Here is a 57,671-nt window from a genome sequence, read left to right on the forward strand (position 1 = left end):
CCCCGATCTTCGCTACGAGAAGATCATCATCATGACCGACGCCGACGTCGACGGCGCGCATATTGCCTCGCTGCTGATCACCTTTTTCTATCAGGAAATGCCGGAACTGATCCGCAACGGACATCTGTACCTGGCCGTGCCACCGCTCTACCGGCTGACCCAGGGCGGCAAGACGATCTACGCCCGCACGGATGCGCATAAGGACGAGTTGCTCGCGACCGTGTTCAAGGGCAAGGGAAAGGTCGAAGTCGGCCGCTTCAAGGGTCTTGGTGAAATGCTGCCCTCGCAGCTGAAAGAGACTACCATGGATCCGTCCAAGCGCACGCTCCTCAAGGTCGCCGTGGTCGAGGGCGACGAGGAAGGCACGCGCGAGGCGGTCGAACAACTGATGGGCAACAAGCCCGAGGCGCGGTTCCGGTTCATCCAGGACCGGGCCGAATTTGCCCAGGATCTGGATATCTGACGTTCCAGCCGGCCGACCGGCTGGGGAACGACGCATCTCGAGTTATCCGGATTGACCGGAGGGAAGCGATCCGCTACCGCCTTGCGTACCGGCCATCGTCTGTGGCGCCGGGGGGTGGGAGTGTGCGTTCATGCTGCAAAGCGTCTATTCCGTCTATGACCGGGTACGACGTCCCCTGCGCAACCACCATTATCTCGTGCTGCCAGGCGCCCGGCTCGCCTATGCCCGGGTTCCAGGCTTGCCGCAGCAGATCGCACGCCCGGTGCTTGCGGCCCTGGGCGGCGGCAGCGAGGACAGCGGCTGGTTTGACGAAGTCGAGCTGCTGACCGGCCGCGAACTGCACCGCCGGTATCCCGAGATCGTTGTCTTCGCTTTCGTGCAGCGGCCGGCCGAACGGATCGCGGCCGCCTACGACCTGCTGATCGCGTCGCAGAAGCCCTTACCGACCTTCTATGTCCGGCATGGCTTCGCTCCAGGCATGGGCCTGTCCGAGTTCGTGCAGCGGATCTGCCGGATCGGTGACCTGCGCGCCGACAATCTGTTCCGCTCGCAGGCCGATATCCTGGCGCAAACCAAGGCTGGGACAGCTCTCATCCTGAGAACGGATCACTTGGCCCGGGACTGGCCACGGCTGGAACGCCTGGTCGCGGAGACGTCTGGTCCGGCCACCGTGCTGCCGCCCCTGCCCGAGCTTCCCGAGCCCTCACCGGCGGCAACGGACCTTGGCCAGGGGCTTCTTGCCGACCGGCTGGCGCGTCGCTATGCACAGGATCTGCGCCTCTACTTCGATGCCAGTGAAGTGCTCAGCCCCGCCTGAGGCCCGGTTGTTGTGTCCTGTTAGCTTTAAGCGCGGCAAATCGCTCCGGAACACAAGGAAAACATTGACACTCCGGACCATGGCTGTACGTTGGCGCCAATTGCGGAGACTTGTGCAAGCCACGTCTCCCCTCCTCCTTAGCGATCCAGAAGTGGACATACTCACTTATGTCTTTCGACACGCTCGGCCTCAGCGAGAAAGTTCTCCAGGCAGTCGCCGTATCCGGTTATACTGAGCCCACTGCTATCCAGAAGGGTGCCATCCCTTACGTTCTCGAAGGACGGGATGTCCTCGGCATCGCCCAGACGGGGACGGGAAAGACAGCCTCTTTCACTCTGCCGATGCTGACCAAGCTGGAAAAGGGCCGGGCCCGCTCTCGCATGCCGCGCACGCTGATCCTTGAGCCGACGCGCGAACTGGCAGCGCAGGTGCAGGAAAACTTTGAGAAATACGGCGTCAATCACAAGCTGAATGTGGCCCTGCTGATCGGTGGCGTGTCGTTTGGCGACCAGGACAAGAAGATTGACCGTGGCGCCGATGTGCTGATCGCCACTCCCGGCCGTCTGCTGGATCACGTCGAGCGCGGCAAGCTGCTGCTGCAGGGCGTCGAGATCCTGGTCATCGACGAAGCCGACCGCATGCTCGACATGGGGTTCATTCCGGACATCGAGCGGATCTGCAAGCTGATCCCCTTCACCCGCCAGACCCTGTTCTTCTCGGCAACCATGCCGCCGGAGATCCAGCGCCTGACGGAAACCTTCCTGCAGAACCCGGCCAAAGTCGAAGTCTCGACCCGCTCGTCGACCTCAGCGACCATCACCCAGTATCTGGTGGGCACGGGCGGTGAAGATTACGAGAAGCGCCAAACGCTGCGCGACCTCCTGGCCCAGGCGGAAGACCTGCAGAACGCCATCGTGTTCTGCAACCGCAAGGTGGATGTCGCCACCCTGTTCCGCTCGCTGGAGCGGCACGGCTTCAATGTCGGCGCCCTGCATGGCGACATGGACCAGCGCACGCGCATGACCATGCTTGATAATTTCCGCAAGGGAAATCTCAAGCTGCTGGTCGCCAGTGATGTTGCCGCGCGCGGTCTCGATATTCCGGACGTCAGCCATGTCTTCAACTTTGACGTGCCGATTCATGCCGAGGACTATGTCCACCGGATTGGCCGCACAGGCCGCGCCGGACGCCTCGGCGTGTCCTACACGCTGGTCAGCGGCGATGATGCCAAGTATCTGGCTGCCATCGAGAAACTGATCGACAAGAGCATCGACTGGCTCGGCGAGCCGCTCGACTTCGAAGCTGCGATCGCCGAGCGCAAGGAGCGCCGCAAGGCTGCACGTGCCGGTGGCGGCGAAAAGCCGAAGCGCGGTCCCTTGCGTGAACGCACACCGCGGGTTCGCAAGGCAGTCGAGGGCGAAGAGGTTGCCGAGGCCAAGCCGCGCCGCGAGCGGGTGCGCAAGCCGCGCAGCGAACCTCGGGCAGACGCTGTAGCAGAGGATGCAAACATCGACGACCAGCCCGTCGTTGAGGCACGGCCGCCGCGTGAAGCGCGGGCAACCGAAGCGCGCCAGCCGCGTGAGGAACGCCAGCCGCGCGAAGAGCGGCAACCCCGCGAAGAACGGCAGCCGCGCGAAGAACGGCAACCCCGCGAAGAACGGCAGCCGCGTGATGATTACCAGGCCCGTCAGTCGCGGCCGTCGCGCGACCGCAATCCCCGCAGGGAGCGGTCCCAGGACCATGACGAACCCGTGATTGGTCTTGGTGATCACGTTCCTGCATTTTTGCTGCGTGACCCCCGCGCCAAGAAGGCGTCTTGACGCTCAAGGTTTACTTGCCAGGTGCCGCGACGTTTTGTATCAAACATTGATAAAAACGCCTAGGTTTACGGCTCTTTAAACCTTGCAACGATAAGCTGTGCGCGTGGGCAGGTTGCGCCGTTGCGGGACCTGATAAGGCAGATGCGGGATTTCGGCATGTCGGATCATGAGGATTTCAAGCGCACCATTGCGTATGGTGACTCTGCGCTCTCCTATATCCGACGCAATTCCTTGCCGGCCTACCCGCGCAACTATGAGCTCTGGTATACTTATTCGGCCGGGTTCAACCACGGGCTTAACCGCGCGATCAATGACATCATCACGCTGAAAGGCGGCGTCAGCAGCGATGACCTGCAGAAGGTCTATGCCAAGTTCCTGTCGCCAAATCGTCTCGGCGACCGGATCGATGAGGTCGGTGCCAAGGTTGCCGAGGAAGTCCAGGACCTGGTTGATGCTATTCGCATCAGCACGGACGCGACGGCCGACTATAGCGAAGCACTGGAAACCGCCAGCGAGAAGTTGAAAGACCTCTCCGACCCGGAAAAGCTGCGGGTTGTGGTCTCGCACATGATCAAGGCCACCCACGCTGCCGTTGCGGCGAACCAGAACCTCGAAAGCCAGCTGACCGATTCCCGGCGGCAGATCGAATCTCTCAAGGAAAACCTGGAAGCGATCCGCTACGAGTCGCTGACTGACGATCTGACAACGCTGAACAACCGGCGTCATTTCGACATGATGATCGAGAAGGCGGTGTCATCGGCTGCCGACAGCGGCGAACCGTTTGCGCTGCTCGTCACCGACATCGATCATTTCAAGAAGTTCAACGACACCTATGGCCACCAGACCGGCGACCAGGTGCTCCGCCTCGTTGCGCTCGCCGTGAAGCAGAACGTCAAGGGTCAGGATTGTGCGTGTCGCTACGGCGGCGAGGAATTTGCGATCATCCTGCCAAATACGTCGATGGCGTCCGCCCTTGACGTGGCCGAGAACATCCGCAAGGCCGTCTATTCGAAAGAACTCGTGAAGCGGTCAACAGGCGAGAACCTTGGCCGCATCACCATGTCCATCGGCGTGTCCGAGTTCCGGGCCGGCGACAGCTCGCAGACCGTGATCGCGCGGGCTGACCTCGCCCTCTATGCCGCCAAGCGCGAGGGGCGCAACCGGGTCAAGTCCGAGGCCGATGAAGGCGTCGTGGACGATACGCGGGTCGCCTGATCAGGCCGCATCCAGACCCATCTGCCAGAAATCAGCTTCCAGAATGCTCGCCTGGGCGAACAGGTGCGACAGCCTTGCAGTGCGGGCCGGTGTCTCGTAATCAGCCGCAATCCGGTCGAGCCAGTCCGCAAAGCCTGCGGCAACATCCTGGTAGGCGTCGGAGGCGTATTCGTTGATCCAGCGGCCATAGGGATTGGCCGGATCAACACCGTCAGGGCGAGATGCCAGCGTCCGCCCGATTTCGGCATAGCCCAGCACGCAAGGCGCCAGCGCGACCATCAGGTCGAGAAGATCGCCCTGCCCGCCAGCATCAAGGACAAACCGTGTGTAGGCCATGGTCTGGCGTTCTTCGCGCGCTTGTTCCAGATCTTCGCGGGATAGTCCCCAACCAGCGCAAAGCTCGACATGCAGATCCATTTCCATGTCGAGGATCGCCTTGACCCCGCCAAGCGCCTGGCGCATGTCAGCGAGTGTCGGGCTCTTGTAGACCGCCAGCGCATAGGCACGGGCAAACTGGATCAGGAACAGGTAGTCCTGCACCAGGTAATGGCGGAAAGCCGCCTGTGGCAGTGTGCCCTCGCCCATCTGGCGCACGAAAGCGTGGTCGACATAGGCGGTCCAGTCGGCAGGCGATGCCGCCTTCAGCCGGTCAAAAAAGCGCATGGGATTGTCCTACAGGCTCGGCGTGAAAAAGATCAGGGCAGCGCAAGCGCCGCCGGATCCGCTGCTTTCAACGAAACAGATTCGCCGCAGCCGCAAGCAGACACTTCGTTCGGATTGCGGAAGACAAAACCCGCCCGGAACTTGGTCACTTCGAAATCCATCTCGGTGCCGATCAGGAACAGGACGGCTGACGGATCAATGAAAATCCGGGCACCCTCGACCTCGATCACATCATCGCGCGGGTTGGCCTCCTCGACCATCGACATGGTGTATTCCATGCCGGCGCAGCCGCCCTTCTTGATGCCGACGCGCAAGCCGAGTTTCGGCGTGTCGGCGTCCTGCATCAGTTCCTGCACGCGGGCAACTGCTGCCGGGGTGACTTTCATGATCTGAAACTTGCTGGCCGATGCCATCGTCCGTTTTCCTTCAGCGCCTTGCGCCTCTGTCATGCGTCCAGGACCAGTATATGGGCATGCCGGCCGGGATGCAAAAGACCTGTCTTAATACCAGTTCAGCGCAACCCGCGCCTCTTCCGACATGCGATCGGGCGTCCAGGGTGGATCGAATACCATCGAGACGGAAACATCACCCACACCAGGTACTGCACCGATGGCATTCTCGACCCAGCCCGGCATCTCGCCGGCGACCGGGCAACCCGGTGCGGTCAAGGTCATGTCGACCTTCACAGAGCGGTCATCCTCGATGTCGACCTTGTAGATGAGGCCAAGTTCATAGATGTCGCAGGGGATTTCCGGGTCGTAGACCGTCTTGAGCGCGGCCACGATGTCATCGGTCAGGCGCGCCAGTTCCTCCTGCGGAATGCCCGCCGCAACTGGCTCGTGCGCCGTCTCCAGTGTTTCAGCGGCCTTCAGGCCGTCCAGCCGCACAGCGGACGTGTCATCCATGGGGGTCCCCTCAGGCAAAGAACTTCTGCGCCTTCAACAAGGCCTCAACCAGCACATCGACTTCCTCGAATGTGTTGTAAAGGCCGAAGCTGGCGCGACAGGTGGAAGTGACGCCATAGCGTGCGAGCAGCGGCTGGGCGCAATGGGTGCCCGCCCGGACAGCGACACCCGAGCGATCAATGATGGTGGCGACATCATGGGCATGGGCGCCCTGCATTTCGAAAGCGATAATTGCGCCCTTGCCGGGTGCGCTGCCAAAGACGCGCAACGAATTGATGCCCGACAGCCGCACCATGGCATAGTCCAGAAGCGCGGCCTCGTGACGGGCGATGTTGTCTCGGCCAAGGCTCTCCATGTAGGTCAGTGCGGCACCGAGCCCGATCGCCTGGACGATCGGAGGCGTGCCGGCCTCGAAGCGATGCGGCGGATTTGCGTAACTGACGATGTCTTCGGTCACCTCGGCAATCATCTCGCCGCCACCGCAGAACGGGCGCATGGCCTTCAGCGCCTCCATCTTGCCGTAGAGCACGCCGATGCCGGTCGGGCCGTAGACCTTGTGGCCGGTGAAGACATAGAAGTCGCAGTCGATGTCGCGCACGTCGACCGGCATGTGCACGGCGGCCTGGCTGCCGTCGACCAGCACCTTGATGCCGCGCGCATGGGCAATCCGGCAGATCTCCTTCACCGGCACCACGGTGCCCAGCACGTTGGACATGTGGGTGATGGCAACCAGCTTGGTCCGGTCCGTCAGCGCAGCCTCGAAGGCGTCGAGGTCAAAGGAGCCGTCCTCGCGCACATAGACCCATTTCAGCACCGCGCCATTGCGCTCTCTGTGGAAGTGCCAGGGCACGATGTTGGAGTGGTGCTCCATGATCGACAGGACAATCTCGTCGCCCGGCCCGAAGGTCTCCGGCCCGAGGCCGTAGGAAACCAGATTGATGGCCTCGGTGGTCGAGCGGGTGAAGATGATCTCGTCGCCGCTGCCGGCGTTCAGGAAGCGGCGAACGGTCTCGCGGGCAGCCTCATACGCTTCAGTCGCGGCATTTGAAAGAAAGTGCAAGCCACGGTGAACATTGGCATATTCACTGGAATACGCCTTCACCATCGCGTCGATCACGGCCTGTGGCTTCTGGGCCGAGGCGCCGTTGTCGAGATACACCAGCGGCTTGCCATAGACCTGCCGCGACAGGATCGGGAAATCCTTGCGGATGGTCTCGACATCATAGGCCTTGTCGAGTGTTGCCGTCGCGACCGTCATGCCGCCTGCTCCAGGGTTCTTGTGGGGCCAGCTCATAGTGCCAGCCCCCGCCCCGGCCGTCTGCCGGGAGCGGATATCGTTTCAGCCAACCTGTCCCGACCGGATGCCGGGACGGGCGATTGCGGCGCTTCAGGCGACTGCGAGCCAGTCGCGCACGCGCTGTTCCAGAACGTCTGTCACGTCGTCCTCGCCGAACTCCTCGATGGCTTCCGACAGGAAGGCCATGACCAGGAGGGTGCGGGCTTCGGCTTCCGGAATGCCACGGGCGCGCAGATAGAACAGAAGGTCCTCGTCGATCTGGCCGCAGGTGGCACCATGGGCACAGATAACGTCGTCGGCGAAGATTTCCAGTTCCGGCTTGTTGGCCATTTCCGCGCCTTCAGACAGGAGCAGAGCCTGGGTCATCATCTCGCCATCGGTCTTCTGGGCGTGCTGGGCCACGTTGATGCGGCCCTGATAGACGCCGCGCGCCTCATCGTCGAGCACGGCTTTGAAGAACTCGCGGCTGTTGCAGTGCGGCACGGCATGGTCGACGATCAGGGTCTGGTCGGCGAGCGCCTTGCCGCGCGCCATCGAGACGCCGTAGATCTTGGCTTCCGAGTGCTCACCGGCAAAAGCGACGAACTGCTGGTTGCGGGCGAACTCAGGCCCTGCGATGAAGCCAAGGGTCTTCAGCTCGGCTTCCGCGCCAAGACGCGACAGGGTGGTGGCAAGCACGACGCCGGCCGCTTCGCGGGTCAGAAGACGGGTCGAGGCAAGCTTGGCCTTGTCGGCAACAACGTAGTCGAAAACGGCGTTGATCTCCCCTGCCCCTGCGTTACCAGCGAAGGTCTCGATCAGACGCAGCTGCGCGCCCTCAGCCAGCTCGACGCGGCAGCGGGTGACCTGTGCCCCTTCGCTGACGGCGATCTGGATCAGCTCGACCGGCTTTGCGATCTCGGCACCCGCCTTCACGGACAGCACGACGCCGCCCTGGACGAAGGCGGTGTTGAGCGCCAGCACGCCATCTGACCCGGCCGACTTCGGCTGGGCCAGCAGCGCAGCGCCGCCTTCACCGGCCAGGGCCGTGCTGAAATCCGTGACGCTGGCGCCTTCAGCGGCCAGCGCCGCCACATCGCTGAGCCCCGGCAGGAAACTGCCGTTGGCGATGACAATGCGGAAGCGGTCGAGGTCGCCCAGGAGACCGGCCGACGCGAGCGCCGCCTTGGCCTCGGCCTCGGAGACAGCGGCGGCAAGCGGGGCAGCCGCCTTCAGGAAGGCGCGCAGGTCCGAGTACTTGTACTCCTCGACCCGGCGGTGCGGCAGGCCCTTGGCCCGGAGCTGCGCGGCGGCCTGCGCTCGCAGCGCTGCCACCGGCGCGGACCCGGCAAGACCCGCCTGCGCGGCGTCGAACCGGTCCAGAAGACCGGTTTCTGCCTGCGTCAGAGTGATCGGTGTGGTCACGTTCATCTCTCCGGCCCCGCTCAGGCTGCTTCGCCGACGTAGTCAGCGTAGCCGTTCTTTTCCAGCTCCAGCGCCAGCTCCTTGCCGCCGGTCTTGACGATCCGGCCCTTCGACAGGACATGGACGACGTCAGGCACGATGTGGTCGAGCAGACGCTGGTAGTGGGTGATGACGATCATCGAGCGCTCCGGCGAGCGCAGCTTGTTGACGCCTTCCGAAACAATGCGCAGGGCGTCGATGTCGAGGCCGGAGTCCGTCTCGTCGAGGACGCAGAGCTTGGGCTGCAGCAGCGCCATCTGCAGGATTTCCGAGCGCTTCTTCTCGCCGCCGGAGAAGCCGACGTTGAGCGGACGCTTCAGCATGTCCATGGTGACGTTAAGGTCAGCGGCCTTGGACTTGACCAGCTTCAGGAAGTCCGGGATCGACAGCTCGGCCTCGCCGCGCGCCTTGCGCTGAGCGTTGAGGGCCGTCTTCAGGAATTCCATCGTGGCAACGCCCGGGATCTCGATCGGATACTGGAAGGCCAGGAACACGCCGGCAGCGGCGCGGGCATCGGCTTCCATGTCCAAAAGGTTCTCGCCGTTGAACAGGATCTCGCCTTCGGTGACTTCATAGTCTTCCTTGCCGGCGAGGATGTAGGACAGGGTGGACTTGCCCGACCCGTTCGGCCCCATGATGGCATGGATCTCGCCCGGGTTCACAGTCAGGTTGATGCCGCGCAGGATCTCGGTGCCGTCTTCGGCGATGCGGGCGTGCAGGTTCTTGATCTCAAGCATATCTATCTCGCTCGTCTGGTCTCTTCGCAGTTCGACAACTGCTGCAAATCGTTTGATGTCATTCAACTATTCGGACGGAACAAACCGCTGCGTGACTTCAATTGATCCGACAATGTTTGCGTTGAACTCTCCAAGCTCTTCAGCGGGTACCCAGAGTTCTTCATGTTGACGCCCTCCTACGATCTTCCGTTCAAAACGGGAAATGTAGTTGGCATCGACATCGAACCTGGTGACGTACCCATGCTTTGAACCTGTCACCGTGTTCCATTCGCGCGCAATTTGCGCGGCGTAGTCTTCGTTCGTGACCGGATAGAAGATCGGCTGATCGGGAAGCCTGGGAGGGAATGCCCTCCAACCGCTCTGTTCGATCAGCTTCAGTTCTTCCAGTCCCACCGGTCGGTAAAGCGTTACCGTCTTCGGCATGGAATTGTCCCTCGCGGTTTGTCGGACATCATGTAGACGCAGCCTGACATGTGGCCTTCCCGTTGCCGCCGCAGATCCCCGGGACAAGCCCGAGGATGACGAGCGGAGAGCTTTTAGCCGACCGAGCCTTCAAGGCTGATCGAGATCAGCTTCTGGGCTTCGACGGCGAATTCCATCGGCAGCTGCTGGATCACGTCCTTGACGAAGCCATTGACGATCAGGGCGACGGCCTCTTCCTGCGACAGGCCGCGGGCCATGCAGTAGAACATCTGGTCGTCCGAGATCTTCGAGGTGGTGGCCTCGTGCTCGAACTGGGCCGAGGCGTTCTTTGCCTCGATATAGGGCACCGTGTGTGCGCCGCAGTCCTGGCCGATCAGCAAGCTGTCGCACTGGGTGAAGTTGCGCGCATTCGAGGCCTTGCGGTGCGCCGAGACGAGACCACGATAGGTGTTCTGCGACTTGCCGGCGGAAATGCCCTTGGAGATGATGCGGCTCGACGTGTTCTTGCCGAGATGGATCATCTTGGTGCCGCTGTCGACCTGCTGGTGACCGTTGGAAACGGCGATCGAGTAGAACTCGCCGCGCGAATTGTCGCCGCGCAGGATGCAGGACGGGTACTTCCAGGTGATGGCCGAGCCGGTTTCCACCTGGGTCCAGGAGATCTTGGAGTTCTTGCCACGGCAGTCGCCACGCTTGGTGACGAAGTTGTAGATGCCGCCCTTGCCGTCCTTGTCGCCGGGGAACCAGTTCTGGACGGTGGAATACTTGATCTCGGCGTCATCGAGGGCGATCAACTCGACCACGGCGGCATGCAGCTGGTTTTCGTCCCGCTGCGGTGCGGTGCAGCCTTCGAGATAAGACACATAGGCGCCCTTCTCGGCGATGATCAGCGTGCGCTCGAACTGGCCGGTGTTCTTCTCGTTGATGCGGAAATAGGTCGACAGTTCCATCGGGCAGCGCACACCCTCCGGGATGTAGACGAAGGAGCCATCCGAGAACACGGCGGAATTCAGCGTGGCGTAGTAGTTATCCGTGACCGGAACCACCGAGCCGAGATACTTGCGGACCAGGTCCGGGTACTCGCGCAGGGCCTCGGAGATGGAACAGAAGATGACGCCGGCCTTCTTCAGCTCGTCCTTGAAGGTGGTGACGACGGAGACGCTGTCGAACACGGCATCGACGGCGACGCGGTTCTTCGGCTCGACGCCGGCCAGGATTTCCTGCTCGCGCAGCGGGATGCCGAGCTTTTCATAGGTCCGCAGCAGTTCCGGATCGACCTCGTCGAGGCTCATCGGGCCGGCAACGCTCTTCGGCGCGGCCCAGTAGTAGAGATCCTGCAGGTCGATCGGCGGATAGTCGACGCGGGCCCAGGTCGGCTCGGTCATGGTCTGGAACCGGCGCAGCGCATCGAGGCGCCATTCGGTCATCCACTCCGGCTCGTCCTTCTTCGCCGACAGGAAGCGGACGGTATCCTCGCTGAGGCCGCGCGCACCCGTTTCCGACTCGATATCGGTGACGAAGCCATACTTGTACTGGTCGACGTCAATCGCCTTTACCCGGTCGATTGTTTCCTGCACAGCGGGCATTGTCTTCAACTCCATGCTACCGGCTTCAAGGGCCGGTTCGTCTGGTTTTGCCGCAGTCTGCGGCGCTTTTTTTGCCGGTTTGCGCCAGGCAAACCGAAGGTCAGGGATCTGCCGCCGGACTTGCATCCAGGGCGGCAGTGGCATGGGAACGGAGCCGGCCTCAGGCCGCCCGGTCCACCGCAGCCGGATTGACCCGGCGTGCGACCTCTCCCCAGATGTCAAGAAACCGGGCCACATCGGCCTCGGTCGTGGTCCAGCCGAGGCTGACCCGAATGGCGCAGCGCGCCAAATCTTCATTCACGCCCATGGCGGCAAGCACATGCGACACGCCAACCTTGCCCGACGAACAGGCTGAGCCCGACGACACGGCGGCGCCCTTGAGATCGCAGGCGATCAGCGCCAGTTCAGCCGGCACATCCGGAACCGCAAAGCAGGTCGTATTGACGAGGCGTTCCGCAGCCGCCGAAAAGATCACGGCTGACTTACATATATCGCGCAGGCCAAGTTCGAGAAGGTTGCGCAGGCGCAAAAGCTCCGCCGTTTCTGCATGGCAGTCAGCGATGTCACGCGCAGCTGCTCCGAAGCCGGCAATGGCAGCGACATTTTCTGTCCCAGCCCGTCGGTGATGTTCCTGGCCACCACCGACCAGAAGCGCTGCCGGCGCGACGGCGGATGAGGAAAGCACCAAGGCACCGATGCCCTGCGGTCCACCCAACTTGTGTGCAGACAGGCTGATGGCATGGGCCTGCCAAGCCTTCGGGGCCAGCGGCATCCGGCCAGCCGCCTGGACAGCGTCGACATGGAACAGACCGCTGCAGGCAGCAACGCGGTCGCCGATCTCGGCCAGCGGCTGGATGATCCCGGTTTCGTTGTTCGCGGCCATGACGCTGACCAAAGCCGGGCCACCCTCGGCCAGAAGCTGGTCAAGATGGTCAAGCCGGATGCGACCGTCGGCATCGACCTCGATCACGCGGATCTGGCGCGGCGAAAAGCGACCACCGGACCGGACGCTCGGATGTTCCACAGCGGAGATCAACAAACGTTCGGGATAGATCGGCCCCTCCGCTCCGGCCCAGGCGGGCGACAGCGCAAGGGCGTTGGCTTCCGTCGCACCACTGGTGAAGATCACCGAACGCGCCTTTACACCACAGAAGCCGGCGATATCCTCCCGCGCGCCCTCGACAAGGCCGCGCGCACGACGCCCGTCCGCATGAACGGACGACGGGTTGCCGGTCAGGTCCAGGGCCGCAAGCATGGCCGAACGCGCCTGCGGCCTGAGCGGCGCAGAGGCATTGTGGTCCAGATACAGGCGGTGTGCAGCGGTGGTCATTGCCGTTTGCCAAAGATCCGAGCAGGAGTGTTCAGGGCTAGGCGACCGGATCGCGACCAAATTACGTCAACGGCAACGGAAAACTTGATCTTCCCTGCCGTGATGATGATAAGTGCGCCGAGCGCTCGAACGCGGACCGCGAGGCAAGTCTGCCTACCGGTCCGAGTTTGAACCATTCTAAAGAAGGTTCTAGAAACTCGGAACCCGAAAGTCAAGTTTAGACCTCCGGGATTTCACGTATCTTGGACCCGCATCGAACCGGATCTGGCTCCGGGAAAACTCAAAAGGACATCGCGCTTCATGCCCGAGGTGATCTTCAACGGCCCGGCCGGACGACTGGAAGGCCGTTTCCATCCCGCCAAGCGGCGGAATGCGCCGATCGCTCTGGTGCTGCACCTGCATCCGCAGTTCGGCGGCACCATGAACAACCAGATCGTCTACCAGCTCTATTACATGTTCGCGCAGCGGGGATTCGCTGTGCTGCGCTTCAACTTCCGCGGTGTCGGCCGGTCGCAGGGGTCATTTGATCACGGACAGGGTGAACTGTCGGATGCTGCTGCCGCGCTGGACTGGGTGCAGACCGTGCATCCCGACGCCCGCGCGTGCTGGATCGCCGGGTTTTCGTTTGGCGCCTGGATCGGCATGCAGCTGCTGATGCGGCGCCCGGAAGTGGAAGGCTTCATTTCGGTTGCCCCTCCGGCGAACCTGCATGACTTCTCGTTCCTCGCCCCCTGCCCGTCTTCGGGTCTCATTGTCCATGGCGACAATGACAAGGTGGTGCCGCAGAAGGATGTGCAGAACCTCGTCGACAAGCTGAAGACGCAGAAGGGCATCATCATCGACCACGAGACGATCCCAGGCGCGAACCACTTCTTCGAAAACAGCATCGACGACCTGATGCTGCGCTGCGGCACCTATCTCGACAAGCGCCTCGGCCTCGATACGCCACCTCTGATTCCGGCCCTGCCGGCAAGCGAAGATTGATCGGTCCATCGACCTGAAAATGCCAAAGGCCCGCTCACGCGGGCCCCAAACTGCTGACAAACCTCGACCTCAGCCTCGTCAACCCGGCCAAGCGCAGCGCCGAGCCGGGACCGGAGAGTCGGGGCCTCTATGGTTCAATCAGCTAACCGGGAGAGACCTAGGCTCTCCGGTCCCGGATCTCCGCTTCGCTGCGTCCGGGATGACAAAAGAGGGTTTGTCATCAGTCTAAGCCCGCCAAACGGCGGGCTTTTCACATTTCGGGTGGCTGGCGCTTACTGGCCCGGCGTCCACGCGTCATAGTCGCCGGTCACTTCCGGGCGCTTGTTTTCTGTGAGGATCGAGCCCTGCGGGCGATAGGCCAGCGGCGTTCCGGTGCGGTTCTGCTGATGCGGGGCCTGCCAGGACTTGGCATGGTAGGTTTCATCGACAGGGGCAACGTCAACGCGGTGATGCATCCAGCCATGCCAGCCAGGAGGAATGGTCGAGGCTTCCGCGAGGCCGTTATAGATGACCCAGCGCTTCTTGCCGCCACGCTCACGGTAGTACTTGTTGCCGAATTCGTCCGCGCCGACATACTCACCCTTGCGCCAGGTGAAGAAGCGGGTGCCCATGGTCTGGCCGTTCCACCAGGTGAAAAGCTCGAGCAGAAGCTGCTTCATGATCTGCGCTCTCCTGCCGGATGTCCGGCATTTGTCAAAGGCCGGAGACCCGGCGTTGCGGATGACGGCCAGACTACCCCAGCCTGCGCCAAATTTGCGCGGAATATGACGGGAGTTTCTGCCCCTGTCCAGCGGCTTGGGGACGACCGGGCCAAGTGCCACATCCGGATGACACGACGAGCGTGGGTGCCGGGCCGCGATGGTCTCGGGCCGGCTCAGGCGTCTGCCTTTGCCTGCTTCAGTGCGGCAAATGCTTCCAGTTTTGCTGCCTTGATGCGGCGGGCAGCGGGTGTCTCGACCTTGACAGGGCGCTTGACCGGGCTGATCGGTCCAGTGGCCGGGATTGTGGCAACCGGTCGCGCCACCGGCTGGCGAACGGGTTGCCGCGCCTTGGGCGAATCAGTCTGCTGTTGCAGATCAGCGTTGAACACCAGTTCCACCGCTTCCAACGCTTCCTGATACTTGCGCGTGGCACGCTCGTGATAGGCCCGGGCGCTGTCGAGCGTCTGCAGTTTCCCTGCCTGGGCATCGAGCAAGTCGCCGACCCCGTCCAGAGTATAGAAGCCATGGCGATCCGGAACGAACTCACGGCTGTCGTTCAAAAGCCAGCGCAGCCGCGAATAGAGCATAGAAGGCGATACGGGCTTCACCAGGAGATGATGCGCGCCTGCACGCAAGGCCTTGTCGACGAGGGCCCGCGTGCCATGAGCCGTGATGAACAGCAACGGCACGAAGCACAAGGGCGCCATGTTCTTGTGCCGGATCAGCCGCAGCAGCTGGTAGCCGCTGGCCGGTTCCATCTTCCAGTCAGCAAGAATGAGATTGGGCGGCTCGGTCAGCATCGCCTCAAGCGCCGAATCAACCGTATCGAAGACGCGGACGCGCTCCACCTTGAAGCTGAGCAGGATGGACCTGAGGATCGCCTGCATCTGGCGCGAGTCCTCGACGATGACCACGTCGAGCGCTTCCAGCGGCAAGCCATAGGCAGCATGATGATATTTCATTTGCGCTTGCGGGCCCCCAACACAGACCGAGGCCCTACCCATCGCATGGCGGCACTTAAACCGCGTTCAATTGCGCCGCACGGGTTTTCGTCAAATTGTCACCAAAACGGATGAAGCTGGCACCGCCGGTCAACAGCGGCGCCGAAGCCCCTGATCCGGCTGCAAAACCGGTTCGTCGGGCAGCTTGCCGAGAGTTGTCCACCAAACTCCCCGATTTCCACAGCCACCACAATATTTAGATTGGATGGCTGGCTAACACACAACCGATAGCCCTTGGCAGCTTGACGGTAACGAACGATTCACACTAATGTCGCAAACATAGGGTGTGCGTAACCGGGGCCGGATTTTCTCCTGCCCCCCTCCAGTAACAAGTTGATATGGCGTCATCGCCCGGTCGAGACCTGACCAGGCGGATCAGCCATGTTTGCCGTGTTATCCGGCCTGCCCGGACTGGAAAATGCCGCAGGGGCAAGATCCCCTACGGACGGCTGCTGACTTTGGCTGCAGCCGGGATGAACAACTGGCAGGCCCCGCAACAAGACCGGGGCCCGATGAAACAGGGCGGCGACAGGTCACCGCCTGGAAGCGTATGCTGTCCAGGCTCGGTTTCTGTTTGCCTCGATGGACGTCTGCGGGCGTCCCATATGGCGTAGCGAAGGGGGCATGGGAATGCGGATTGAGCGGCGTTACACCAGGGACGGGCAGTCACCCTACGCTGACATCGAGTTCACGACGACCACGAGCGAGATCCGCAATCCGGATGGCTCCATCGTCTTCCGCCTGGAAAACATTGAGGTTCCGGCGCAGTTTTCGCAGGTTGCTGCCGACATCCTGGCGCAGAAGTATTTCCGCAAGGCCGGGGTCCCCGCGCGCCTGAAAGCTGTCGAAGAAAACACCGTTCCGTCCTGGCTGTGGCGCCAGGAAGCCGACATGGCGGCGCTCGCCGGCCTGCCCGAGAAGGAGCGCTTCGGCTCGGAGACCGACGCCCGCCAGGTTTTCGACCGTCTCGCCGGCACCTGGACCTACTGGGGCTGGAAGGGCGGCTATTTCGACAGCGAAGCCGACGCCCGCGCCTTCTTTGACGAACTGCGCTTCATGCTGGCGACCCAGAAGGTGGCGCCGAACAGCCCGCAGTGGTTCAACACCGGCCTGCACTGGGCCTATGGCATCGATGGTCCCGGCCAGGGCCACTATTACGTCGATTTCCAGACCGGCGAGCTGACCCGGTCGACCTCGGCCTATGAACACCCGCAGCCGCATGCCTGCTTCATCCAGTCGGTCGAGGACGATCTCGTCAACGAGGGCGGCATCATGGACCTGTGGGTGCGCGAGGCGCGCCTGTTCAAGTATGGCTCCGGCACAGGTTCCAACTTCTCGCGCCTGCGCGGTGAAGGCGAGAAGCTGTCCGGCGGCGGCCGCTCGTCCGGCCTGATGAGCTTCCTCAAGATCGGTGACCGGGCAGCCGGTGCCATCAAGTCCGGCGGCACCACGCGCCGCGCGGCCAAGATGGTCGTGGTCGATGTCGACCATCCGGACATCGAGGACTACATCTCCTGGAAGGTGAAGGAAGAGCAGAAGGTGGCCGCGCTCGTCACCGGCTCCAAGATCTGCCAGAAGCACCTGACCGCGATCATGAAGGCCTGCGTCAACTGCGAGGCCGACAATGGCGAGTGCTTTGACCCGGCCAAGAACCCGGCGCTGAAGCGCGAAATCCGCGCCGCCAAGAAGATGATGGTGCCGGAAAACTACATCCGCCGCGTCATCCAGTTCGCGCGCCAGGGCTACACCTCGATCGAATTCCCAGTCTATAACACCGACTGGGACTCGGAAGCCTATCTGACCGTTGCCGGCCAGAACTCCAACAACTCCGTGCGCGTCACCGACGGCTTCCTGAAGGCCGTGGTGGAAGATGGCACCTGGGACCTGACCGCCCGCAAGGACGGCAAGGTGCTGAAGAGCCTGAAGGCACAGGACCTGTGGGAACAGATCGGATATGCCGCCTGGGCCTCGGCCGATCCCGGCATCCAGTACCACACCACCATCAACGACTGGCACACCTGCCCGGCCTCGGGCGAGATCCGCGCATCCAACCCCTGCTCGGAATACATGTTCCTGGACGACACGGCCTGTAACCTTGCGTCGCTGAACCTGTTGCAGTTCCGCCGGCCGGACCGCTCCTTTGATGTGACGAACTACGAGCATGCCGTCCGCCTGTGGACCATCGTGCTGGAAGTCTCGGTGCTGATGGCGCAGTTCCCGTCAAAGGAAATCGCCGAGCGGTCCTACCGCTACCGCACGCTCGGCCTTGGCTATGCCAACATCGGCGGCCTGTTGATGACCGCCGGCATTCCGTATGACAGCGACGAGGGCCGCGCCTTGTGCGGCGCGCTCAGCGCCATCATGACCGGCGTGTGCTATGCCACCTCGGCCGAGATGGCTGGCGAACTCGGCGCCTTCCCGGGCTATGGCGACAACGCCGCCCACATGTTGCGCGTCATGCGCAACCACCGCCGCGCGGCTTACGGCGAGGCAGCCGGCTATGAGCTTCTCTCCACCAACCCGGTGCCGCTGGACCACGCGAACTGCCCGGACCAGACGCTGATCGAGCGGGCAAAGCTGGCCTGGGACCGCGCCCTTGAACTTGGCGAGAAGCACGGCTACCGCAACGCCCAGACGACCGTGATTGCCCCCACCGGCACCATCGGCCTTGTCATGGACTGCGACACCACCGGCATCGAACCGGACTTCGCCCTGGTGAAGTTCAAGAAGCTGGCCGGCGGCGGCTACTTCAAGATCATCAACGGCGCCGTGCCGGAAGCGCTCGAAGTGCTCGGCTACCGCGCCAGCGAGATCGCCGAGATCGAGGCCTATGCGGTCGGTCACGGCTCGCTGGACCAGGCGCCCGGCATCCACCCGGCAGCGCTGAAGGCCAAGGGCTTCTCCGACGAGAGCATCGCCAAGCTGAAGGGCTCGCTGAAGTCGGCCTTCGACATCAAGTTCGTCTTCAACCGCTGGACGCTCGGCGACGAGCAGATGGCCGCGCTCGGCGTCTCGGGCGAGCAGATGAACGACCCGGCCTTCGAACTCCTCGCCTTCCTCGGCTTCTCCAAGGCCGAGATCGAGGCTGCCAACACCCATGTCTGCGGGGCCATGACGCTGGAAGGCGCGCCGTTCCTGAAGAAGGAACACTATGCCGTCTTCGACTGCGCCAACCCCTGCGGCAAGATCGGCAAGCGCTACTTGTCGGTGGAAAGCCACATCCGCATGATGGCGGCGGCCCAGCCGTTCATTTCCGGCGCGATCTCCAAGACGATCAACATGCCGAATGACGCCACTGTCGAGGACGCCAAGGAAGCCTACATGCTGTCCTGGCGCCTCGCCCTCAAGGCCAATGCGCTGTACCGCGACGGATCGAAGCTGAGCCAGCCGCTGAATTCGCAGCTGATCGCCGACGAGGACGAGGACGCGGAAGAGGCTGCCGAGGCCATCGCCGCCAAGCCGATGGCCGCCAAGGCGGAAGTCATCGCCGAGCGCATCGTCGAGCGGATCATCGAGCGCACCATCCGCTCGCGCGAAAAGATGCCGGACCGGCGCAAGGGCTACACCCAGAAGGCCCGCGTCGGCGGCCACAAGGTGTATCTGACCACCGGCGAATACCAGGATGGCCGCCTCGGCGAGATCTTCATCGACATGCACAAGGAAGGCGCCGCCTTCCGCTCCCTGATGAACAACTTCGCCATCGCCATCTCGCTCGGCCTGCAATATGGCGTGCCGCTGGAGGAATATGTCGACGCCTTCACCTTCACCCGGTTCGAGCCGGCGGGCATGGTGCAGGGCAACGAGGCGATCAAGAACGCGACCTCGATCCTCGACTACATCTTCCGCGAGCTGGCCGTGTCCTATCTCGGCCGTCATGACCTGGCCCATGTTGCCCCCGAGGCCATCGGCAACACGGCCATGAGCGCGGGCCCGAACGAGGGCCGGGGCAGCGAACCGGGCGTCGTCTCACATGGTCTCGTGCGCGGCCAGACCGAACGCTTCCGCCTGGTCTCGGCCAGCGGCGAGCCGGCCGGCTCCCTCACCGTTGCCCCGGTGAAGGCGGCCACCCAGCCGGTTGCCCAGACCTCGGCCGTCGCCACCGCCTTTGCCCGCTCGGGCAACACGGAAGTGGCCCTGAAACTGGAAACCGCCCCTGCCCCGCAGGCCGCCCCCTCCTCCGCAGCCGAGCGCATCGCCCAGGCCCGGATGAAGGGCTATGAAGGCGAAAGCTGCTCGGAATGCGGCAACTTCACCATGGTCCGCAACGGCACCTGCCTGAAATGCGACACCTGTGGCTCGACGAGTGGGTGTAGTTGAGGGGATGACGTGATCCTGAGCCGCCCCGGCTGAAACGGTCAGCGGGCGGTTTGGGGGAGTTTTGGAAACGTAAACGAACCTGCCCAATCGCTAGACAGCAGGGAGATGCAACACGAAAACAAAAAACATGCCGCTTGGCACTGATGGTTTTCAATAGAACGAAAGGTGAGTAAATGCTAAAGAAGCCGACTGTTTTTCCTCTACGCCCTCAGACGACGACAATAACCCAACCAAGTCGTGTTGAGGCGAACAGGGACCTCTCCTCGTCGAACCTGCTGTCTGCTCTGCAGGCAAAGCCACAGCGTCCCGCCGGATCAGGCACGAACGCTCAGGCGTCTACAAATAACCCGAGTGCGGGAGAGCGTATCCGCTGATGGAGTGGCTTGCCGACCTCGCAACCGTAGCGGCCACTATTTTGGCAGCGTTTGGCCTGATCTGTAGTGCTCGTTCCGGCATGCTTCAAGCACGGTCGAACGACCTCAACTCTCTACTTCAGGTCACAAACCAACTACGTGAAGCGGAAGCACGTTTACTAGAGTGCGAGTCGAACTCGATTAAATACAGTGCGGAATTTGTAAACTATCTCAACCTTCTAGAAACATTCGCTACAGCGGTGAATGGAAAATTGTTTGGGAAGGCAACTCTCAAGATCGCAAGAAGTCGCCTTGTAAATGATATCGCAATACTAATGGCGGACGCCGGATCGCGCGCTGAAATCGAGAAGGCAGTAACATCAAGTTCTACTTTCCGCGAGTTGGTTCAGTTCGAGAAAAAGCACCGCCGACAAGTTGAACTTGTTAAAAAATGTATTCAGGACTTAACTGACTCCAATGCCGAACTAGTATGAAAAGCCGAGAGAGGCTGGGAATATTTCGCAAACTCCCATTTTGTTAATGATTCGCGACAATCGACTGACTAGACTTTTAGCTAATACTAGCCGACATAGATTCACGAACAAGACTCGAGAGCCATACTCGGCACATGTAAGACGATCGACTGGCAAGATTGTCTTCCAAGGCTGACAAACAAGATAGCGGTAGAGCGTGAGATCGTTTACTTGACAGAACCCCTAAGAATAGCGACCGAAATATCCGCGACAATTTTGACCACATAAAAACTGGACCGAAAAAGCTCAATCACTATAAGTCATTTCGGTATCTCATCAATCGTGCTCTCCCTGTGATCCAGGGAGAAGGAGAACGAGAGCCCGGGGTTGATGAGCCGGAGACTTGCAGTGCAATCCTTTGCTACTTTCGCTTTCGGATCCCAGCTCGAAGGCTGGATATCGGGCGGAGGGGCTTGAGGACGCGGAACAGGCCGGCTCTTGCTTGTGGCCTGAGCCGGGGCGGCGCGAGTGAGTGGGAGCACGCCTAATAGAACTCCGCGCTGTCCCGGCCCTGTGCCGGGACCCGTCAGGAACGCACACCCGCCAATCTCGTCGCTCCTGCGCAGGCAGGAGCCTAGTAATCGAGGCGGGTGGTGTGTGGCGGGGATCGGAATTTCTGCAACAAGCGATAGTGGTTCCTAGGCTCCTGCCTTCGCAGGAGCGACGATGGGGTTTGGGCTTGAGGACAAGGAACAGGCCCCGGCTCAAGGCCGGGGCGGCGCGGTGGGTGGGTGCACGCCCCCCCAATCAAACCCTTCGCGCTGTCCCGGCCCTGTGCCGGGACCTGTCAAGGACGCACAAACGCCGGTCTCGTCGCTCCTGCGAAGGCAGGAGCCCAGTAAACGGGGCGGGTGGTGTGTGGCGGGGATCTGAATTTCTGCAACTCAGGCCAGTGGTTACTGGGCTCCTGCCTGCGCAGGAGCGACGAGGGGGGTTGGGCTTGAGGACACGGAACCGGCCCCGGCGCTTGTTTGCGATCCGGGGCGGGGCGGTGGGTGGGCATCCACCTTCCAACCCTGAAAGTTTCAAGGTCCAATCCCCGCAAGGGCGGGATCGTCGGGCAGTGTGGGGTCATGAAGCAGCAAGACCCAAACGGTCTGGCTGACGACAGGAGACCCGAGATGCGTGACGCGACAGACATTCACCCGATGCCCCAAACCCGCCCGGCACAGGAGAAGCCAGCCGGCCAGAGCCTTGAGCGGGTGATCCAGGACAGGGCGGCGGTGGATCCGGGGTTCCGGGCAGCGCTGGTGGCCGATCCGCTGGCGGCGATTGCCGAGGCGTTCCGGCTGGCGCCAGCGCCGGGGCTGAAGCTTCGGGTGGTCGAGGAGCAGCCGGGCGAAGTGGTGCTGGTGCTGCCGCGAGAAACGGCCGAGGCGGATGAACTCAGCGAGGCGGAACTGGCGCAGGCTTCCGGCGGCACTGCCGTCAACGGCCAGATCACCGATGCGGTTGCCTGGGCCAACACCAAGATCCCGGGCGGATATCCCATTGCCATCGGCAACGTGTTCCTGCGGCCGGGCCGTCCGTTCTTTCCATTCTGATATCCGGACGCTGGAGCCATTCCCGGTCCTGTCACTATTCCCGGAGGAAGAGCCAAACATGAGTGATGAAGTGAGCTGGAACCGCGCTGATGTCGAGGATGTCATCCGCACGCAGGCGGAGAAGGACGCCACCTTTCGCGCCAGGCTGATCGCGGATCCGCGCGGGGCCATCGCCGAGCTGTTCCGCGCTGAGCCCAAGGCTGACCTCACCTTTACCGTGGTCGAGGAACAGCCGGGCGAAGTGGTGCTGGTGCTGCCGGCTGCAAAGGACGAACTGTCGCTGGACGAGCTGGACCAGGCCTCGGGCGGGGCAACCTATACGATCCGGTTCGAGAACCGGACGACGCCGGGCGGCTGGGTGTTCCAGAAGCCGGGACATTCCGGGTTCGGCTCCAGCATCGCCTGGCAAACCCTGCCAGGTGGGACGTCGTCACCGGTCCCGCCCTTCAGTTGGTGGATCTAGGCCGAGATGGCCGAAACAAAGCCCGGCTGTGCGTAAGGGCGGCGGAACAGCGAAGCGTCGCCGGGCTTAACGGTCTGGAAAGGGAATCCCGGCAGGGTTAAACCCAAATGTCTCGGCCGAGGAGCCAGCCGATGATGATCCTGAACAGCCTCAAGACCGCAGTGAGCTTTGCCGGAGGGGGCCTGACCCGCGCCACTGGCAGCAGCGGCGGGCTGTCGGGCGCGGGCGCACGGTCGACCGGTCCCCTGCCCGGCCTGACCCTCAGCGACGAGCTGGTCGAGGACATCAAGAAAAGCGTCGAGACCAGCCAGGGCCTGCAACGTTCCATGGAATCGGCCCGCGATGGAGCCCGGCGCGACAAGGTTGCCCGTGTGCAGGAAAAAGTCGCACAGCTTAAGGAACGCATCCGCTTTGCCTCGCCGCAACAGGCGAAAGCGCTGATGAAAGAGCTGAAGCAGCTCGCCAAGGAGTTCAAGGGCGCAGCGAAGGAGCTTGGCAGCGAAGCCCAGTCCCTCACCTCCCCCGCCGCCGCCGGATCCGGACTGATCCAGCCCGACGGCAGCGCCGCGACCGCCGAGATGCTGGCCGGGGAGCCACGGGTGAACCAGACCGCTTCGGCAAGCCAGACCGATGCTGGCCGCACGACCGACCCCGCCCGAACCACCGATACAGAAGATCCCGAGGGTGCGGATGCACCGGATCCGCAGGCCGACGTGCAACAGGACCTGCGCAAGGCGGTGCTGTCCTATGTCAGCGAGCAGATGCGCGAGGAAATCATGGTTGCCGGCAGCCGGGCCGAGGCGATGAAGCTGGAACGGGACGAGTTTGAAGAGATCGGCAAGGAAATCAAGTTCCTCGCCGGACAGATCGACCTCCTGCACAAGCTCGGCAAGGGCGACGGGGATGACAAGATCCGCCGCGACCGAAAAGGCGTGCTGGATGCCCTGGAAGATGGCATCGACACGCTGAATGATCCGAAGGTCATCCGGGCGATTGATGGCGCCATCGCGGCCAGATCGGCCCTGGGGACACAGCCGGATGCCCTCTCGGAGCCGGTGACGGCCAACGTCTCGCCCCAGCTGGGAAGCCTTGCCTACAGCCTGCAGACGACCGCGTCGCTGACCGCTCCTGCGGCGGGCCGAGTGGCCTGACCAGCAGCCTCAGGCCTTCCGGCCCTCGTCCCTGCCCGGCAATCCACCTCTCCGAGATTCGTGAAATATCGTTAACGCCAGCACGCCCAAGCGCGCACAAGGGCTTATCGGATCACAACCGCCATACACGCAGATTTCGCAACCGGATCTCCCGCTTGGCGCGCATTCGTTACACTTGCAATGATTGTCATCAGTTAACAAAAGATTAACACTCCCCTGCGGCGGCACCGAATCCTGACCCGGGCCAGGTTATGCGTGAGGGGTAAACCATGCGGATCCAGCGTCATTTCACCCGCGCGGGAAACTGCGCCTACAGCGACATCAGCTTCAGGACCCATACCAGTGACATGCGCAGCCCGGACGGGCGGGTGCTGTCACGCATGGACGGCATCGAGGTTCCGGCCCAGTTCTCACAAGTGGCGGCCGATGTCTTGTGCCAGAAATACCTGCGCCGGCGCGGCGTCCCGGCCCGGCTGGTGAAGGTGGCCGAGGACGGGGTGCCCGAATGGCTGCAACGCAGCGTCGCCGATGAGGCCGCGCTGGCCGACCTGCCGGAGAGCCTGCGCTATGGCAGCGAAACATCGGCCCGCCAGGCCTTCGACCGGCTCACTGGGGCCTGGACCTACTGGGGCTGGAAGACCGGAACCTTCGCCAGCGAAGACGATGCACGCGCGTTCCACGACGAGATGCGGGCCATGATGGCGCGGCAGGTGGCCGCGCCCAGTTCGCCGCAATGGTTCAACGCCGGGCTCTACTGGGCCTATGGCATTGCCGGCGAGGCGCAAGGCCACTGGACGATCGACCTTGCCACGGGTGCGCCGGTCCCCTCGGCCAACGCTTATGAACGGCCGCAGGTGCATGCCAGCATCATCCTGTCGGTCGAGGACGATCTGGTGAAGGAAAACGGCATCATGGACCTTTGGGTCCGCGAGGCGCGTCTGTTCAAATACGGGTCCGGCGTCGGCTCGAATTTCTCGCGCCTGCGCGGGGCTGGCGAGCCGCTCGATCATGGCGGCCGTTCCGCAGGGCTCCTGTCGTTTCTGAAAGTGGGCGATGTGGCAGCGGGCAGCCTCCGGACCGGGGCAACCACCCGGGCGGCAGCCAAGATGGTGGTGGTCGACATCGACCATCCGGACATCGAAGCCTTCATCGACTGGAAGGTGCAGGAGGAAGAAAAGGTCGCGGCGCTGGTCGCCGGCTCAAAGCTCGCCAAGCAATGCCTGACACGGCTCGGCGACCTGATCAGCCAGTTGCATGACCGGCATTTTGCCGATGCCGCCTTCAAGCGGGACCTGGACCAGGCATTGGCCGATGCCAGGGCCGCCCTCATTCCCGACAGCTACATCCAGCGCATCCTGCAATATGCAAGGCAGGGCGAGGATGGGCTCGAGATGAAGACCTATGACATCAACTGGGATTCGGAGGCCTATCGCACGGTCGCCGGGCAGAACGCCAACAATTCGGTTCGTCTGCCCGACGCCTTCCTTGAAGCTGTTGATGCGGATGCGCCCTGGCATCTGGCTGGACGGACCGGACCTGGCCATGGCCGCGCGGTCTCGGCCAGGGCGCTGTGGCAGCGGATCACCCGGGCAGCCTGGGCTTCGGCTGATCCGGGGCTCCAGTTCGATACCGCGATCAACGACTGGCACACCTGTCCGAACGGCGGACGGATCAACGGATCCAATTCCTGTTCGGAGTTCATGTTCCTGGACGACAGCGCCTGTGTGCTGGCCTCGCTCAACCTGATGGCCTTCCGCAAGGCCGATGGCTATATCGACATTACGGCCTACCGACACGCGGTGCGGCTGTGGACCATCAGTCTCGACATCTCGACCAGCATGGCGCAGCACCCCTCCCGGGCGGTGGCGTTGAACACCCATGCCTTCCGGCCACTGGGCCTTGGCTATGCCAATCTCGGCGGTCTCCTGATGTCGCTGGGGCTCGGCTATGACAGCGACCGGGCGCGGGCCACGGCGGCTGCGCTCACGGCCATCCTGACCGGAACCGCCTACGCGACCTCGGCGGAGCTTGCCGAACGCCTCGGCGCCTTCCCGGGGCTGGCGAGCAACACGGCGGCCATGGCGCGGGTCCTGCGCAATCACCAGAAGGCGGCCCGCGGGGAAACCTGCCTTGACGCCTATGAGGACCTGTACAAGCTGCCACTGGCGCTGGATCTTGCCTCTCTGGAGGATACCGGCCTCGCAGAGGCGGCCGCCACTGCCTTTGATGCCGCGCTGGTGCAAGGCGCAAAGCACGGGTGGCGCAATGCACAGGTCAGCCTGATCGCGCCGACGGGAACCATCGGCCTTGTCATGGACTGCGCCACGACCGGGATCGAGCCGGACTTTGCCCTGGTGAAGTACAAGACCTTGGCCGGTGGAGGGTTCTTCAAGATCATCAACGCAATGGTCCCGGACGCACTGCGCCAGCTCGGATATCCCGAACATGAGGTTCGCGACATTGTCGCCCATGTGGTGGGGCATGGCACACTGGCCCAGGCGCCAGCAATCAACCTGGCGGCGCTGGCAGCCAAGGGCGTGCCGCAGGACAGCCTCGATGCGCTCGAAGCTGCATTGCCGAGCGCCTCGCATCTGCGCGACGTGCTGACCCCGCTCGTGCTCGGCGCCGAGGCAATGGCTGAGGCGCTCGGATTGACGCCAGAGACGGTGCGCAGGCCGGACTTCGACCTGCCGCAAGCCCTTGGCTTCAGCCGGATGGAACTGGAAGTTGCCAGCGCGCATGCCTGCGGCCTGCAAACCGTCGAGGGCGCGCCGCACCTGCGGCCGGAGCATCTGCCGGTGTTCGATTGCGCGACGGCCTGCGGCCGCAACGGCACGCGCTGGCTGACGATGGAGGCGCATGTGCGGATGATGGCCGCAGCGCAGCCCTTCTTGTCCGGCGCGATCTCCAAAACCGTCAACCTGCCGCGCCAGGCCAGCGTTGCAGACTGCGAGGCGGCCTATCGCCTGGCCTTTGACCTGGGGCTCAAGGCGATTGCGCTCTACCGCGATGGATCCAAGTTGTCACAGCCGCTGTCGGTGAGCGGGTCCCATGCCGATCCGATCGCGGAACTGTTTGTCGCCGCTCCCGAGCGGAGCATCGCAGAGCGGCGGGCCGACCGGGTGGCCTCCGGCTGATCGGAGCAGCGCCAGACCATCCGGCAACCGCCTGCCGACGAATTATGGAACGCTTAACAATTTCCTAACAGCAGGCCGATGCATATGCCCCATGGACGTTGCATCCGGAACTTAAATTTTTCATATTCATATCAATGGCCTGATCGCGAAGGATGAAGTTTCCGCTTGGTCAGATGATGCACCAGCAGACTTTGCTGGGGCTCAGCGCCCTGCTCCGCTCTGGCCAACCCGGGCTTGCCCTTAAGGCGCTTTCGGCCCGGCCGCTGATCAGGCGGCAGCCTCGTCATCCTCACTGGCCGAGCGGATGGTTCCGCCGGCGGTGAGGGCATTGGCGAGATCGATGTAGAGCTTGCCCGGAAGCGGCGGGGCAAAGAGATACCCCTGGGCTGCGGTGACGCCGAGCTCACGCAGGCGCTCGACCTGCTCCATGCGCTCCACGCCTTCGGCGATGATGCCCATGCCGAGATTGTCGGCGAGTTCCACCATGGAATCGACAATGGTGGTCGAGCTGTCATCCGTGCCGAGGGCATCGATGAACATCTTGTCGATCTTGATGATGTCGATGCCGAGCTTCTGCAGATAGGCCATGCCGCCATGGCCGGTGCCCACATCATCAAGGGCAACACGCACGCCGAGGGCCTGCATTTCCGCGATCAGCTTGCGGGCAAGTTCAAGGTCCTGAAGCGGCAGACGCTCGGTAACCTCAACCACGATCTGCTGATACGCAATCGGAGATTTTCCGTATATCTCCTTGATATCCTCTATGATTCTCCGATCATCAAAGTGCCCTGCAAAGAGGTTGATGGAGAGTTTCAGATCCGGGTTCTCGGCATAGAGTTCCCCGACTTCGGTCACAGTCTGCCGCATCAACAGACGGGTCATCTCGAAAATATGGCCTGTTGTCTCGGCATAGGGCATGAACTGGCCGGGCGACACCATGGTGCCATCCAGCCGGCGCCAGCGCATCAGCACCTCGCAGCCGCGCAACCGGCCGGTCTCGATGTCCATGACCGGCTGGTAGTAGGGAATGAATTCCTTGCGCTTGATGGCAGCGATGAACTCGTCATCCGCCTCGCTGTCCGGACGCCAGGAGAACCAGACACCAATACCGATGAAAACCAGGGCGAAGCCGGCGCTGGCCGTCGCCACGATCATCTTCAGATCCTTGACCAGGCTGATCGCAGCCGTGCGCGGGGCCACGACAACGGCTTTGAGCGGGTACCGCGCGGAGGACAGCTCCACCGTGATCGCCTGGTCGGGATCCGCCAGTTCGGAACTGTAGCCGCCCACGGCCATCCAGGGCACGTCATTGCCCAGCCGCAGCTCCGCCCTGCGGAAGGCACGCAGGTATTCCGGACCGGCGTCAATGGCGATCGCGGCGGGGGAAACTTCGGCAAACAGGCGGTTGGAATTGCCAAGGTTCCAGCTGACCACCGCAACATGGGTGCCAAGGAACTGCTGCTCCAGCATGCCGATGCCGACCAGCGGCGCATCAGGACGCAGGGCTGGCAGGATCGCCTCGCCGCCAATCGGACCGTCGGGAACGATGCACATCCGCACACCGTTGTGATCGACAAGGCCAATGCGCTGCAGATAGCCCAGTTCGCTGATGGCGGCGATGAAGATCTGCCGGTCCTCGCGCGAACAGGTGACGGCTGTGTTGCGATGCAATTTCTGCAGAATCGCGACGGCACTGGAAATGGCATTCTCGCCACGGGCAACGTAGCGTTCGGCCATCGCCGTCATTTCCGTGCGGGCATTGGTCAGCGCATAATTGTCGAGGACAAAATTTGCCGCAAGCAAAGGCGCGAGCGCCAGCAAAAGGGACACCCCGACAGCCCGAAGAAAGATCATGTAGCGACGGGACACGGCGCGGCTTACACCTCTGATTGGTCCTTGCGACCTTGCGCCACAGACGTAAACATCGTTTGAACGGCGCGGGTTGAGACTCGCAGAACTATACATGATTTGACGTTTGTCGCTGGGAGATTGGCATGCGTGCCCTGTTCATCGGTCAGTCCTACATAGACATCACCTTCCTCGCGGACGTTCTGCCAACCGGCGACGAGAAGGCCATTGCGCATGATTATTCGGTCAGTTTTGGCGGAAACGCTGTCACGGCCGCCTTCGCCTGCGCCAAGCTCGGTGCCCGGCCGGACCTGTTGTGCTCGCTGGCCGACGACTGGCTGGCGCGGATGTTCCTCGACATGGCGGCGCGCTACGGGATTTCTGTGCATGGGCGCAAAGTGCGCGAATCATCCCTGTCCTTCATCATGCCGAAGGACGGCAAGCGCGCCATCGTGCGCTGCCGCGACAACGACTTCCTGCACCCCTTCCCGCCCCTCACCCTGACAGGCTGTGAGGCGCTGCATCTGGACGGACACATGCCTGATGCCGCCCTCTACTACGCCAAGGCCTGCCGGGACGCCGGCATCCTGACCTCGCTCGATGGCGGGGCCGTGCGAGAGAACACCAGCGAGCTTCTGGGCTTCATTGATGTGGCGATTGTGTCCGAACGGTTCTGCGAGCAGCTGAACCTTTCCGTGCCGGCGACGCTGGATTATCTGAAGGCCAAGGGCTGCCCGGTCGGCGGCGTGACGGTCGGCGAGCGTGGCATGTACTGGTATGAGGGCAAAGGCGGCGTGCAGCACATGCCCTCCCTCGCCGTACCGAAAGACAAGGTGGTGGATACCAACGGCGCCGGCGACACGTTCCATGGGGCCTATGTGGCATCCTATCTGTCCAACCGGACAGGCTCGTGGACCGAGCATTTCCACTTTGCCCGCGCCGCTTCGGCGCATGCGGTGCAACACCTCGGCAACGAGGCCAGCCTGCCGGACCGCGCCGACATTGCTGCAGCCATCGCCACCTTCCCGGAACGGCTATCCTAGCAAGAGTTTGGCCTAGCAAGAGTTTGGCCTAGCAAGAGTTTGGCCTAGCAAGAGTGTGGCCTGACAAGAGTGTGGCCTGACAAGAATGTGGATGGTCAGGCAAGTCCCCCGAGGGCACCAGCCCCGCGCCAGCTGACGGCCTTATTTTCGCCGCCGATGTCCCCTCGATTGCCTCCGCCACATTACTCTTCACGGGTGTGGCGGAGCCTCCGCTGGCCGGCTGTCTGCCCTGCCCGGCCACGAAGCACGAGCCTGGTCCGACCGGGCTCAATTTGCTTGCCTCGGGAATTGGCTTGGCGCATCGTGCCAGCCGGCAGGTTCCCTATCGTCATGTTTTGGAGTTTTTTGAATGCGATCCTTTCTCCTTCGCGGTGTCAGCGCGGCTGTCGTCAGCCTGGTCCTGACCCATGGCGCCCTCGCCTTTGATCCGACCGGCAACGCAGTCGCCGACGCGTTCCTGAAGCGCATTGAAGCGGGCGAGAGCAAGGTCGTTTCCGTCGGCGATATTTCCGAAGACGGCGACCAGATCATGATCGAAGTCATCGTCATGGAGGGCAAGACGCCGGAAGCCGGCAAGCTCGAGATTGGCGTGACGACGCTGACCGGCGCCGAGGAACTAGCCGATGGCACCCTGGCGCTGGATGGTCTGGCGCTGGAAGAACTGACGCTGACTGCCGACAAGAGCGTCATCACGATCGCACAGCTGGTGGCCACCGACGTCGTCATCCCCTCTGCCGCCGACCTTGCCAAGGCCGACAGTTCCTCCGCTCCGGGCTACAGCACCGTCGAGATCGAGGGGATCAACATCCTCGACGAGAGCAAGAAGGAAGTCGCGATCGATTCCCTCTATCTTGCGACCAGCGCGATGGAAGGCAAATGGCCGACCGCAGGCGAGTTGCAACTGACCGGGCTGCTCATCGATCCGGCGCAGTATGAAGAAGACGGCGCAAAGACTTTCACGGAGCTTGGCTACGAAAAGCTGTCCCTGGATCTGGCCAGCAACTTCACCTGGTCACCGCAGAGCGGCGATCTCGACATTCCGCAGCTCGACATCACCGGTGCCGACATGGGCAAATGGGCAATGGCGCTGAAGGTCGGAGGCCTGACCGGCGACGTTGTCACCCAGCTGGAAGCGGCCAAGGACAACAGCGAGCAGAGCCTGGCGCTGCTGCAGGGATTGACCGTCAACACGGTCAGCGTCCGGTTTGACAACAACAGCCTGGTCGAGCGGGTGCTCGACCAGCAGGCCAAGGGCGCAGGCACGGACCGCGCCGGTTTTGTCACACAGCTGAAGGCTGGCTTGCCGATGATGCTGTCCTTGCTGCAGAACCCGGAGTTCCAGACTTCGGTCAGCTCAGCCCTGTCGGCTTTCCTCGACAAGCCTGGCTCCCTGAAACTGGAAGCCAAGCCGGCGCAGCCGGTTCCGGTGGCACAGATCATGGGCACGGCAATGCTGGCGCCGCAGACACTGCCGCAGGTCCTGGGCGTAGCGATCACTGCCAACAGCAACTGATCGCCGCACCTACCTGACCCCAAGACTGCACAGGCGCGGCCGGTTCCCTTCGGCCGCGCCCCGATTTTTAAGCCGGGCACCCGGCACGTTTTTTGACCCGCGCATTCTTCGCGCAAACCAACCTGGAGGCGCTTCATGTTCGCCCGCACGCCTGCCCGCCCCGCACCTGGCCGGGGCACCCTGCGCATCGCACTCATTGCCTGTGTAATGAGCATGCCCTTCGCCGCCCATGCCGAGACCGCGTCCGACATCGTCAAGGAATGGAACGAGCAGTACAAGGCCTGGGGCGCGACTGTCGCCCGCTATGGCCGCATCGAACCGGGCCTCAACGAACGTGACGTGACGCTGCATGACGGCGAGGTCGTGTTCTCGATCCCGATGCCGGGCCAGGATGGCGATGCGATTGATGTGCGCGTCACCTATGACGCCATGAACCTCACCGGACTGACCCGCTCGGCCGCCGGCTACACTGCCGACAGCATTGCCATTCCGGGCGACCTGACGATGGAAATCGAACTCCCGGGTGAGTTGTTCAACAGCACCTCGTCGCCGGCGGATGCCTCGTCCGACGCGGAAACGGAAACCGAAGACGGCGAGGCAGCGGATGACGAGGCCGCCGACGGGGCCGCCGACGGGGAAGCTGGCGAAGAAGCGACGGAGGAGGCGACCACTGAACCGGCTGCCGACCAGCCGAATGTAAAGATGGTCATCGTCCAGAAGGGCTATGAGGCCACCGGCCTTGCCTGGCCTGCCCTGCCTGAGCTGCCGAACGATCCGCAAAAGCCGGTGACGCAGTATTTTCCGCTCGCCAAGCTGCTGCTCGATGTCAAGGCCGACCGGATGGCCGCCGCCAGCATCGAAACGCGCCAGACCGGCATTCCCGGCATGGAAAGCTCGGTTCGGTACGAGAATTACGTCATCCGCAACCAGGCTGACGGCCGCATCGAAGAGAATTCGATCGACCGGATGGTCCAGACCGAGATGCTGCCGAACTTTACCGGGGACGGCTTCCAGACCATCGAAATGAGCCTCGGTCGCACCGTGACGCGCGGCACCGACCTGATGCCGTTGCTGTCGCTTCTGGGCCAGGGTACCGACCCGAGCCGCAAGACGCTGATGGCAGAACAGGACGCCGTGGACCTGCGCGTCAAGGGCGATGGCTTCGAAGTCTCGATCGCCAACCTGACAGCCGAAGACATTGGCGTCAACGACACCAGCCCGCTGAAGATCCTGCCGATGCTGGATGCGGCCGCGCTGGACCAGAGCCCTGACGAAATGGAAATCGGCATGGCTGCAATGGAAGCCGTCGGCGTGTTCCGCTTCGGCAAGATGGAGGTGTCCGGCGTCAAGGTGACGGCGCCCGAGGTCAACGGCGAGATGACGCGCACGACCTTGCGTGAACTCTCCTCCAAGGGCTTTGGCGAGTTCTCCATCGACGGTCTGTCCGGCGAGGCCGCAGGTCAAGGCAAGCTGAAGCTCGACCGGATTGCCATCGCCGACCTGGATTTCCCGAGCCTGATGGCTCTGATCGAAATCGGCATGGCTGATGGGGAGCCCAGCTTTGCCCAGTCGTTGGCCGCACGGCCGCTGATCGGCCTGTTCGAGATTGTTGGCTTCAACCTGAATGCAGCTGCGCTTGGCGGCGAGATCAATGTCGACGAGTATCGCCAGACCGAACGTGGCCACATCAACCGCATCCCGACCGACATCGGCCTGTTGATGCGCGGCATCCGCTTCCCGGTGTCGTTGATCGAGGAGCCGGAAGCCCGTTCGGTCTTCGAGGCCCTGAACGTCACTGAAGTGGTGATCGACCAGAACCTCAAGGTGACCTGGAACGAGGCAACCGGCGACCTTGCTCTCGAGGATCTCAGCGTCACCCTGAAGGATGGCGGATCCTTCAAGATGAATTTCGTGCTGGGCAGCGTCTCCCGCGCCCTGTTCGAGACGCCGGAGATGGCGCAGCTGGCGATTGCTGGCGCAACGGTGAAGTCGGCCATGGTCCGCTCCAGCGATGCCAGGATCGTCCGGGCGATGCTCGAGAAGCAGGCGAAGGACGCCAACCTGTCTGCCGACACGCTGGCCATGGGCCTTGCCGACACGGCCGCCAATGACATGGGTCCTCTGGCCGCCACCCGCTTCGGCAAGGAGCTGGTCGAGGCCCTGCGCGTCTTCCTGATGGACCCGAAGGAGATCGTCATCGAGATCGCCCCGGAAAAGCCCGTCCCGGTGACCCAGCTCATCGGCATGATGGCGAGCCCGAATGCGATCCCGGACCTGCTCAATGCCAAGGTCCGCAGCAAGTAATTTCAAAAGACAAGGCCCCGGAGCGATCCGGGGCCTGAGACTGATGACAGGCCTCGACCTCACCCTCGTCATCCCGGCCAAGCGAAGCGCCGAGCCGGGACCGGAGGGTCGAGGTATCTAAATTTCAATGAGTGACAACCGGTGATGCCTAGGCTCTCCGGTCCCGGATCTTCGCTTCGCTGCGTCCAGGATGACCATGGGAAGCCTATCAGCAGTCCGTGGCCCCGGAGCGATCCGGGGCCTTTTGCATAGCTATAATTGCGGTTCGCCGTCGTTGTTCCGGCAGCGAAATCAGCCAGCGCGGTCGGGCATGTCGCGGAACTGCAGATCGGCAAGTCGGCGGTAGAGACCGTCGCGGGCGACCAGTTCATCATGGGTGCCAGCCTCGACAACCTGGCCCCGGTCAAAGACCAGGATCCGGTCGGCGTCGCGCACGGTGGCGAGCCTGTGGGCAATGACGAGGGTGGTACGGCCCTGCATCAGGCGCTTGAGGGCCACCTGGACCTTGGCCTCGGATTCCGCATCCAGCGCCGAGGTCGCCTCGTCCAGCAGCAGGATCGGCGCGTTGCGCAGCATGGCGCGGGCGATGGCGATGCGCTGGCGCTGGCCGCCGGACAGCCGGCCTCCCCCCTCGCCCACCAGCGTGTCATACCCCTGCGCCTGCGCTTCGATGAACTCATGCGCATTGGCGTCCATGGCGGCGCGGATGATGTCGCCGTCGCTGGCACCGGGCCGGCCGAGCGCGATGTTGTCGCGGATCGACAGGTCAAACAGGAAGGTGTCCTGGGTGACGAGGGCAATATGGTCACGCAGCGATGCCAGCGTCACCTCGCGGATATCCTGTCCGTCAATCAGCACGCGGCCGCCGGTGACATCGTAGAAGCGCTCGATCAGGCTGAACGTGGTGGACTTGCCCGCCCCGGAGCCGCCGACCAGAGCCGTGACCTTGCCGGCCTCGGCAGTGAAATTCAGGCCGTCCAGCGCCGATGCTTCGCCGTAGCTGAAGGCGACGTCCTCGAAGCACACCTCGCCTTTGGGCACGACCAGTTCCGCAGAGCCCTGACGGTCGGCATAGGACGGCGGGCGGTCGAGCATTTCATACATCAGCCGGACACCGACGAGACTGGTGTTGAGGTTGACCTGCAACCGCGCCAATCGCTTGACCGGTTCATAGGCCAGGAGCAGCGCCGTGATGAAGGCAAAGAAGGCGCCCGGATCCTGGCCGCGCTCGACAACGCTGTAGCCGCCGTAAAAGATCACCATGGCCACAGCGAAGCCGCCGAGCGTTTCCATCAGCGGCGAGGTGCGGGCGGTCAGCGAGGCAATGCGGTTGGAGCGGTGCTCGACGTCGCGGATCGCCTTGCCCATCTCCTGGCGCATGCGCTCCTCGACCCGGAACGCCTTGACCACGCGAATGCCGATGGTCGTCTCCTGCATGGCCGAAACGATCCGCGTGGTGGAGACGAATTGCGACCTCGCGTGCTTGCGCACCCGGCGGACGAGCAGCGAAACCCCGAACACTGCCGGCGGCATGATCAGCAGGGCGACGACGCTGAGCGCGGGATCCTGCAGCACCATGACCGAGACAAGGCCGATGACGCTGAGCACATCGCGGCCAAGCGACAGGATGACCATGTCGATGACGCCGCGGGCGGCCTGGGAGTTATGGGCCAGCCGCGTCGTCAAATCGCCGAGCGGGGTGTGATCGAAGAAGGCCATGTCCTGCCGGATAATGACCTCGAACAGGCGGTTCTGGATGCGGGCGACGATGGCATTGCCGATCCGGCTCATCAGCACCTGCTGGCCGAAGGTGGCAAAGCCCTTGACGGCAAAAATGCCCATCACCGCGACGGAGATCAGGGTGATCATTGCCTTGTCGCGGTTGATGAAAACCTCGTTGATCACATCGCGCATGATCCAGGCGCTGGCCGCAGTCGAGGCGGCAATCAGGGCCATGAAGACGATGGTCAGTGCGTAGCCCGGCAGATGCTCGCGGGCGTTTTCCGCAATCAGGCGACGAATGAGGACGTAGGAGCCGTCGGGATCGGAGAACCAGCGCGTGAGGCTCAACTTACAGCCTTTCTGTCGGGGGCCGGCGCAGCCTATGGCCAGGCCGAGTTCACGGCCCTGCACCGGGCCAGGGTCAGCGGCGGTGAAGCACTGGCCCACCGCCGCCGAGCCAGATCATTTTGCCGGCAGGTTCAGCCGCAGGTGCAGTTCGCGCAGCTGCTGCGTGCTCGGCGGGGTCGGCGCACCCATCAGAAGATCCTGCGCCTGCTGGTTCATCGGGAACAGCGAGATCTCGCGCAGGTTCTTGGCGCCGACCAGCAGCATGATGATGCGGTCGACACCGGCCGCCATGCCGCCATGCGGAGGCGCGCCATACTGGAAGGCGCGGTAGAGGCCGCCGAAGCGCTCTTCCACGTCCTGAGCCGACAGGCCGACCTTCTCGAAGGCCTTGACCATCAGGTCCGGCGACTGGTTGCGGATCGAACCCGAGGCGATCTCGAAGCCGTTGCAGACCATGTCGTACTGGAAGGCCTTGATCGTCAGCGGATCCTGGTTTTCCAGTGCGTCCATGCCGCCCTGCGGCATCGAGAAGGGATTGTGGGCGAAGTCGAGCTTCTTCTCGTCCTCGTTCCACTCGTAGAAGGGGAAGTCGACGATCCAGCAGAGTTCGAAGCGGTCACGGTCGATGAGGTTCAGCTCGTCGGCGGCGCGGTTGCGGGCCTCACCGGCGAACTTGTAGAACTTCGACGGATCGCCGGCGGCAAAGAAGCAGGCATCGCCATCGCCAAGGCCGAGCTGCTGGCGGATGGCTTCGGTCCGCTCCTCGCCGATGTTCTTGGCAATTGGACCGGCAGCTTCCAACCAACCACCCGAGTCCAACTCGATCCTCGCCGACTTCCATGCCGTTTGTTGTTCAACCGCCTTGATGTAGTGGGCGTTGGTGTCTTTCGGCAAAGAGCTGTCAAACTCATCTTCGACGTAGCCGAATTGATCAAGTCCGGGCAACTGTACCGAGCGCCAGAAGATGTAGCCGAGACCCGGCTGGCCCTGGCCCTGCGCCCAGGCGTTCATGCGGTCGCAGAAGGCGCGGCTGCCGCCGGTCTTGGCCGGGATCGCCCAGACTTCCGCCTTGGGGTTGCCCGCAATCATGTTGGCGAAGACCTTGAAGCCGGAGCCGGCGAAATGCTCGGTGACGGCTTCCATGACGATCGGGTTGCGCAGGTCCGGCTTGTCAGAGCCATACATGCGGATGGCGTCGTCATAGGCGATGCGGCGGAACGTCTGGGTGACCGGCTTGCCTTCGGCAAATTCCTCGAAGATGCCGCGGATCACCGGTTCCATGGTGGTCCAGACGTCTTCCTGCGTGACGAAGCTCATTTCCAGGTCGAGCTGGTAGAACTCGCCCGGCAGGCGGTCGGCGCGCGGGTCCTCGTCGCGGAAGCACGGGGCGATCTGGAAGTAGCGGTCAAAGCCCGCCATCATCAGCAGCTGCTTATACTGCTGCGGCGCCTGCGGCAGGGCGTAGAAGGTGCCCGGATGGATGCGGCTCGGCACGAGGAAGTCGCGCGCGCCTTCCGGCGACGACGCAGTCAGGATCGGCGTCGAATATTCGGTGAAGCCGCCCTTGGTCATCTCGCGGCGCATGGCGGCGATGACTTCGGTGCGCTTGACGATGTTGCGGTGAAGCGTCTCGCGGCGCAGGTCGAGGAAGCGGTAGGTCAGACGCACGTCTTCCGGATAGTCCGGCTCTCCAAACACCGGCAGCGGCAGTTCCTTGGCCGCGCCCAGCACTTCCAGGTCGCGGATGAAGAGTTCGATCTCGCCGGTCGGCAGGTTGGTGTTGATCGTGTCTGCGGTGCGGGCCTTGACCTCGCCATCGATGCGGATGCACCACTCCGAACGCACAGTTTCGGCCAGCTTGAAGGCCGGGCTGTCCGGATCAACGACGCACTGGGTGATGCCGTAATGGTCGCGCAGGTCGATGAACAAGAGGCCGCCGTGATCTCGCACGCGGTGCACCCAACCCGACAGGCGAACGGTTTCCCCGACATGGCTTGCGCGCAATTGCCCGCAGGTGTGGCTCCGGTAACGGTGCATGCAGTCCTCGATGTCTTGCGAAAATGACAAGGGTTCCGGCCACGATAGCGGACGGAGGTTTGACGGGGACAAGCCACGTCACGCCGCCAAAGTCAAGACGCTGGCGGGGTTGCTCCCCCACCGCGGCCGATCCGGCGTCAGTCCCCAACCCGCTGCGCGTGAGGATCATGGACCGACCAATCACATTTGGTGAAGTGTCCATTCACCGCTTGAATTTTTTTCGCCGGCTCACGCAAGCTACAACGGCACACAAGGGTCCTGCAGGCTCCCGAGGAACCTGAGTCGGTTCCCGAACGACCGGCGGGACAACGGGCCAGCCGCGAAAACGCGAAGATCCGACAGGCCTGACCGCAATCCACAAGCCTTCCAGAGAGCCGAATGTCGACAATCCGTCCGCTCATTCCCCTTCTTGCCACTGCCGGCATTCTCATCGGCGGCAACGGGTTGCAGGGAACCTTCATTTCGCTGCGGGCGCTGGAGGAGGGGTTTTCGCCGCAGGTGATCGGCTTCATCGGCACGGGCTACAACATCGGCTTTGCCCTCGGCTGCATCTACATCACGCGCGTCATCAGGGCCATCGGGCACATCCGGGCCTTCTGCGCGCTTGCGGCAATCGCTGCAGCCGCGTCAATGCTGATGTTGCTCTATATCGCGCCCCTGCCCTGGTTCCTGATGCGCCTTGTCCAGGGGCTCTGCATCGCCGGCCTGTTTGCGGTGGTGGAAAGCTGGCTCAATGCGCGTGTCACCAATGCCAACCGCGCCCGTACCCTCTCCATCTACCGTTTCGTGGATCTGGGTGCCGTTACGTTGGGGCAATATATCATCCCGGCCGTCGGGGTCAGCGGCTTTGAGCTTTTCGTGATCATCGCCATGGCGTTGACGCTCTCGCTGGTACCGATTTCCCTGACTGACCGCACCAGCCCGGCAGCTCCGGAACATGTGCGCTTCGATGTGCGGGTGTTGTGGAAGGTGTCGCCGCTGGCGACCATCGGCTGCATTGTCGTCGGCTTCACCAATGCCAGCTTCCGATCGCTCGGGCCGGTCTATGCGGACGGGATCGGCATGACGGTCACCTCCATCGCCACCTTCATGAGCGCGGGCATTTTCGCCGGTGTGGTGCTGCAGTATCCGCTGGGGCATTATTCCGACAAGCTGGACCGGCGCCTCATCATCCTGATCGCCACTTTCGGCTCCTTTGTCGCCGGCATTTTCCTGGCGCAGGTGGCCGGCGACAGTGTCTGGCTCAACTATCTGGGCATCTTCGCCTTCGGCGCCTTTGCCATGCCGCTCTATTCCCTATGTTCAGCCCATGCCAACGACCACGCTGCTCCCGGGCAGCATGCGCTGGTCTCGGCGGGAACGCTGTTCTTCTGGTCGGTCGGGGCCATTGCCGGGCCGCTGTTTGCCTCAATCCTGATGGGCCACTACGGGCCGCATTCCCTGTTCTGGTACACCGCTGCCGTGCAGGGGCTCTTCATGATCTACACGGTCATGCGGATGATGCAGAGAGAAGGCATTCCGGCCGACGGCCGCCGCAGCCGCTTCCACTCGCTCCTGCGCACCTCCGCCTTCTTCGCGAAGCTGGCGGGATCAGGAAACACAAAGGAGAAGCCGTGAGGGGGACATGAGCTCGAGCGATCAGTCAATGGCCTGAATGAGCGGATGCCACTGGGCCAGAACGTCAGCCGAAGCCGCTGGTGGATCGAAAACGCTTGAACCGCTGGCGGCATGGCGGGCATAGGTCACCCGGTCGGCAATTTCTGTTACCAGCGGAAATCCAGCGCCCTGTGCCTGTTGCTGCAGCAGGGTCAGATCCGCCCGGCCGCGCCGAACCCGATTGGCCACAACCAGAATGTCCGCCTTGCCCTTGCGGATCCGCTTCAGCTGCGAGAGGCGACGCAGGAAAGACGCCGTTGCTTCCCAGTCAAAAGCGGAAGGCATAAGCGGGACGACGATGTCATCGGCCTCGGCCACCAGATCCTTTGCCCGTTCGCCGCGCAGGCCGCCGGGACCATCGATGAAGATGAAGCCCTGGCGGCCATCAGGCATGTCATGGCTGCCCTTGCTCCAATCGAGCGCATGGATCACCGGCAAGCTTTGCGGCCTCCGCTTCAGCCAGCCAAGGGACGAGCGCTGCCGGTCGGCGTCCGCGAGAAACACGCGCTTGCCCTGCGCCGAAAAAGCGGCGGCAAGCGTTGTGGCGAAGGTCGTCTTGCCGCAGCCACCCTTGCCGTTGACGATGAGAATCCTGCGCATGAAACTGTCCTCCGAAACCTGAGCCTTGCGCAGGTCGTTTACTCATGCAACTTCGCCGGCAACTTCACAGGTCCTCGCAAGGCGAGGCTGACGGTTTGATGGCGACAAGATGGCAAGACTGCGGTATAGACCGGGCTTACCATGAATGTGATTACCACGACCCAAGCGCTGGCCGCAGCCTGCACCCGCCTTTCCGCCCACGAGTATGTCACCGTGGACACGGAATTCCTGCGTGAAACGACCTTCTGGCCGAAGCTCTGCGTCATCCAGTTGGCCGGACCCGACGATGCCTATATCGTCGATGCCCTGGCCGACGGGCTTGATCTGGCGCCCTTTTTCGACCTCATGCGCGACGCCCGCGTGACAAAAGTGTTCCATGCCGCAAGGCAGGATATCGAAATCGTCTATCATCTGGGTGGCCTGATCCCGCATCCCCTGTTCGACACCCAGGTGGCGGCCATGGTCTGCGGCTTTGGCGACTCAGTCTCTTATGACCAGCTGGTGCAACGCATCACCGGGGCGCATATCGACAAGTCCTCGCGCTTCACCGACTGGGCGCGGCGGCCATTGACACAGAAGCAGCTGGAGTATGCGCTGGCGGATGTCACCTACCTGCGCGATGTCTACCAGTTCCTGAAAGCCAATCTCGCCGAGCAGAACCGGTCGCATTGGGTCGAGGACGAGATGCAGGTCCTCACCTCGGAGGGCACCTATTACACCGAGCCGGAGCATTCCTGGCAGCGGCTGAAGATGCGGGTGCGCAAGCCAATCGAACTGGCCGTCCTGATGGAAGTCGCTGCCTGGCGCGAACGCGAGGCTCAGTCCCGCGACGTGCCGCGCTCACGCGTGCTCAAAGACGACGCCATCTACGAGATCGCGGCGCAGCAGCCGGCCAATGTCGAAGCTCTCGGACGCCTGCGGACAATCCCGCGCGGCTTCGAGCGGTCAAAGCCGGCTGAAGATATCCTGAAGGCCGTCAATGCAGCCCTGGCCCTGCCGAAAGACAAGCTGCCGAGATTGCCAAAGGGAAAACAGGCGCCGGATGGTTCCGCCGCCGCTGTTGACCTCCTCAAGGTGCTCCTGAAGCTGGTCAGCGAGCAGCAGGGCGTTGCAGCCAAAGTGATTGCGACGGTTGAAGACCTGGAGCGCATCGCCGCCGACGACCACGCCGATGTGCAGGCCCTGTCCGGCTGGCGACGCGAAATGTTTGGCGAGTTGGCGCTGAAGCTGAAGCGGGGCGAGATTGCACTGGCCTTCGATGGCCGGCAAGTCGTGGCGCTGGACCAGGGCAAGCGAACCTCAGCTGCTGCTGAGTAACCGTTCAGTGGCGCTGCGGTCGGCTGATTTCTTGGGATCCGAGACCTTGCGGTTGCCCGCAGGCGCTAGGTACTGACGCATTCTCTGTTGCTATTCCGGACGGCCGCGAACCGCCGGAATGATGCCTGTTCGCGCCGAGAGTCATGTTTTCCTGCGCTGTCCCGGCCTTGTGCCGGGACCGGGTGGGATGGGGAGGTGCGTGCCTGACAGGTCCCGGCACAAGGCCGGGACAGCGCAGAGAGGGATAACCTCTGCAGACCCTGAGCCTGACAGCAAGGGCTTTTTTGGTGTAGCCTACGGAAGCGGCAGGACGTTGCCCTTGGAGCCGATCAGCTTGGCGAACTGGGACACCCGCTTGCGCAGGCGTTCGCCATCCATATAGGCGAGCTTGGCCGGCAGTTTCAGCATCAGCTCATCCTCGGTGCGCAGGAACTCGGTGTCGAGCAGGACACCCGGCATCGAGGCCGAGACAAGCGAAGCCACCCGCAAGGCCGCGCCGAGGATACGGGCGCGTTCCTTCAGCCGGGTCGGCGTCAGTTCGCGCAGGCGCGGCGACAGGGCATCGTCATTAAGCCCGGCGTGGCGGTAGAACACCGCCATCGACAGAAACGCCCTGCCTGGATGATCAATGCCGACAAAAGCCGCGTTGGAGATGATATTGAGGCTCTGCTCGCCGCGATAATCGGGGTGCGCGCGCCAGCCGATATCGGACAACAGGCACGAGGCATGGCGCAGCCGCGTTTCCTCTTCCGTTTCGTCTATGCCGATCAGCGGATAGAGCTGGTCGGTCCAGGCGATTAGTTCCTCGGCATGTTCGGGCGAGCGGGCGCGCAGCAATGCCAGTTCGCGCGCGGCCTCCAGCAACGGATCCTGCTTGCGCACCGGCGGCGGCAACAATTCGTAGAGAAGGCCCTCGCGGACACCGGTGGCGGACATCACCACCCGGTCGGCTTTCATCAGGCGCAGGACCCGCTCCATTACAATCGCCCCGAAGGGCAGCAGGGCACGGCGCTGGCGCGAAACGGATTCGATGAAATCCAGGCTCTCGACATCGCGCTGCGCCACCATGCGGCAAAACTCGATCGCCTCGGAGGCCGGGATCTCGTAGTTGTGCATGACATGCAGCGGGTAACCCGCCTCAAACAGATGCAGGCGGGCCAACGACCGCCAGGTGCCACCGACCGCATAGAAGGTATGGCGTGCCATCCGGGTCGGCCATTTGGCCGTGGCGAGCGCGTCTTCGACGATCTTCTGCGCTCGGGCAATCTTGCCACCGGAGGCTTCCTGCAGCCGCAAGCCGCCAAGCGGGTAGGTCTCGCCCTGCCCGACACCGCGCGGGCCGATGCTCACAAGCTCGAGACTGCCGCCGCCGAGGTCGCCAACGATGCCCTGGGGCTTCCAGAAGCCGGAGACAATGCCGAGTGCCGAGTAATAGGCCTCCTCGGCGCCATTAAGGATGCGCACTGGCACGCCGGTGACGCGCTCGACTTCAGCAACAAAGGCCGCGCCGTTGCTGGCATCGCGCGCAGCCGCCGTCGCCAGCACATGCACAGCCTTAACGCCGATGTGCTCACACAGGCAACGGAAACGATACAGCGCGGCGAGCGCGGCCTGGACTGGCTCCTGCATCAATTCGCCGGTCGTCGCCAGGCCACGGCCAAGACCTGCCAGGATCTTCTCGTTGAACAGGATCGTCGGCGCGCGGGCCTCGCGCTCATAGACGACGAGACGAACCGAATTCGACCCGATATCGATGACGGCAATCGGGCCGGATCCGCTGAGACGGCCCCTTGCCGGGGGATGCTTGGCGCTGCTGTCAGCCACGCTGCGGTCGCTCCATGTAGGGACGAGGTTTGGTGTTGGCGGTCTCGGACTTTCCGCGTCCCGACAGGGATGGGTTTGTCATGAAATACCGATGCGCATTGAAGGGTTCCTCACCGGGCGCTGGAACAATGCGCTCGTGCGAACCGTCGGCAAGAAGCCGCCAGCTCTGCTGGTTGTCCTTGAAGTTGGCGACCATGATCTCGTCCAGCACCTGTTCGTGCACCGTTGGGGTCAGCATCGGAGCCAGGATCTCGACGCGGCGATCGATGTTGCGCGGCATCATGTCGGCCGAGCCGATGTAGACATGGGCATGTGGCGAGGGCAGCCCGTGACCATTGCCGAAACAGAAAATGCGGCTGTGTTCGAGAAAGCGGCCGACAATCGACTTGGCACGAATGTTGTCCGACAGGCCGGCTATGCCCGGGCGCAGGCAGCAGATGCCGCGCACGACCAGATCAATCTGGACCCCGGCCTGGCTCGCCCGGTAGAGCGCATCAATGACGCCGGGATCGACCAGCGAGTTCATCTTCATCCAGATCTGAGCCGGGCGCCCTGCCTTGGCATGTTCGATCTCGGCTTCCGTGAGTTCGAGAATACGGCTGCGCATGGTGATCGGCGAAACGGCAAGGCGCTTCAGCTCTGCCGGCTCGGCGTAACCGGTGATGAAGTTGAAGACCCGGGCCGCATCGGCAGCAATGTCCGGATCGTCGGTGAAATAGGACAGGTCGGTGTAAATGCGGGCCGTGATCGGATGGTAGTTGCCCGTGCCGATGTGGACGTAGGTCTTCAGTTCACCGTTCTCGCGGCGGACCACCATGGAGAGCTTGGCGTGGGTCTTCAGCTCGATGAAGCCGAAGACGACCTGAACACCGGCCCGTTCCAGATCGCGCGCCCAGCGGATGTTGGCTTCCTCGTCGAACCGCGCCTTCAGCTCGACCAGGGCCGTGACTGACTTGCCAGCTTCCGCCGCCTCGGCAAGCGCCTTGACGATCGGGCTGTCCTTCGAGGTGCGGTAGAGCGTCTGCTTGATGGCGACGACATCGGGATCCTGCGCAGCCTGGCGCAGATACTGCACCACCACGTCAAAGGATTCATACGGGTGGTGGACGATCAGATCCTTCTGCTGGATCGCAGCCAGACAGTCGCCGCCATGCTGGCGGATGCGTTCTGGGAAACGGGCCGTGTAGGGCTCGAATTTCAGGTCGTCCCGGTCGATCCCGACCAGCTGCGACAGGTTGTCGAGAGCGAGCAGGCCATCCACCAGGAAGGTCTCAGCATCCGTCACACCCAGCGCATGGGTGACGAAGGCTCGCAGTGAGGCCGGCGCGGCGCCGTCGATCTCCAGCCGGATGACCGATCCGCGCCGGCGGCGCTTGAGCGCGCTTTCGAACAGGCGGACGAGATCCTCGGCCTCTTCCTCGATTTCGATATCGCTGTCGCGGATAACCCGGAAGGCACCTTTGCCCTTGATTTCATATCCAGGGAAAAGACGGCCAACAAACAGTCCAATGACCTTTTCAATGGTAATGAATCGGGTCTCGCCCTGCCCCATGTCCGGCAACCGGATGAAGCGGTCCATGTGGCTCGGCACGCGCAGGAGCGCCGTCATGCCCCGGCCGCCGCGGATCGGCGCCAGTTCGAAGACGACAGAGAAGCCCAGATTCGGGATGAAGGGGAACGGATGAGCCGGATCTATGGCCAGCGGCGTCAGCACCGGGAAGATGTGGCCGAGGAAGTGGTTTTCGAGCCAGGCGCGCTCGTCTGCCGTCAGATCCTGGGCAAGGAGAATGCGGATGCCGGTCTGCACCAGTTCGGAGCGGATCTGCCGCCAAAGACGCTGCTGTTCGCTTTGCAGACGCTGGCAGGCTGTGGCAATGCGCTCAAGCTGCTCGCTCGGCGTCAGCCCGTCATCGGAGCGCAGAGTAACATCAGCGCGCTGCTGGCCTCGCAAGCCGGCGACACGGACCATGAAGAATTCGTCGAGATTGTTGGCGGAAATCGACAGGAAGCGCAGCCGCTCGAGCAGCGGATGATCCTTGTTGACGGACTCTTCCAGAACCCGGTGATTGAACTGCAGCCACGACAGTTCCCGGTTCATGAAGCGGGCCGGCGACTGCATCAGTTCATGGTTCACAGCGACGGCAGGGGCCGGATCGGGCGCAGTTGCAGGGTCCCCGAGCTTGACCTCAGGGGCAATGCCGGCGGATACCGCGACTCCGGCGCCAATCTGCGACACCTCCAACTTGTCCTGCACGGCAGTCTCCTTATCGATGGCCATCAGTTGGCCGCCACATCATTGGCCCGGCAGGTCCGGTGCCTCATCTGGTCCATGACCTGAGCGCTCATTCGGCTCCGCTTTCAAGCCGCTCCAGCACACGGCCCGCCAGGGACCGGGTGATTCGGCAGCTCCCCGCAAGAGCTTCTGCATCGAGAGCCTCGACAACCTGACCGGCAACCCCCAGCGAACGTTCCATGCGTACCACAAGATAATCAACAACCGATGGATCGATCATCACCTGGCGGTCGGCGAAGAGCTTGACCAGAACGCGGCGCAACAGGTCGTCATCCGGTTCCAGGATCTCGACCGGCGTTGCCGCGCGCAGGCGCGAGATGAGATCGGGCAGCGTCAGGTTCCAGGCAGCCGGCCATGTGCGGCTGGTAATCAGCAGGGTGCTTTCCGCCTGGCGCAGGGCGTTGATCAGGTGAAACAGCGCTGTTTCGTTGACACCGCGATGGGCGTTCTCCAGGGCGACAGGGCCGGCGGCAACGAGGCGGTCCACGGCTTCCTCGCCGAGTTCCCGCGCCTCCAGGACGCTCGCGCCTGACAAGCGGCGCCAGATCTCGGTCAGATGGGTCTTGCCACTGCCGACAGGGCCGGCGAGGATCGTGACCGGTGCCGGCCAGGCGGGCCAACTCTCGATCATGTCCAGCGCCGCACGGTTGGCCTCGCCCACAAGATAATCATCGCGGCCAAGCGCCTGCTCATGCGGCAGGATCAGGGGAAGCTGGCGCGGGAACTCGGCCATGGCAGGTGCCGTTACTCGTCGGTTTGGGTGCTGGACCTCTGACTGGTGCCGTCGCCGGTCCCCCGGTACAATGAGCTTGCTAGGTACTGCGTCAGCGCGAAGCGCGCAAGCACGCCCACAATGGCAGCAGCAGGAACAGCCACCAGCATACCCACAAATCCAAACAGATATCCAAAGGCAAACAACGCAAACATCAGCCAGACCGGGTGCAGGCCGACGCTGGCCCCGACCAGTTTCGGTTGAAGGATGTTGCCCTCGATGAACTGGCCGACACCGAAGACGACGGCGACGGCCACGATCCAGGGCCAGTCCGGCCAGAACTGGACAATGGCCACCGACATGGAGGCGATCAGACCTAGGGCCGCGCCAACAAAGGGAATGAAGCTCACGAGCCCCGCGCCGATGCCGATCAGCAGGCCGAAATTGAGACCCAGCAGCACCAGGGACACAGAATAGAACAGGCCGAGCAGAAGACAGACCGAAACCTGCCCGCGGACAAAACCGGCGACAGCGTGGTCCATTTCACCGGCAAGTTTCCGGACCGTGTCGACATGTTCGCGCGGCAGCCAGCTGTCGATGCGCTCGATCATGTGATCCCAATCCAGCAGCAGGTAAAAGGCGACGACGGGGGTAATGACAAAGAGCGAAAGAATGGACAGCAGCGCCTGACCACCGCTCCAGACGGAATTGAGCAGACCGCCCAGCCAGGACGCGCCCTTTGACATCAGGTCGCCAAAGGACGACTGCAAATCGGCTACGGAGAGGCCGGAGATGGCGGTCAGCCGGTCGCCCAGGTTTTCGGCGAGAAGGGTCTGCAGCGAGCGGACCAGCCCGGGCAACCGGTCGATGAAGCCCAGCATCTGGTTGCCGAGCACCGGCACCAGCAGGATCAGCACAATGGCCAGTACAAGCACGAAGGCAAACAGGATCGACAGGGTGGCCGTCAGGCGGCTCATCCCCAGGCGCTCCAGCCGGTCGGCGACGGGATCGAGCAGATAGGCCACGGCCATGCCGGCGACAAAGGGCAGCAGCACCGCGCTGAACACCGTCATGAACAGGATGAAGGCAATCAGGGACAAGAGCCAGAACTGGACTTGGCGGCGCAGGGTCATGCGAGATCTCCACGGGCGGACCTTCGGCCCTTCCCCGCCAGATAGGAGCGCGCAAGCGTCATGGTCAAGCGGGCATCATGATGTGCGGTCCGCGCAATTGGTTCTTTTTGCGACCTTCAAAGCGCTGGAAAGGGTCGTCCGCTCTAAGATTTACGCATCGTCATGCCATGACTTGATCATGGCATCCATGCCGTGACCTCACGGTCCGGCCGGCAGCAGTTGGACACACCCTTGTCACGCTGTGCCGAACGGAAGGGCAACGGCATGGATGCCATGGTCGAGCCATGGCATGACGAAGGTGGTGCGGGCAGAAGAAGTGCCCTGGCAAGATCCGCCGGAAAAGCGGCCCCGTTTGGCCGTTCCCGATTGCATGGCCAGACAAAATGAGGCATTGCCCTGCGACATCAGACATAACCGGCTTTCGGAGACGTGACCCATGAGCGCTGCTGACCGCGGGGGGCAGAACGGCCTCACCTATTCCCAATCGGGTGTGGACATCGACGCAGGCAATGCGCTCGTCAAGCGCATCGCGCCGCTGGTCAAGGCGACCGCCCGTTCCGGCGCAGACAGTGCCATCGGTGGCTTCGGCGGCATCTTCGATCTCAAGGCGGCCGGTTTCTCCGATCCGCTGCTGGTAGCCGCCAATGACGGCGTCGGCACCAAGCTGAAGGTTGCCATCGACACCGGCTGCCATGACACGGTCGGCATCGACCTCGTCGCCATGTGCGTCAATGATCTGGTGGTGCAGGGCGCCGAGCCGCTGTTCTTCCTCGACTATTACGCTACCGGCGCGCTGGACGTGGACACAGCCACGGCCGTCGTCGGCGGCATTGCTGAGGGCTGCAAGATCGCCGGCTGCGCGCTGATCGGCGGCGAGACGGCGGAAATGCCGGGCATGTATTCCAAGGGCGACTATGACCTTGCCGGCTTTGCCGTCGGCGCGGTCGAGCGCGAGAACCTGCTGCCGCGCCCCGACGTCACGGAGGGCGACGTGCTCCTCGCCCTCTCCTCCTCCGGCGTCCATTCCAACGGCTATTCGCTGGTGCGCAAGATCGTCGAGGTCTCCGGGCTCACCTATGAGGCCGATGCTCCCTTCAAGAGCGGTACCAAGCTCGGCGAAGCGCTGATGGCGCCGACCCGCATCTATGTGAAGCCGCTGCTCGCCGCCCTCAAGGCGACCTCCGGCATCAAGGCGCTGGCGCATATCACCGGCGGCGGCCTGACCGAGAACCTGCCGCGCGTGCTGCCGAAGGGCAGCGTTGCCCGCATCGACCTGGCGAAGATTTCCGTTCCCGGCGTGTTCAAGTGGCTGGCGGGGACCGGCAATGTGGCCGAGGCCGAGATGCTGCGCACCTTCAACTGCGGCGTCGGCATGGTCGTCGTGGTCGAGGCTCGCGAGGAAGCCGCCGTGCGGGCCGCGCTGGAAGCGGCCGGCGAGACCGTCTTCACGCTCGGCCGCATCGAGGCCGGCTCAGGCGGCGGCTCGGGCGACGGCGAGGCGCATGTCGCCTACACCAACCACCTGGACCTCGGCGCATGAACAAGCGCCAGAAGGTCGGCGTGCTGATCTCGGGTCGCGGCAGCAACATGCTGTCGCTGATCCGGGCGGCTGAGGCGCCGGACTATCCGGCCGAGATCGCGCTGGTGCTGTCGAACCGGCCGGACGCCGGCGGACTGGAGCGGGCATCCTCCTTCGGCATTGCCACGGCAGTGGTCGATCACAAGCCCTTCGGCCGCGACCGCGAGGCTTTTGAGAAGGCAGTCGACGCGAAGCTTCAGGCGGCCGGCATCGAGCTGGTGGCGCTGGCCGGCTTCATGCGGCTCCTGTCGCCCTGGCTGGTGGAGCGCTGGGCCGGGCGCATGCTCAACATCCATCCCGCCCTGCTGCCGTCCTTCAAGGGCCTCGACACGCATGAGCGCGCGCTGGAAACCGGCGTGAAACTGCATGGCGCGACCGTTCACTTCGTTTCCAGCGAAATGGACGCCGGGCCGATCATCATGCAGGGCGCGGTGCCGGTCCTGGATGGCGATACGCCCGACACGCTCGGCGCCCGCGTGCTCGAGGTCGAGCACCGCATCTACCCGGAAGCCCTGGCGCTGATTGCCTCCGGCACGGCGCGGCTCGACGGCAACCACGTCGTCCTCTCCGATGCCAGCCGCGAGGCCACCGGCCACCTGATCGCCCCGACGCTCCTGAGCGGGCAGGACTGAACCTCCTTCACAGCGCGGCAAGCGCCGACACAGCGTCCCGCCCTGCCCCGCCGTCCTGTTCGGCGCGGAAGGCAGAGACGGTGGCGAAGAAGGCGTCGTGCAGGACGCTCTTTTCCTCGGACAGGGCAAAGACCATCTCGTCATATTCCCGGCTCATCTCGGTGACCGTCAGTCGGCGCACGATGTCGGTGCGGCCCGTGCCGTTGCGCCACATGAAGCCGACGCCGAGACCGTTCACCACCGCCTCATAGACCGCATCGCGGGTGTCCAACGTCAGCAGCGGCACCGGCTCGAAGCCGGCTGCGCGGAAGGCGCGGTCAACGACGCGCTGGGTGGAGGACCCACGCGTTCGGAAAATGAGTGGTTCCCGCAGGAGGCGCTGGCAGCTGACGCTGTCGAGGCCGGCCAGGGGACTGGCGGGGTGCACGATGGCGACCACATTCTGGCGCATCAGCAGGTCATGGCGGAAGCGGCCATCGCGCGGCACGTCCGGCAGGATGCCGATGTCGACGGCGCGGGTCAGCACGGCCCGGGTGATCGCCTCATGTGAACCGGTCTCGACCGCAATCTCGATGCTGGGGTGGCGCTTGTGGAAGGCGGCGATGAGCGCCATGCCGGGCATGGAATTGCCGAGGCCGATGGTCAGGCGGCCATTCAGCAGCGTGTTGTGTCGCATCAGGATGCGCATGACGTGGCGCTCGGCCTCGGCCATCCGCTCGGCAACGTCGCACAGCTCCAGACAGACCGGCGTGGCCTGCAGCAGGCCGTTCTTGCGGTCGAACAGGCGGACACCGAATTCGGCTTCCAGATCGCGCACATGGCGGGAGATGGCGGGCTGCGACAGGCCCAGCGCGCGGGCGGCGGCGGCATAGGAGCCGCCAGTCGCAACGGCATTCACGGCGCGGATGCGGGAAAGACTGAGGCTCATCGGTCGGGCACCTGCTTTGGACATATAGGCACAACAAGAGAGATCGGGCACATCGCCCCAAGATCCGCATGACCAAACCGGATGTTTGATCTGCCCATACCTTAGGCTTCATCTGTAACGGCCACGTCACAGTGGCCGGGCACTGTCTGTCTCAACGCGGCTGGCTCGCTCCCCGGCAGCCGTTTCAAACAAGACTTCAGGGTTTCCACGGCCGCACCGGTATTCCGCGTGCGAACGGGGAACCTTTACCCGACAGGAACACAGACTGTGACGCAGGCAGCCGGACCGATCACCGTAGCGAGACTGGAAAGCGGACTGGCAGATGCCTACGCCGCAGTGCTGTGCGATCTCGACGGCTGCCTTGTCTCCGGTGCAACGGCCCTGCCGGGCGCCCTCGATTTCGCCCGCTCCTGTGGCGACCGGCTCTGGATCGTCTCCAACAACTCCTCAGATACCGGCACCAGCCTGTCGGAGCGACTGGACAGGCTCGGCTTCCAGATCCCGGCACAACGCATCCTGCTCGCCGGCGAACATGCACTCATCGACATTGCCCAGCGCCGGCCGGGGGCGAGGATCTTTCTTGCCGCCTCGGCCCAGCTCGAGCAACGGGCGCGGGCGTTGGGTCTGATCCCCCTCCCGGCACCGCAGCGGCACGACGATGTGGATGTGGTGGTGCTGGCCCGAGACCCGGACTTCGGACTGGGCCGCCTGTCGCAGATGGTGCGGCTCCTGGCCTCGGGCGCTGAACTGGTGGTGACCAATCCGGATCTGGTGCATCCGGGTGCCGACGGACTGCCGGAACCGGAGACCGGCGCCCTGCTGGCTGCCCTGTCCGCCTGCTGGCCGGAACTGGCCTACCAGACCATCGGCAAGCCGCAGACTGCGCTGCTCAGCGAAGCCCTGCGCCGGGCCGGGGTCGGGGCGGCAGATGCACTCTTCGTCGGCGACAATCCGCTGACCGACGGGCTTGCCGCCCAGCGCACCGGGATCGCCTTCCTGCATGTGCTGCCGCCGGTGCCACGTGGTCCTTCCGATCCGGCGGCAACGCCGGCACCAGCCATCCAGACGGGAGACTGACCCATGCTGACCTACGCCCTGCGCACACTCGTCAAGATGGTCATCACACTCTTTGCCATCGTGACCCTGGTGTTCTTCGCCACGCGCCTCTCAGGCAATCCGATCGATTTCGTCCTCGGCGAGGGGATCACCAAGGAGGATCGGGAGCTGCTGACGACCTACTATGGGCTCGATGGCAGTGTCTGGACCCAGTATCTGCGCTATCTCGCCGCCTTCGTCGATGGCCAGTTCGGCCTCTCCTTCCTGGAACGGCGTCCCGTGGCGCAGGTGGTGGCCGAACGGCTTTGGCCGACGGCGCAATTGATCCTGAGCGCGACCATCTTCACGCTGCTTGTCTCCATACCCCTCGGCATCATCGCGGCCCTCAAGCGCAAGTCCTGGATCGGCAGCGCGGTGATGACGGTCGCCTTCTTCGGACTGGCGGTGCCCAATTTCGTGCTGGCGACACTGCTGGTGCTGGTGTTCGCCTATGTGCTGAACTGGCTGCCCGTGGTCGGCAATGGCACAGCGCTGCATTACATCATGCCGACACTTGCCCTGTCAGGCCTCCTGATCGCCGCCCTCACCCGCTTCACCCGCAACGCCATGCTGGACGTGCTCAGCCAGGACTACATGCGCACGGCCCGGGCCAAGGGGCTGAAGGAGCGCCGGGTGATCCTGAAGCACGGCCTCGGCAACGCCTCGATCACGCTGCTGTCGGTCATCGGGCTGCAGGTGGCGGGGCTCGCCGCGGCCGGCAGCGTGGTGATCGAGAGCATCTTTGCCTGGCCCGGCATCGGCCAGTTGCTCGTCCGCTCGGCAATCCTGCGTGACTACCCCGTGCTGCAGTTCGGCGTCCTGACCGTCGCCATCGCCGTCATCATCATCAACGCCGTGATCGACATTGCCTATGCCTATGCCGATCCCCGCATCCGCCTTGCGAAAGGATAAGCCATGACCGACCAAGCGATCGCCGGAACCGGCCGGAACCAGCCTCCACGTCTGCCGTTCCCCTTGCCCCGCCTCGACTTTGCCGTGACCTTCTGGCGTGAGGCGAACGGCGTGCAACGGGTGGCCATGATCCTGGCCCTGGTCCTGCTGGTGACAGCCCTGGCAGCCCCGCTGCTTGCGCCCTTTGATCCAAATGCCCAGAGCCTGATGTCCCGCCTGAGGCCGCCGGTGGGCTTTGAACGGGCAAAGCCCGCCTATCTGCTGGGGACCGATGAACTTGGCCGCGACATTCTCTCCCGCTGCCTCTACGGGCTGCGGCTGACCTTCACGCTGGCCCTGTGCGGTGCCGTGATCGGGCTCGCCATCGGTTTCGTTCTTGGAATGTTCTCAGGCCTTGCCGGCGGCGCGGTCGATGACTTCGTCATGGGGCTTGTGGATGCGCAGATCGCCATTCCGTTCACGCTGGTGGCCCTGCTGATCCTGGCCGTCTTCGGCTCCGGGCTCGACGTGATGATCCTGGTGCTCGGCCTCTACGGCTGGGAGCAATACACCCGCATCGTCCGCGGCGAAGTGCGCAAGCTCAAGCAAATGCCGTTCATCGAGGCAGCGCGGGCCGCAGGCGCCACCCCCTGGCGCATCGCCCGCCGGCATATCCTGCCCAACATCGTCTCGCCGCTGGTGGTGCAGTTCACCTTGAGCTTCTCCAACATCGTGCTGCTGGAATCGACCTTGTCCTTCCTCGGGCTCGGCGTGCAGCCGCCGACCGCGACGCTGGGCTCGATGGTCGGCATCGGCCGCGACTACCTGCCGACCGCTCCCTGGATCGTGCTCGCTCCGGCCGCCGTGATCCTTCTCCTGACCTTTGCCGTGCAGATCCTGGGTGACTGGCTCCGGGACCGCGCCGACGTGCGCCTGCGCAGCCGCTGACATAACAGAAGCCGGAACGGCCGACGTGCATCTCTCTTCCCTCACCCTCTCTTTTGGAGGCATTCATGCTGAGACTTCTTGCAAGCACTGCCCTGATCAGCGCCGCCCTCGCCGGCACGGCCCTGTCCGCCGAGATCACCGTTGGCGCTGCCAACGTGTCGTCCTACCTGGATCCGGGCCGCGACCATTCCAACGTGGGCTCGCAGTTCTACTACAACAGCTTCGACACGCTGATCGGCCGCAACCACGACACCACCAAGACCGAGTGGACCCCGGCCCTGGCAACCTCGTGGAAGCTGATCGATGACACCACCATGGAGCTGAAGCTGCGCGACGGCGTCAAGTTCCACAACGGCGCGGCCATGACCGCCGATGACGTGGTGTTCTCGCTGAACCGCATGTTCCAGGCCGACTTCCCGCCCTACCAGGTGCGCGCCCGCGACCGCTTCGACAACTTCGCCGGCGCGGAAAAGGTTGATGACCTGACCATCCGCGTGAAGGCCAAGCGCGCCGAGCCGCTGTGGGAGACGCTCCTGAACCTGCAACAGGTCATGATCATCCCGGCCGCCTACACCATGGGCCTTGCCGGCGACCCGGCCAAGCTGGAACACGATGACTTCGAAGCCTTCTCGCTGAAGCCGGTCGGCACCGGCCCCTACAAGGTGGCAGAGTTCGTTCCGGGCCAGACCATCGTCTGGGAGCGCTTCGCCGACTTCTGGGGCGACAAGGCCCCGCTCGACAAGGTGACCGTCAAGCACATGCCGGAAACCGCCTCGCGCATCACCGCCCTGAAGACCGGTGAAGCCGACATCGTGACGAACATCGCCCCGGACCAGCTCGACATGATCGACAAGGACCCGGACATGAAGGCCTTCGGCGCGCCGACCGCCCTGTTCCACGTCATGATCATGAACCAGAACCATCCGAAGCTGAAGGATGCCCGCATCCGCCAGGCGCTGTCGCTGGCGATCGACCGCGACGCGCTGAACGAGGCGCTGTGGCTCGGCAAGGCCGTGGTTCCGGCCTCGCACACCATGGAAGAGTTCGGCGATCTCTACATGCCGGAGCTGAAGACCTTCGAATACAACCCGGAAAAGGCCAAGGAACTGCTCAAGGAGGCCGGCTACGACGGCTCCGAGATCACCTTCGACACGGCGGCCGGCTATTACACCAATGGTCTTCTGTCGACCCAGGCGATCATGGAGATGTGGGCAGCCGTTGGCGTCAAGGGCAAGATCAACGTCGGCGACAAGTGGACCGGCAACTCGCCGGAGCTGATGGTCCGCAACTGGTCCAACCCGATGTATTTCGCCGATCCGTTCGGTTCCTTCGGCGTGATGTGGGCGCCGGGCGGCCCGTCGCAGTCGGAAGGCCGCTTCAACACGGATGACGCCTATGCCGCCGCCTGGGAGAAGTTCCGCTTCTCCGGCGACGTCGAGCTGCGCCGCGCGGCCTATGCCGAGCTGATGGACCGCGTGAAGGCCGATCCGGCCCTGCTGCCGCTCTATCGTCCCTATGAAGCCTGGGCGATGAAGAACTCGGTCAACTGGCAGACCAAGCCGGGCCACATCCCCTATGTGCTCGACTTCCGCGCCGGCTCCATCTCCTTCAACTGAGCCTGACATCAAGCCGGAGCGCTGCCCCTCGCAGCGCTCCGGTCAGACTGCTGACAAACCCTCTATCGTCATCCCGGGCGCAGCGCAGCGGAGACCCGGGACCGGAGAGCCAAGGTCTCTCCTGGGATAACTCATTGAAAGATAGAGACCCCGGCTCTCCGGTCCCGGCTCGGCGCTTCGCTTGGCCGGGATGACTTGGGTGAGGTCGAGGTTTCTCATCAAGCTCGCCGGAGCGCTGCCCCTTGCGGCGCTCCGGTTTCCCGAATTGCCAAAAGGATCCCTTGCCGTGACCGTCCGTCTTGCCCTCATTGCCGATATCCATCATGGCGCGCCCTCTGCCACCAAGCGCGGTGACACCGCCCTTGAGCTGATGGAGGAGTTCGCCCGCTTCACCAACGCCGCACGCCCGGATCTGGCCATCGATCTCGGCGACCGGATTTCCGACATCGACCGCGACACGGATTTGCGGCTGGAGCGCGAGGTCGCCGAAGCCTTCGCCCCGATCACCACGCCGGTGCGCCACATCTGCGGCAACCATGACCGCGACCACCTGGAGGTCGCCGACAATGAGGCGATCCTCGGCCAGAGCCTTGCAAACGAGACCATCGACATCGGCGGCTGGCGCATTGCGCTGTGGCGGGCCGACAGCCGCATCATCCGCACGCCGGAACATTCCGGCTTCGTGCTGAAGGAAGCCGACCTCTTGTGGCTGTCGCGCGTGGCCCAGACCGCCGACCGGCCGCTGCTCGTCATGAGCCATGTGCCGATCTCCGGCCATGCCCAGACCGGCAACTACTATTTCCAGAACAACCCGTCCGCCTCGACCTATCCCCATGCCGAGCGCGCCCGCGCGGCCCTGGCCCAGGCCCGCGTGCCGGTGGTCTGCATGGCCGGCCACGTGCACTGGAACACCATCACGAAGGTCGACGGCATCGTCCACATGACGCAGCAGTCGCTGACCGAGAGCTTCACCACCTCGGGCGAGCCGGCCGGCGCCTTCGGAATCCTGGAGCTTGGCGACACCGTCTCCTGGCAGGTCGAGGGCAAGGATCCGGTCCGCTTTGGCTTCACGCCAACGGCGGAGCGCTGGACGCCGGTGATGCCGGTGTTTGATAGCCTGCCCGAGTTTGCCGCCCGCCGGCGGACCGCAGCATGACCGCCGCGCCGGAGACCACCGGCCAGCCGATCCTGGCCGTCGAGGGCCTGAAGGTGGCCTTCGGCGCGCATGAGGCCGTGAAGGGCCTGAGCTTCTCCATCGGCGCCGGCGAGACGCTGGCGCTGGTAGGGGAATCCGGCTCAGGCAAGTCGGCAACCGCGCTCGCCATCCTGCGCCTGATCGAACGCGAAGGCGGCAAGATCGCTGGCGGTCGGGTTCTGCTTGGCGCAGGGAGCGACCAGATCGAGCTGACCGGACTTTCCGACGACGCCCTGACCGACATTCGCGGCAACCGGGTGTCCATGGTGTTCCAGGAACCAATGACCTCGCTGAACCCGGTGATGACCATTGGCGCCCAACTCGCCGAAGTGTTTATCCGGCATCGCGGCATGAGCGAACGCGCGGCCCTAACCGAGGCCAAGGCCGGGCTGGAGGCAGTGCGCATTCCCGACGCGCAGCGCCGGCTGGGACAGTATCCGCATGAATTGTCCGGCGGCCTGCGCCAGCGGGTAATGATCGCCATGGCGCTGGCCTGCCGCCCGGACCTTCTCATTGCAGATGAACCGACCACGGCACTGGACGTGACGACGCAGGCCGAAATCCTCGACCTGATCCGGTCGCTGCAAGCCGAGATCGGCATGGGACTTCTTTTCATTACGCATGACATGGGCGTCGTCTCGGAGATCGCGGATCGGGTTCTCGTGTTGCGGCATGGGCTGGCGGTCGAGGAGGCCCGTGTCGCCGACCTGTTCCGGTCGCCCCAGGCCGCCTATTCACGCACGCTGATGGCCGCCACGCCGCGCCTCGGCAGCGGCAGCCTGACCGGGCCAGCCGGCACGACGCCGGTGCTGAAGGTCACGGGCCTTTCCACCCGGTTCCAGATGCGCAAGGGCTTCCTGCGCCGGGTGCAGGGGGAACTGCATGCGGTGCGCAATGTCAGCCTGACGCTGAACGAGGGCGAGACGCTCGGTCTCGTCGGCGAGTCTGGTTGCGGCAAGTCCACGCTGGCGCGCAGTGTTCTGCGACTGGTCGAACCGGCCGAGGGTCACATCGAAGTGGCAGGCCGGCCCTTGACCGGCCTCTCGGCCGCAGCGCTGAGACCAGAAAGACGGCTGGCGCAGATGGTGTTTCAGGATCCGTTTGCCAGCCTCAACCCGCGCCTGCCGGTGCATGAGCTTGTGACCGAGCCGGCCCGGATCCACGGACTTGTCATCGAAAGGGACCAGAAGGCACTGGCTGTCGAACTGGTGATGCGGGTCGGGCTCGAAGCAGACTGCATTCACCGGTACCCGCACCAGTTCTCCGGCGGGCAACGGCAGCGGCTTTGCATCGCGCGCGCTTTGTCGGTCAGACCCAAACTGATCGTTGCCGATGAAGCGGTCTCCGCACTGGACGTTTCGATTGCCCGTCAGGTGACGGATCTGATGCTCGACTTGCAGCAGCGCGAGGACATGTCATTTCTTTTCATTTCGCATGATATTGCTGTTGTCGAGCGGGTCAGTCACCGCATCGCGGTGATGTATGGCGGCCAGATCGTCGAAATGGGACCGACTGCCGAGGTGCTGGCGCAGCCGAGGCACAGCTACACGCGGC

At 63.4% G+C, this 57,671-nt stretch carries 44 protein-coding genes (2 of these 44 only partly in view); 24 read left to right on the forward strand and 20 right to left on the reverse strand.

Features of this window, described 5'->3' with window-relative positions; genetic code table 11:
* From parE to ACTIFE_RS10960, 4 genes are all read left to right on the forward strand, one after another.
* Positions 1-463: the 3' end of a DNA topoisomerase IV subunit B gene (parE, locus tag ACTIFE_RS10945; protein ID WP_439529185.1), read on the forward strand. It extends 1,643 nt beyond the left edge of the window; 463 of the gene's 2,106 nt are visible here — the last part of the coding sequence; its start codon lies off the left edge, out of view; its stop codon occupies positions 461-463.
* Positions 464-593: 130 nt separating this feature from the next.
* Positions 594-1,280 (forward strand): hypothetical protein, encoded by a 687-nt coding sequence (locus ACTIFE_RS10950; RefSeq protein WP_439529186.1) that lies wholly within the window; start codon positions 594-596, stop codon positions 1,278-1,280.
* A gap of 167 nt (positions 1,281-1,447) precedes the next feature.
* On the forward strand, positions 1,448-3,100 hold the full coding sequence (locus ACTIFE_RS10955) for a DEAD/DEAH box helicase (RefSeq protein WP_439529187.1): 1,653 nt from the start codon (positions 1,448-1,450) through the stop codon (positions 3,098-3,100).
* A 156-nt stretch (positions 3,101-3,256) separates the two neighbouring features.
* The gene (locus ACTIFE_RS10960) at positions 3,257-4,315 is read left to right on the forward strand and encodes a GGDEF domain-containing protein (RefSeq protein ID WP_439529188.1); all 1,059 of its coding nucleotides are present in this window, start codon (positions 3,257-3,259) and stop codon (positions 4,313-4,315) included.
* Here the strand turns inward: ACTIFE_RS10960 and tenA are convergent, their stop codons facing one another.
* From tenA to ACTIFE_RS11005, 9 genes are all read right to left on the reverse strand, one after another.
* Positions 4,316-4,978 (reverse strand): thiaminase II, encoded by a 663-nt coding sequence (gene tenA / locus ACTIFE_RS10965; protein ID WP_439529189.1) that lies wholly within the window; start codon positions 4,976-4,978, stop codon positions 4,316-4,318.
* Between the two features lie 32 nt (positions 4,979-5,010).
* The gene (sufA, locus tag ACTIFE_RS10970) at positions 5,011-5,391 is read right to left on the reverse strand and encodes a Fe-S cluster assembly scaffold SufA (protein WP_439529190.1); all 381 of its coding nucleotides are present in this window, start codon (positions 5,389-5,391) and stop codon (positions 5,011-5,013) included.
* Between the two features lie 87 nt (positions 5,392-5,478).
* Positions 5,479-5,883 (reverse strand): SUF system Fe-S cluster assembly protein, encoded by a 405-nt coding sequence (locus tag ACTIFE_RS10975; RefSeq protein WP_439529191.1) that lies wholly within the window; start codon positions 5,881-5,883, stop codon positions 5,479-5,481.
* Positions 5,884-5,893: 10 nt separating this feature from the next.
* Positions 5,894-7,141: a cysteine desulfurase gene (locus ACTIFE_RS10980; protein ID WP_439529192.1), complete on the reverse strand. Its 1,248-nt coding sequence runs from the start codon at positions 7,139-7,141 to the stop codon at positions 5,894-5,896.
* A gap of 129 nt (positions 7,142-7,270) precedes the next feature.
* Entirely contained in the window at positions 7,271-8,590 is a 1,320-nt protein-coding gene (sufD, locus tag ACTIFE_RS10985) for a Fe-S cluster assembly protein SufD (protein WP_439529193.1), read from the reverse strand.
* Between the two features lie 14 nt (positions 8,591-8,604).
* Complete coding sequence (gene sufC, locus ACTIFE_RS10990; protein ID WP_106753204.1) at positions 8,605-9,360, reverse strand: Fe-S cluster assembly ATPase SufC; 756 nt, start codon at positions 9,358-9,360, stop codon at positions 8,605-8,607.
* A gap of 66 nt (positions 9,361-9,426) precedes the next feature.
* Positions 9,427-9,783 (reverse strand): ADP-ribosylation/crystallin J1, encoded by a 357-nt coding sequence (locus ACTIFE_RS10995; RefSeq protein ID WP_439529194.1) that lies wholly within the window; start codon positions 9,781-9,783, stop codon positions 9,427-9,429.
* A gap of 113 nt (positions 9,784-9,896) precedes the next feature.
* Complete coding sequence (sufB, locus tag ACTIFE_RS11000; protein WP_439529195.1) at positions 9,897-11,369, reverse strand: Fe-S cluster assembly protein SufB; 1,473 nt, start codon at positions 11,367-11,369, stop codon at positions 9,897-9,899.
* A gap of 160 nt (positions 11,370-11,529) precedes the next feature.
* Positions 11,530-12,699, reverse strand: coding sequence for a cysteine desulfurase family protein (locus tag ACTIFE_RS11005; protein WP_439529196.1), 1,170 nt, complete (start codon positions 12,697-12,699; stop codon positions 11,530-11,532).
* Positions 12,700-12,999: 300 nt separating this feature from the next.
* Here ACTIFE_RS11005 and ACTIFE_RS11010 point away from each other — a divergent pair, with 300 nt between their 5' ends.
* Positions 13,000-13,683, forward strand: a complete 684-nt coding sequence (locus ACTIFE_RS11010) for an alpha/beta hydrolase (protein WP_439529197.1) — start codon at positions 13,000-13,002, stop codon at positions 13,681-13,683.
* Between the two features lie 272 nt (positions 13,684-13,955).
* Here ACTIFE_RS11010 and ACTIFE_RS11015 read toward each other — a convergent pair whose 3' ends face one another.
* Both ACTIFE_RS11015 and ACTIFE_RS11020 read right to left on the reverse strand, forming a co-directional pair.
* Positions 13,956-14,342, reverse strand: coding sequence for an NADH:ubiquinone oxidoreductase subunit NDUFA12 (locus ACTIFE_RS11015; RefSeq protein ID WP_439529198.1), 387 nt, complete (start codon positions 14,340-14,342; stop codon positions 13,956-13,958).
* A gap of 215 nt (positions 14,343-14,557) precedes the next feature.
* Positions 14,558-15,346: a response regulator gene (locus ACTIFE_RS11020; protein ID WP_439529199.1), complete on the reverse strand. Its 789-nt coding sequence runs from the start codon at positions 15,344-15,346 to the stop codon at positions 14,558-14,560.
* A gap of 669 nt (positions 15,347-16,015) precedes the next feature.
* On the opposite strand from ACTIFE_RS11020, the gene ACTIFE_RS11025 reads away from it, so the two are divergent.
* From ACTIFE_RS11025 to ACTIFE_RS11050, 6 genes are all read left to right on the forward strand, one after another.
* Positions 16,016-19,702 (forward strand): vitamin B12-dependent ribonucleotide reductase, encoded by a 3,687-nt coding sequence (locus tag ACTIFE_RS11025; RefSeq protein ID WP_439529241.1) that lies wholly within the window; start codon positions 16,016-16,018, stop codon positions 19,700-19,702.
* Between the two features lie 373 nt (positions 19,703-20,075).
* Positions 20,076-20,549 carry a hypothetical protein gene (locus ACTIFE_RS11030; RefSeq protein ID WP_439529200.1) on the forward strand — a complete coding sequence of 158 codons (474 nt, stop codon included), beginning with the start codon at positions 20,076-20,078 and terminating at the stop codon, positions 20,547-20,549.
* Positions 20,550-21,709: 1,160 nt separating this feature from the next.
* Positions 21,710-22,132 carry a hypothetical protein gene (locus ACTIFE_RS11035; RefSeq protein WP_439529201.1) on the forward strand — a complete coding sequence of 141 codons (423 nt, stop codon included), beginning with the start codon at positions 21,710-21,712 and terminating at the stop codon, positions 22,130-22,132.
* Between the two features lie 58 nt (positions 22,133-22,190).
* A complete protein-coding gene (locus ACTIFE_RS11040) occupies positions 22,191-22,595 on the forward strand; it encodes a hypothetical protein (protein WP_439529202.1) in 405 nt (134 codons plus the stop codon).
* A 131-nt stretch (positions 22,596-22,726) separates the two neighbouring features.
* Positions 22,727-23,746, forward strand: coding sequence for a hypothetical protein (locus ACTIFE_RS11045; RefSeq protein ID WP_439529203.1), 1,020 nt, complete (start codon positions 22,727-22,729; stop codon positions 23,744-23,746).
* Positions 23,747-24,015: 269 nt separating this feature from the next.
* Entirely contained in the window at positions 24,016-26,883 is a 2,868-nt protein-coding gene (locus tag ACTIFE_RS11050; protein ID WP_439529204.1) for an adenosylcobalamin-dependent ribonucleoside-diphosphate reductase, read from the forward strand.
* A gap of 267 nt (positions 26,884-27,150) precedes the next feature.
* On the opposite strand, the gene ACTIFE_RS11055 is transcribed toward ACTIFE_RS11050, so the two are convergent.
* On the reverse strand, positions 27,151-28,752 hold the full coding sequence (locus ACTIFE_RS11055) for an EAL domain-containing protein (RefSeq protein WP_439529205.1): 1,602 nt from the start codon (positions 28,750-28,752) through the stop codon (positions 27,151-27,153).
* A 125-nt stretch (positions 28,753-28,877) separates the two neighbouring features.
* Here ACTIFE_RS11055 and ACTIFE_RS11060 point away from each other — a divergent pair, with 125 nt between their 5' ends.
* From ACTIFE_RS11060 to ACTIFE_RS11070, 3 genes are all read left to right on the forward strand, one after another.
* Positions 28,878-29,774: a sugar kinase gene (locus ACTIFE_RS11060; RefSeq protein WP_439529206.1), complete on the forward strand. Its 897-nt coding sequence runs from the start codon at positions 28,878-28,880 to the stop codon at positions 29,772-29,774.
* Between the two features lie 349 nt (positions 29,775-30,123).
* Entirely contained in the window at positions 30,124-31,287 is a 1,164-nt protein-coding gene (locus ACTIFE_RS11065; protein ID WP_439529207.1) for a hypothetical protein, read from the forward strand.
* 135 nt (positions 31,288-31,422) lie between these two features.
* Complete coding sequence (locus ACTIFE_RS11070; RefSeq protein WP_439529208.1) at positions 31,423-33,591, forward strand: hypothetical protein; 2,169 nt, start codon at positions 31,423-31,425, stop codon at positions 33,589-33,591.
* Positions 33,592-33,882: 291 nt separating this feature from the next.
* Here ACTIFE_RS11070 and ACTIFE_RS11075 read toward each other — a convergent pair whose 3' ends face one another.
* On the reverse strand, positions 33,883-35,661 hold the full coding sequence (locus tag ACTIFE_RS11075; RefSeq protein WP_439529209.1) for an ABC transporter ATP-binding protein: 1,779 nt from the start codon (positions 35,659-35,661) through the stop codon (positions 33,883-33,885).
* Positions 35,662-35,775: 114 nt separating this feature from the next.
* Positions 35,776-37,698 carry an aspartate--tRNA ligase gene (aspS, locus tag ACTIFE_RS11080; protein ID WP_439529210.1) on the reverse strand — a complete coding sequence of 641 codons (1,923 nt, stop codon included), beginning with the start codon at positions 37,696-37,698 and terminating at the stop codon, positions 35,776-35,778.
* Positions 37,699-38,076: 378 nt separating this feature from the next.
* Between aspS and ACTIFE_RS11085 the strand changes: the two genes are divergently transcribed.
* Positions 38,077-39,315, forward strand: a complete 1,239-nt coding sequence (locus ACTIFE_RS11085; RefSeq protein WP_439529211.1) for an MFS transporter — start codon at positions 38,077-38,079, stop codon at positions 39,313-39,315.
* A gap of 21 nt (positions 39,316-39,336) precedes the next feature.
* Here ACTIFE_RS11085 and ACTIFE_RS11090 read toward each other — a convergent pair whose 3' ends face one another.
* Positions 39,337-39,954 carry a nucleotide-binding protein gene (locus ACTIFE_RS11090; protein WP_439529212.1) on the reverse strand — a complete coding sequence of 206 codons (618 nt, stop codon included), beginning with the start codon at positions 39,952-39,954 and terminating at the stop codon, positions 39,337-39,339.
* A 141-nt stretch (positions 39,955-40,095) separates the two neighbouring features.
* On the opposite strand from ACTIFE_RS11090, the gene rnd reads away from it, so the two are divergent.
* Positions 40,096-41,271, forward strand: a complete 1,176-nt coding sequence (gene rnd, locus ACTIFE_RS11095; RefSeq protein WP_439529213.1) for a ribonuclease D — start codon at positions 40,096-40,098, stop codon at positions 41,269-41,271.
* Positions 41,272-41,565: 294 nt separating this feature from the next.
* On the opposite strand, the gene ACTIFE_RS11100 is transcribed toward rnd, so the two are convergent.
* From ACTIFE_RS11100 to ACTIFE_RS11115, 4 genes are all read right to left on the reverse strand, one after another.
* On the reverse strand, positions 41,566-43,095 hold the full coding sequence (locus ACTIFE_RS11100) for a Ppx/GppA phosphatase family protein (protein WP_439529214.1): 1,530 nt from the start codon (positions 43,093-43,095) through the stop codon (positions 41,566-41,568).
* Positions 43,088-45,214 carry an RNA degradosome polyphosphate kinase gene (locus ACTIFE_RS11105; protein WP_439529242.1) on the reverse strand — a complete coding sequence of 709 codons (2,127 nt, stop codon included), beginning with the start codon at positions 45,212-45,214 and terminating at the stop codon, positions 43,088-43,090. The genes ACTIFE_RS11100 and ACTIFE_RS11105 overlap by 8 nt, the downstream gene beginning before the upstream one ends.
* A 223-nt stretch (positions 45,215-45,437) precedes the next feature.
* Positions 45,438-46,121: a hypothetical protein gene (locus tag ACTIFE_RS11110; RefSeq protein WP_439529215.1), complete on the reverse strand. Its 684-nt coding sequence runs from the start codon at positions 46,119-46,121 to the stop codon at positions 45,438-45,440.
* 11 nt (positions 46,122-46,132) lie between these two features.
* Entirely contained in the window at positions 46,133-47,233 is a 1,101-nt protein-coding gene (locus ACTIFE_RS11115) for an AI-2E family transporter (RefSeq protein ID WP_439529216.1), read from the reverse strand.
* 436 nt (positions 47,234-47,669) lie between these two features.
* Between ACTIFE_RS11115 and purM the strand changes: the two genes are divergently transcribed.
* Both purM and purN read left to right on the forward strand, forming a co-directional pair.
* The gene (purM, locus tag ACTIFE_RS11120) at positions 47,670-48,773 is read left to right on the forward strand and encodes a phosphoribosylformylglycinamidine cyclo-ligase (RefSeq protein ID WP_439529217.1); all 1,104 of its coding nucleotides are present in this window, start codon (positions 47,670-47,672) and stop codon (positions 48,771-48,773) included.
* Positions 48,770-49,444, forward strand: coding sequence for a phosphoribosylglycinamide formyltransferase (gene purN, locus ACTIFE_RS11125; protein WP_439529218.1), 675 nt, complete (start codon positions 48,770-48,772; stop codon positions 49,442-49,444). The genes purM and purN overlap by 4 nt, the downstream gene beginning before the upstream one ends.
* A 7-nt stretch (positions 49,445-49,451) precedes the next feature.
* Here the strand turns inward: purN and ACTIFE_RS11130 are convergent, their stop codons facing one another.
* Positions 49,452-50,372: a LysR family transcriptional regulator gene (locus ACTIFE_RS11130; protein ID WP_439529219.1), complete on the reverse strand. Its 921-nt coding sequence runs from the start codon at positions 50,370-50,372 to the stop codon at positions 49,452-49,454.
* 267 nt (positions 50,373-50,639) lie between these two features.
* Here ACTIFE_RS11130 and ACTIFE_RS11135 point away from each other — a divergent pair, with 267 nt between their 5' ends.
* The 6 genes from ACTIFE_RS11135 to ACTIFE_RS11160 form a co-directional block, all read left to right on the forward strand.
* Complete coding sequence (locus ACTIFE_RS11135) at positions 50,640-51,449, forward strand: HAD-IIA family hydrolase (RefSeq protein ID WP_439529220.1); 810 nt, start codon at positions 50,640-50,642, stop codon at positions 51,447-51,449.
* A gap of 3 nt (positions 51,450-51,452) precedes the next feature.
* The gene (locus ACTIFE_RS11140) at positions 51,453-52,379 is read left to right on the forward strand and encodes an ABC transporter permease (protein WP_439529221.1); all 927 of its coding nucleotides are present in this window, start codon (positions 51,453-51,455) and stop codon (positions 52,377-52,379) included.
* A 3-nt stretch (positions 52,380-52,382) separates the two neighbouring features.
* Positions 52,383-53,306: an ABC transporter permease gene (locus ACTIFE_RS11145; protein WP_439529222.1), complete on the forward strand. Its 924-nt coding sequence runs from the start codon at positions 52,383-52,385 to the stop codon at positions 53,304-53,306.
* A 65-nt stretch (positions 53,307-53,371) separates the two neighbouring features.
* Positions 53,372-54,922 carry an ABC transporter substrate-binding protein gene (locus ACTIFE_RS11150; RefSeq protein WP_439529223.1) on the forward strand — a complete coding sequence of 517 codons (1,551 nt, stop codon included), beginning with the start codon at positions 53,372-53,374 and terminating at the stop codon, positions 54,920-54,922.
* A 286-nt stretch (positions 54,923-55,208) separates the two neighbouring features.
* The gene (locus ACTIFE_RS11155; RefSeq protein ID WP_439529224.1) at positions 55,209-56,078 is read left to right on the forward strand and encodes a metallophosphoesterase family protein; all 870 of its coding nucleotides are present in this window, start codon (positions 55,209-55,211) and stop codon (positions 56,076-56,078) included.
* Positions 56,075-57,671 carry the 5' portion of an ABC transporter ATP-binding protein gene (locus tag ACTIFE_RS11160; protein ID WP_439529225.1) on the forward strand. Its footprint extends 170 nt past the window's final position, so only the first 1,597 of its 1,767 coding nucleotides appear in the window; the start codon lies at positions 56,075-56,077; the stop codon falls past the right edge of the window. The genes ACTIFE_RS11155 and ACTIFE_RS11160 overlap by 4 nt, the downstream gene beginning before the upstream one ends.

The sequence above is a fragment of the Pannonibacter sp. genome (assembly GCF_051860505.1).
GTDB lineage: Bacteria > Pseudomonadota > Alphaproteobacteria > Rhizobiales > Stappiaceae > Pannonibacter.

Excerpts from the sequence above, each read along its gene's own strand:
- ACTIFE_RS10950 (WP_439529186.1), top strand. The coding sequence starts at position 594 with ATGCTGCAAAGCGTCTATTCCGTCTATGACCGGGTACGACGTCCCCTG.
- ACTIFE_RS10955 (WP_439529187.1), top strand. The coding sequence starts at position 1,448 with ATGTCTTTCGACACGCTCGGCCTCAGCGAGAAAGTTCTCCAGGCAGTC.
- ACTIFE_RS10960 (WP_439529188.1), top strand. The coding sequence starts at position 3,257 with ATGTCGGATCATGAGGATTTCAAGCGCACCATTGCGTATGGTGACTCT.
- tenA (WP_439529189.1), bottom strand. The coding sequence starts at position 4,978 with ATGCGCTTTTTTGACCGGCTGAAGGCGGCATCGCCTGCCGACTGGACC.
- sufA (WP_439529190.1), bottom strand. The coding sequence starts at position 5,391 with ATGGCATCGGCCAGCAAGTTTCAGATCATGAAAGTCACCCCGGCAGCA.
- ACTIFE_RS10975 (WP_439529191.1), bottom strand. The coding sequence starts at position 5,883 with ATGGATGACACGTCCGCTGTGCGGCTGGACGGCCTGAAGGCCGCTGAA.
- ACTIFE_RS10980 (WP_439529192.1), bottom strand. The coding sequence starts at position 7,141 with ATGACGGTCGCGACGGCAACACTCGACAAGGCCTATGATGTCGAGACC.
- sufD (WP_439529193.1), bottom strand. The coding sequence starts at position 8,590 with ATGAACGTGACCACACCGATCACTCTGACGCAGGCAGAAACCGGTCTT.
- sufC (WP_106753204.1), bottom strand. The coding sequence starts at position 9,360 with ATGCTTGAGATCAAGAACCTGCACGCCCGCATCGCCGAAGACGGCACC.
- ACTIFE_RS10995 (WP_439529194.1), bottom strand. The coding sequence starts at position 9,783 with ATGCCGAAGACGGTAACGCTTTACCGACCGGTGGGACTGGAAGAACTG.
- sufB (WP_439529195.1), bottom strand. The coding sequence starts at position 11,369 with ATGCCCGCTGTGCAGGAAACAATCGACCGGGTAAAGGCGATTGACGTC.
- ACTIFE_RS11005 (WP_439529196.1), bottom strand. The coding sequence starts at position 12,699 with ATGACCACCGCTGCACACCGCCTGTATCTGGACCACAATGCCTCTGCG.
- ACTIFE_RS11010 (WP_439529197.1), top strand. The coding sequence starts at position 13,000 with ATGCCCGAGGTGATCTTCAACGGCCCGGCCGGACGACTGGAAGGCCGT.
- ACTIFE_RS11015 (WP_439529198.1), bottom strand. The coding sequence starts at position 14,342 with ATGAAGCAGCTTCTGCTCGAGCTTTTCACCTGGTGGAACGGCCAGACC.
- ACTIFE_RS11020 (WP_439529199.1), bottom strand. The coding sequence starts at position 15,346 with ATGAAATATCATCATGCTGCCTATGGCTTGCCGCTGGAAGCGCTCGAC.
- ACTIFE_RS11025 (WP_439529241.1), top strand. The coding sequence starts at position 16,016 with ATGCGGATTGAGCGGCGTTACACCAGGGACGGGCAGTCACCCTACGCT.
- ACTIFE_RS11030 (WP_439529200.1), top strand. The coding sequence starts at position 20,076 with ATGGAGTGGCTTGCCGACCTCGCAACCGTAGCGGCCACTATTTTGGCA.
- ACTIFE_RS11035 (WP_439529201.1), top strand. The coding sequence starts at position 21,710 with ATGCGTGACGCGACAGACATTCACCCGATGCCCCAAACCCGCCCGGCA.
- ACTIFE_RS11040 (WP_439529202.1), top strand. The coding sequence starts at position 22,191 with ATGAGTGATGAAGTGAGCTGGAACCGCGCTGATGTCGAGGATGTCATC.
- ACTIFE_RS11045 (WP_439529203.1), top strand. The coding sequence starts at position 22,727 with ATGATGATCCTGAACAGCCTCAAGACCGCAGTGAGCTTTGCCGGAGGG.
- ACTIFE_RS11050 (WP_439529204.1), top strand. The coding sequence starts at position 24,016 with ATGCGGATCCAGCGTCATTTCACCCGCGCGGGAAACTGCGCCTACAGC.
- ACTIFE_RS11060 (WP_439529206.1), top strand. The coding sequence starts at position 28,878 with ATGCGTGCCCTGTTCATCGGTCAGTCCTACATAGACATCACCTTCCTC.
- ACTIFE_RS11065 (WP_439529207.1), top strand. The coding sequence starts at position 30,124 with ATGCGATCCTTTCTCCTTCGCGGTGTCAGCGCGGCTGTCGTCAGCCTG.
- ACTIFE_RS11070 (WP_439529208.1), top strand. The coding sequence starts at position 31,423 with ATGTTCGCCCGCACGCCTGCCCGCCCCGCACCTGGCCGGGGCACCCTG.
- aspS (WP_439529210.1), bottom strand. The coding sequence starts at position 37,698 with ATGCACCGTTACCGGAGCCACACCTGCGGGCAATTGCGCGCAAGCCAT.
- ACTIFE_RS11085 (WP_439529211.1), top strand. The coding sequence starts at position 38,077 with ATGTCGACAATCCGTCCGCTCATTCCCCTTCTTGCCACTGCCGGCATT.
- ACTIFE_RS11090 (WP_439529212.1), bottom strand. The coding sequence starts at position 39,954 with ATGCGCAGGATTCTCATCGTCAACGGCAAGGGTGGCTGCGGCAAGACG.
- rnd (WP_439529213.1), top strand. The coding sequence starts at position 40,096 with ATGAATGTGATTACCACGACCCAAGCGCTGGCCGCAGCCTGCACCCGC.
- ACTIFE_RS11105 (WP_439529242.1), bottom strand. The coding sequence starts at position 45,214 with ATGCAGTCGCCGGCCCGCTTCATGAACCGGGAACTGTCGTGGCTGCAG.
- ACTIFE_RS11110 (WP_439529215.1), bottom strand. The coding sequence starts at position 46,121 with ATGGCCGAGTTCCCGCGCCAGCTTCCCCTGATCCTGCCGCATGAGCAG.
- ACTIFE_RS11115 (WP_439529216.1), bottom strand. The coding sequence starts at position 47,233 with ATGACCCTGCGCCGCCAAGTCCAGTTCTGGCTCTTGTCCCTGATTGCC.
- purM (WP_439529217.1), top strand. The coding sequence starts at position 47,670 with ATGAGCGCTGCTGACCGCGGGGGGCAGAACGGCCTCACCTATTCCCAA.
- purN (WP_439529218.1), top strand. The coding sequence starts at position 48,770 with ATGAACAAGCGCCAGAAGGTCGGCGTGCTGATCTCGGGTCGCGGCAGC.
- ACTIFE_RS11130 (WP_439529219.1), bottom strand. The coding sequence starts at position 50,372 with ATGAGCCTCAGTCTTTCCCGCATCCGCGCCGTGAATGCCGTTGCGACT.
- ACTIFE_RS11140 (WP_439529221.1), top strand. The coding sequence starts at position 51,453 with ATGCTGACCTACGCCCTGCGCACACTCGTCAAGATGGTCATCACACTC.
- ACTIFE_RS11145 (WP_439529222.1), top strand. The coding sequence starts at position 52,383 with ATGACCGACCAAGCGATCGCCGGAACCGGCCGGAACCAGCCTCCACGT.
- ACTIFE_RS11150 (WP_439529223.1), top strand. The coding sequence starts at position 53,372 with ATGCTGAGACTTCTTGCAAGCACTGCCCTGATCAGCGCCGCCCTCGCC.